Below are 57,671 nucleotides of genomic sequence, written 5' to 3'. Positions count from 1 at the left end.
CAGGGCGCCGACGGTGATGCACAGTTCGCTGAAGGTCCGGACGACGAGGCGTACCGAGCGCACCGACGGTCGTGACGACACCGGACGGCCTCCCCGGGGATCAGCTCGGGCTCACTCCACAGGCTTCGCGTGCTGGAGATCCACTGTGCCCGAGTAACCGGGAAGAGTCACCGCGTCGTCCTCGTCGACTTTCCAGCCCAGCCCGTACGCCTTCACGTACAGCTGGTAGTTCTGGATCGCCGTGGAGTCGTCGAGCGCCCGCTTGAGCTTGCCGGGGTCGCCCACGGCGGTGACCTTGTACGGCGGGGAGTAGACGCGGCCCTGCAGGATCAGGGTGTTGCCGACGCAGCGGACCGCGCTGGTGGAGATCAGCCGCTGGTCCATCACCTGGATCCCGCGCGCCCCGCCCTGCCAGAGGGCGTTCACCACGGCCTGGAGGTCCTGCTGGTGGATGACCAGGTCGTTGGGCTGCGGCTCGGGGTAGCCGGGGTTGGCGGTGGCGTCCGGCGGGGCGTCGTTGAGGGTGACGCTGACGGCGTCGCCGGTGATCTTCGTGGTGCCGGCCGCCTTCTCCAGGGCTTTGAGCTTGGCGTCCTCGGCCTCGGTGGATCCGTCGTCGCGCTGGGCGAGAGCGTCGATGTCCGCCCGCGCGGAGGCGACCGAATCGTTCAGCTCGGCGTTGTGCTCGCTGCGTTCCTTGATCAGGTCGGAGAGCTTGAGCAAGGAGGAGTCGCTGCGCAGATTGGTGCCCTTGGCCGTGTTGGCGCTGGTGACGAAGATCAGCCCGGCCAGCGCGAAGACGGCAGCGGTGAGTCCCCGGGCCGCCCACGTGGAGGTGTGCCGGACCGGCTCTTCGGGAGAGTCGGCAGAATTGCTCAACGTACCCTTATCTCATCGGGCGCCATGGAAGCACTACGCTAACGGACGCCCGGGGGAGCCAGCATGCCCCCTCCGGCCATCCCCGCCCCGGCGCCCGCCACAGATCCCTGCGCGGTCACGCAGCGCATCGACAGGAGAGTCCCTCGTGCCGAAGTCACGTATCCGCAAGAAGGCCGACTTCACGCCGCCCGCGACGAAGCAGGCAACGGCCATAAAGCTGACCAACCGCAGTTGGGTCGCTCCGGTGATGCTGGCCCTGTTCCTCCTCGGACTGGCCTGGATCGTGGTGTTCTACGTGACCGAGGGCGATCTGCCGATCGACGCCCTGGGCAACTGGAACATCGTCGTGGGCTTCGGCTTCATCGCCGGTGGCTTCGCCGTCTCCACGCAGTGGAAGTAGCGCGCCCCCAGAGCACACAGCACGGCCCGAGCGCAAGCCTTGCCCTGAGTTACCCACAGAGTTATCCACAGCTGGGGGAAAAGGTCAGACGATCTGTGGATAACCTCCACTCAAGTTGACGCCGGTGTGACTGCAGCCTCCCTCGCCGAGGGGGGCTGCATCTCGTATTTCAGCGGGAAAAACCCAGCTCAGCGACGGTGGGCACAGATGTTCCCCTTGCCATGCACAAGGTCGGGCACTCACTGTGGACAACTGAGCCCTGTCCTGGGGGCGGAGCCCTCTTCGGAGCGGCTCAGCTCGGGGACATCAGCCGGCTCAGCTCAGGGACATCGTGCGGGCGATGATGATCGCCACCGACGCCAGCAGCACCAGCGCACAGGTCCCGGCCTGCACCGCCGTACGGCGCTCGCGCGGCGCGTGCACCAGCCCTATGGCGATCAGCACGCCCGCGACGAGACCGCCCACATGGGCCTCCCACGCGATGCCGCCCATGGTGAAGGTGAAGACCAGGTTCAGCGCCAGCAGGATCAGCACCGGCCGCATGTCGTAGTTCATCCGGCGCATCAGCACCGCGGTGGCACCCAGCAGGCCGAAGATCGCACCGGAGGCGCCCAGCGACGGCTGGTTCGGCGCGGCGATCAGATAGGTCAGGGCGCTGCCGGCCAGCCCGGAGAGCAGGTAGAGCGCGAGATAGCGTACGCGGCCGAGCGCGGCCTCCAGCGGTCCGCCGAGCCACCACAGACCCAGCATGTTGAACCCGATGTGCCACACCTCCTGGTGCAGGAACATCGAGGTCACCAGGCGGTACCACTGGCCCTCGGCGATGCCTTCGACCGAGCCCGGCGGCGGCGTCGGGTCCCAGGCCCGGCCGAGCAGCACCAGATCGTTGAGCAGGGACTCCGGAGCGGCCGCGACCAGGACGAAGACCGCGAGATTGATGCCGAGCAGGATCTTGGTGACCAGCCGCGGATCGGCGGCCACGGTGCCGCCGGCCAGCGTGCGGGGCATGCTCGCGGCCGGGTGGTGGCCGGTGCCCGAGCCCTGGCGTACGCAGTCGGGGCACTGGAAGCCGACGGAGGCGCTGACCATGCACTCGGTGCAGATCGGCCGCTCGCAGCGCGTGCAGCTGATCCCGGTCTCCCGGTCGGGGTGGCGGTAGCAGACCGGCACGGCCTGGCCGTTCTCCGGTGCGCCCCGGTCCGCCGGCGGCTGCTGGTCCATCGGTCCTGGCCTGCCTCTCGGTCTCACCCCGGGCGCCGCGACACACGGCCGCCCCGCTGGTCCGCTATGTAACAGTACGGACGGGCGGGGCGGTTGGTTCCCGGCGGAGCGGGACGTCAGCGGGTCTCGACGGCGACCGACTCGATCACGACGTCCTGGAGCGGGCGGTCGGTACGCGGGTTGGTCCCGGTGGCCGCGATGGCGTCGACGACCTTGCGGCTCGCGTCGTCCGCGACCTCGCCGAAGATGGTGTGCTTGTTGGTCAGCCAGGCGGTGGGCGCGACGGTCAGGAAGAACTGCGAACCGTTGGTCCCGGGGCCCGCGTTGGCCATGGCCAGCAGGTACGGCTTGGTGAAGGCGAGGTCCGGGTGGAACTCGTCGGGGAACTTGTAGCCCGGGCCACCGGTGCCGTTGCCCAGCGGGTCGCCGCCCTGGATCATGAACCCGCTGATGACGCGGTGGAAGACCGTCCCGTCGTACAGCGGGTTCGTGGACTTCTCGCCGGTCGCGGGGTTGGTCCACTCGCGCTGCCCGGTGGCCAGCTCGACGAAGTTCTTCACCGTCTTGGGGGCGTGGTTCGGCAGCAGCCGGATCTCGATGTCGCCCCGGTTGGTCTTCAAGGTGGCGTAAAGCTGCTCGGCCACGGTCTGCCTTCCCTCATCCTTCACTGACGTCCGCCGATCCTCCCACGGACCGGGAAACGTACGGCCGGATGCCTGGTGGAACGGCGCGTTCACCGCCGAACCGTGGCATTGTCGTCGGCAGACTTCACGTGCACCTTTTTACCGGCTTGAACCGTTATGGAAGAAAAAGCGATCATGCCCCGGATGCTCGTCCCGAGTGCCGGTCATGGCCGCGACAGGCATGATTTCGAATTGGGCGGAAAGGCGGAGTACCTACCCGCCACCAAGGAGGAGGATCCCGTGACCCGCATCGACAGCGTGCGCGCCGCAACCGACTCGGCCAGGGACAGCGCGCAGCACGCCGCGGAAGTGGTGGCGCCGTACGCCGACACGGCCAAGAAGCAGGCTGCACTGTACGCCCACGAGGCCCGTGTCCAGCTCGCGCCCAAGGTGACGAAGGCCGCCAAGCAGGCCCGTGTCCAGTACGAGTCCCACCTCGCGCCGCGCCTCGAACAGGCCCTGGCCCATGTGCCGCCGAAGGTCGACGAGGCCGCGCAGCGTGCGGCGCACTCGACCCGGAAGGCCGCCAGGACCGCCGCCGACTACACCGCGCCGCGCGTCGAGCACGCCAAGGCGGTGGCCGTGCCGGTCGCCGAGCAGGCGACCGCCCGGAGCTCCGCCGCGCTGGCCGCACTGCGGAGCAACGTCACGGCCAAGGAGATCCAGAAGCTGGCCCGCAAGCACGAGCGGCGGGCCAGGGCCGGCCGGGCGACCAAGGGTCTCCTGGTGCTGGGTGTCCTCGCCGGTGGCGCCTACGCCGCCTGGCGCTGGTGGGACAAGCAGGCCAACCCGGACTGGCTGGTCGAGCCGCCGGTGGCCACCGAGGTGGGCGACGAGCGTTCGCCGCTGAGCTCGGTGGACGGCAGCGGCCAGGCCGTGCTCGACCCGGAGGTCAAGGCCAAGCAGGCCGAGGCCGAGGCAGGCGGCGACACCCCGGGCCTCGACGACCGCCCCTGAGGCCGTCGGTCCCGTAACCGCACACAGAAGAGGAGAACGCCGGTTCCCACAAGCCCTCACGGGCCCAGTGGGAACCGGCGTTCTCCTCTTTTCCGCACGTGCGGCCCTTTCCACGACGGCAGGTCTGTCCCCGAGGGCGGCTCTTTCAACCCGTGCGGCCCCTTTACGGCTGCCGCCCTCGCCCGCGGTCGACCGCCGTCCGGGTGACACACTGATCCACGAGGGGCCGGCGTGAGCACGGACCGCCCCCGTCCTCGCGAAAGGTCCTTCCTGTGGTGCGCATCCCCCGGCCGCGCAGGGCTGTCGTCGTGGCGGCGGCCTGTGCCCTGACCGCCGGAGTCCTGGTCTCGTGCGGCGCGGACTCCCCGGGCGAAGGCGTCACCGCCGCACCGCACGCCGGCGACGCGGCCTGCGAGCAGCTCGCCGACCGCTACCCGGACCGCCTCGGCGGCCAGGACCTGACCTTCACCGACCGCCCCGGGGTCGCGGTCTGGGGCGAGAACGCGATCGTGCTGCGCTGCGGCGTCGAACTGCCCGTCCCGACCACCGACCCGTGCGCGACCGTCGACGGCGTGGACTGGGTCTTCCGCGAGGACCGCTCGGAGGACGACGGGAAGATGGTCGTCACCTACGGCCGCGACCCGGCCGTGGAGGCCGTGGTCTCCGACGACATCGCCGCCGTGGACGACGTCCTGGTCGACCTGTCCGTGCTGGTCAAGCCCGTGAAGGCATACACGAAGTGCATCAACCTGGACGACGTGCAGCCTCCGACGCCCTCCGCATGACGGCTCGGCGGGCCGCTTTGCTTGTGCTCAGCGCCGAGCGTCGGGCCACCCCGGGGCCCGCGCCCGGGACCCGGGCCCCGGGCCCCGGAAACAGAGAACACCCTCCGCCCTACATCGCGTAGGTCGGAGGGTGTTCATCGATGTGGAGCCTAGGAGATTCGAACTCCTGACATCTGCCTTGCAAAGGCAGCGCTCTACCAACTGAGCTAAGGCCCCGAAACACAGCAAACAAGGACATCGCCGAACACGTCCGTGCTACGGCAACCGTCGCAGACCAGACTACCGGGTGCTCCGCCCAATCTTGCAAAAGGATAGGACTCCCGGTGGACGACCACGCTCCGTAAGATGCTCGACGAGGTTCGCAGCAGCGAAGCCGCAGCGAAGGGGAGACGCAATGGACGCAGCGCAGCAAGAGGCGACGGCAAGAGCCAGGGAGCTTCAGCGCAGTTGGTACGGGGAGCCGCTGGGGGCGCTCTTCCGTCGGCTGATCGACGATCTCGGCCTGAACCAGGCACGGCTCGCCGCGGTTCTCGGGCTCTCCGCCCCGATGCTTTCGCAGCTGATGAGCGGTCAGCGCGCCAAGATCGGGAACCCGGCGGTCGTCCAGCGCGTCCAGGCACTTCAGGAGCTGTCGAGCCAGGTGGCGGACGGCAGCGTCAGCGCGGGCGAGGCCACCGACCGGATGGAGGAGATCAAGAAGTCGCAGGGCGGCTCCGTCCTGACCGGTACCGGCCAGACCACCTCGACCGGCGGCGCCCCCACCGTCCGCCGTGTGGTGCGCGAGATCCAGTCGCTCCTCAGGTCGGTCTCGGCGGCCGGCGACATCATCGATGCCGCCGACGCCCTCGCCCCGACCCACCCGGAACTGGCAGAGTTCCTCCGGGTGTACGGAGCCGGCCGCACCGCGGACGCGGTCGCGCACTACGAGGGACACCAGAGCTAGCGGTTCGGGAGCACGACGGAGCCAGGGCCTCGCACGGCCGGGTCCCTGGTCCCCGCAGGATCGCGGGCGATGAACACGAACTGGGAGCGGGCACAGCGCAATGGGTGAGGTCTTCGCCGGTCGGTACGAGCTGATCGATCCGATCGGACGTGGTGGGGTCGGCGCCGTCTGGCGGGCCTGGGACCACCGGCGCCGCAGGTACGTCGCGGCCAAGGTCCTGCAGCAGAGCGACGCGCACACGCTGCTGCGCTTCGTCCGCGAGCAGGCGCTGCGCATCGAGCACCCCCATGTCCTGGCCCCGGCGAGCTGGGCCGCCGACGACGACAAGGTCCTGTTCACCATGGACCTGGTGAGCGGTGGTTCGCTCGCCCATGTCATAGGCGACTACGGCCCGTTGCCGCCGCGCTTCGTCTGCCTGCTCCTGGACCAGCTGCTCTCCGGGCTCTCCACGGTGCACGCCGAAGGGGTGGTGCACCGCGACATCAAGCCGGCCAACATCCTGATGGAGGCCACCGGAACGGGCCGCCCGCATCTGCGCCTCTCCGACTTCGGCATCTCGATGCGCAAGGGCGAGCCCCGGCTGACCGAGACCAACTACGTGGTCGGCACGCCCGGTTACTTCGCACCCGAGCAGATGATGGGCGCCGAGCCCGACTTCCCGGCGGACCTCTTCGCGGTCGGCCTCGTCGCCCTCTACCTCCTCCAGGGCCAGAAGCCCGACTCCCAGGCGCTCGTCGAGCACTTCGCCGCCCACGGCACCCCGGGCGCCCCCGACGGCATCCCCGAGCCGCTCTGGCAGGTGCTCGCCGGGCTGCTGCAGCCGGACCCGCAGGCCCGGTTCCGTACGGCGACGGGAGCGCGCAAGGCCCTCACCGCGGCGGTCGAGATGCTGCCCGAGCCCGGCCTCGACGACGAGCCGGTGGAGGTCTTCGACCAGATCGGGCCGCTGCCCGCGGGGTTCGGCCCCGACGGCCCCGTGAAGGCCGCCCAGCCGTCGTCCCAGGCGTCCCTGGAGCCTCAGCCCTCCCAGGGGCCTCAGCGGCCCGCCTCGCCCCCGCCGCCCGTCTCCATGTCGGAGACCGGCAGCTTCCACCTGGCGCCCCCGTCGCAGCCGCAACAGGCCCAGCCACAGCCCCAGTTCCCCCAGCCCACGCCCGCCCAAGCGCCCGTCACACCACCCCCGTACGCCGTCGGCGCCCCGGCCCCCTCCCAGGCGCCGGCCTCCGGCGTACCGCACGACACTTCGGCGACCCGCCCGTACACCGACCAGCAGCAACACCAGCCGCCACCGCACTCCTTCGCCGCCCACGCTCCGGCGCACGCCCCTGCCGCCGCTCCCGTGCGGCAGACGCGGCCGGGACCGCCCCCGAAGGTGGCGGTCCCGGTGCTGGTGGTGGCGCTGATCTGCTTCGCGGTCGGCATCTGGGCGCTGACCCAGATGTAAGGGCGGCCCCCTACCGGCCCTGCTGCGGCGGTCCACCGAACGGCGGTTGCTGCTCGTGGGCCTGACCGGGACCGCCCGCGGCGGCCACGCGGCGGCGGGCCAGCAGCGTCCAGGCGCCGAGGCCGAGCACCAGCACGGCGCCCGTCCCGAGCGCTCCCGCCGCGACGACCTGCATCGTCGCGCTCTTCGCCGCCTTCGGAGCGCTGTCGCCGCTCTGTGCCAGCTCCTTGTCCTTCTCGGTCACCGCGAAGATCCCGGGGTCACCGTCGTACGGCGACCGGCCGGGCTCGTTCTTCACCTGGACCGACATCGTCAGCGCGATCGGGTCCTTGCCGTAACTCTCGGCGACCTTCGGGCTGAGCGTCACCGACAGGTAGTACCAGCCGGCGAAGCGCAGCGTGCTGACCTGCGAGCTGTAGTCGTACCGGTTGCGGTACGCCACCGGAGGCAGCGGTTTCAGCGCCGTGCTCGCGGACTTCCCGGAGTACGAGAGGGAGGTGTCGGTGATGTGCCCCTGGGCCGGGTTGTCCAGCGACAGGGTGAGCGCGTTGCCGATGAACTCCGTTGATTCGACCGTGGTGTTGCTGAGCACGGCGGAGGCGTAGATCTGCTGCCCCCAGTCCACCGGCACCCGGTAGAAGCGGGTCTGACCGGGCGCGATCTCGTCGATCCACTCACCGGTCTTCAGGCTGGTGGCGTCGTAGTAACTGCTGCCGCCCGTACGCTTCTGCGCCTCGACGTCCAGCGGTGCGGGCGTGGCGGAGGGCCAGTCCTTCGGCCCGGTGGTCTCCGTCGGCCCGCCGCTCCCCAACGCGGGCTCCTCGACGAAGCGGAGCTCCAGATTCCAGGCCTCGGGGCTGGATTCGGGCTCGCTCTCACGCTCGACGAGGACGTCGTAGGTCCCGGCCTCCTTGCAGGTGGTGCTCGACCCCTTGCCGATGGTCCGGTGCGCGTACGCGGCGATCGGCCGCGGCATCTCGCCCGAGCCGAAGGTGGTCTGGTTGGAGCTGCACCGGGAGTCGTTGAGATCCCGGATGCTGACGGTGATCCCGTCGCCGTACTCCACCGAGCCGCCACTCTTCGGCACCGCGACCGCCGAGACATAGGCGTCGGTGAGGCTGTCGAGCTTCACCCGGTAGTAGAGCTGCTCGCCCGGCGAGATGGAGCTGCGGTACACGGCGCCCGGCTGCAGGACCGAGGCTTCGGCATTGCGCTCCGCACCCTGCACGTTCTTCGCGCCGGGATCGAAGGCGTACGCCGGTGGGCCGTCCGCGTACGCCTGCCCGGGCAGCGCCGCCACGGCGCACATCGCGGCGAGTGCCGCCAGCATCGCCCGCCCCCTGTTGCGCTGCCTCTTCACGCACTCCCCCTCGTCGTCACCATGGCCGCAATGCCGGTCCATCCTGCCCCGGCCGCACCACTGCTGTCTCCGGCCGGAGCCGGATTGCCGGGCTTGTCCAGGTATCAGCCGCGACTGCCGCCCCCGGGGGACCGCTCAGTGCATTTGCTCCAGCAAGCTACTGATTTGCTCAGGTGAACTCAAGACAGCCGCCGTCACGGTCCCGCAACAGCGCACCCGCGCGCACGGACATCCCCACGGCCGCCCCCACCCGCCCCCGGACAGCACGAAGCCCCGGCCGCTCAGCGACCGGGGCCCGTAACAGACTGTGCCGTCTCACACACCCGAACCTGCGGGCACGGAGTCGGTCGCCTCCGTCCACAGGTCCTGCTCGGCGCGATCCGCCTGGATCTGGCGGTACACGAGGAGCCCGCCGATGGCAGCCAGTGCGACCAGGAGAAGCTTCTTCACCGCGCGACCTCGTCTTTCCTTGGAATAGGGGCCTTCTGTCGCCGACTATACACACCGGCCGATACCGATCGGTGACCTGCCTGGAACCCAACTGCGGCCCGCCCCCGGCGCCTCGGCAGGGCCCGCGACGACCCCCGTAACGCGCTCCGGACGGTCCGTCAGCCCCGGTTGCACCATACGAGTGGTGTTAATCCGAAGATCGGCGCAGTGCGGGCGTCGCTCCCCGAAAAAGCGGCCCGGATCCACATGATCGGAGAAGTCAGCAACCGGACCACCCGAAAGCGAGGGGCCATGAGCACCTTCCAGCCCAAGAGCATCTGGACCGCCTTCATCACCGCCTTCTTCGCCCTGCTGGCGTCGCTGGGCCTCGCCACCGCCACCGCGAACGCCGCGAACGCCACGAACGCCACCACGCAGCCGAGCACCACGACCCACGAGCACGCGGGTGCCACGGCGGCAACCCCGCTCGCCCCCTCGGTGCGATGGACCCTTCCGCGTGACCGGGCCCTGCCGCCCACGATGAAGCAGCGCATCCGGGCCGAGGCCCACGGCTCCTCCCCGGCCACCCGCCACCTCGCGGCCGACCCGACGTCCGCGACCCGCACCACCGCCGCCTCCCACCACACGGCCCCGGAGAGCGACACCCCGGCCCCGCCCCCCTGACCCCGCCGGCCCACCGCACTCCGGGGCCCCTGGCCGGTTCACACCGGCCGGGGGCCCTTTTCGTGTGCCCGGAACCGCCGACGAGCGGCACACGAAGGGCCGGACAACCATGGGAGGACCCTGTGCCCCGCCGGGCGCGCAGATCCTCGGCAGGCCGGGGGGTAGGGGAGCCGTTCAAGCTGACCATCGGCTACGCGAATCACAGCCGGGCTGGACGAGTGCGAGGTGACCGTCGACGAGGTCCGGTACGGAGAGCCGCTGGACGCCGCAAGCTGACCAGAGCACCGCCACGCGAAAGACCCCCCACCGTCTCCGGTGAGGGGTCTTCGTGCTGGTGGGGCTAACAGGATTTGAACCTGTGGCCTCATCCTTATCAGGTCGGTCCACCAGCAAGGCAGACAGGGACGAAGCGAGCGACACCCGCTGAATAGGGCGGTTTGACGTTCGCCGCAGACCGATGCCGTTCGCTCCCGTTGGTGTCAGACGCTGATGTCACCAGGAGGACGACCTGCGCCACCTCCACGGCGACGCACCCGGGTCTCGACGATCCGAATCACCGTAAAGACGATCAGGACGACCACCAGCCAGGTCGCCTGCCGGAGGATGGACGTGGCGGTGTCACCGTTGATCACACATCCGGCAACGGCTCCCAACAAAATGAGGAGATTGCGGCTCACTCCGCTCTGTGCGACAGTCCAAAGTGTGCGTCCGCTTGCTTCGGGAAGCAGGACGCTGAGGGCCTGGGCAGTCATGATTCTTCCTTGGTTCCTCTGGGGCGCCCGACTCTCGCCAAAGAATCTCGGGCGCCCTTTGCGTTGCCCGGCCGTCAAGTCGACGTCAAGGCACGGCAGTTGAACCGCTCATGCGGTCATTACCGTCTGTAGTGCTCGCCTGATCGTGGCATGTGACGGCCCGTCGGCCAAGCTGCTTATCCACAGCCCCTGTGGACAACTACCTATGAAACTGTGGGTAATTGACCGAAATCTGTGTATGAAGCGGGGGACAAAGGTGTGCACAGTCCTGTTGATGCGGTAGCGCTAGCGCTCTGACCTGCATGCATGCCATCCACCGACTGTGCACGAGAAAGATCTTCAACTCTGCACGAAGATCTTTCCCGCAGCGCCTATTCAGCCTCGCCCACCACTCGCCCCGGCTCCCATCCCGTCCGCCTTCGACCCACACATCGTGGAGCGGTCGTGGTTCAGGGCGTCAAGGTGGAGCGCGCCACTGTACGAACGACCTTGACGCCCTGGGCCGCGACTGCTCGGCTCTGCCTGGGTCGAAGGTGGTCGGGATGGGAGCCCCACGACGCTCGCCCCGCTCCGGCCGGCACTCGCAAACGGCGCCCCTCCCATCCCGGAGTCTGAGCGCCCCCGCCGGAGGCATCCTCTTGAAGCCGCGGGCTTGGTTCTCGACTCATGCCCCACGGGCCTATCCACTGCGGGCGCGCGTCGGCGGCGGCAGCGCCAAGCGGGCCGAAGGCAGGAGCGCGGGCGCAGCCAGAGCCGGGAAGCGCGCCCGGCGGAGCGGAGCGCAGCCGGGTGCCTTGATGAAGTAGGGAAACCTCTAACGCCCGGGTCGCGCTCAGGCGTCGAAGTCGTACTCCAGGACGTAGGCGGCCGCGTCCAAAACCATCTCGTTGACCTCGACGGGGCGGCCGTCCTCCGCGAACGCAGTCCGGCAAATGATCATCACGGGTGTGCCAGCCGGAAGGCTCAACTTCGCCGACTCCTCGGGAAAAGGCATGCGCGAACGGATCTCTTCGCGGAAGTGGACCGGCTTATGGCCCAGTTCAGCCAGTCGCGCGTAGGTCCCTCCAGGACCCGTGTCCTGCTGAGTGATCGCCGAGCCTGCGACCAGAGTTGCGGGAAGGTACGAAGTTGCCAGCAACACCGGCTTGCCGTCCAAGACGAACCGCCGACTCCTGATGCATGTGTTCTCCCCCTCCCCCATGGCCAGCACTCGCGATGCGATCTCCGACGCGGGCCCCTCTGTCACCTCAACCTGATCCACCACCAAGTCTCGGCCTCCGAGGTCCGCCTCCCAGACTGAGCGCCCGGATCCCCACTGCTCCCGCGCCAGTCGCTGAATACCTCGACGCCTCAACGGCTGGAAGGAACGGACGAAGACACCTGCGCCCTTCCGTGCCTCGGCGAGGCCCTCGCTCTGGAGCACGCTCAAAGCCTGCCGGGCTGTCATTCGCGCCACATCGTACTTCGCCATGAGGTCGTTCTCGCCAGGCAGGCGGTCCCCCGGAGCGAACTCGCCTGAACGGATCTTCGCCTTCAGTTCGTTGGCGATCCGCTGGTACTTGGGCTCGCGGCCGCTTGCTTGGGTGGCCATCAATGGGGTCCTCTCCTCTCTAGACAGCTTAGGCCCGCTAGGCACTCACGGGACAACTAGGTGCGTGAGTCGCCTCGCACCTCTTACCAGCCGATTCTGTGCCCCGCGCGAGTCGACTCGCGGTGCGCCTTCCCACTCCGCGCGGCTCAAACAGGGGAGTGGGAAGACAAGACCGTTGACATCTCTATACATCTCTAGTTCTCTAGAGATGTCAAGTGAAGGGTCTGGTCATGCCGGGAGCGGCACCCCTACCGCCAAGCAGATGTGCCGCTCCCGTCCCAGTGAAGGGAAGTTCCATCATGCCTGCGACGCTCATCCCCACGCACCTTGGTGCGAAGTCCACGCTCACTGCCCATGACAAGCACATCTGCCAGGACTGCAAGGGCACCGCCGTCGATATCGACTCGGACGGTTCGCAGACCGGTTTCGTAGGCACGCTGATCCCCTGCATCTGCACGGGAGCCGAGCACGGTACCAGTCCGGTATGTGACTGCCACATCGACGGATGGCCCTTGGACGACGGCCTCACCGGATGGGTCGTAGCCACGTACGAGGACGACGACTGCCCCTTCTACGCCCCGTGCCCCACTCACGCCCCTGCTCGCGCGTCCGGGCTCCAGGGGGTGGCCGCGTGACACGTCTGCCGATCGCCCCGGCTGCTGTCGCTGATGTGGCGGCAGTGGTCGGGGTCGCCCCGCTGACACTGGCGGACATGCTGCGGGTAGCAAATACTCCGGGCTTCGACCGCTGGCAGGAACAGGTCCGCCGTACCGGTGGGTGCTCCGACCCGATCCATCTCCAGGGTTGGACGATCACCAAGGATAAGGCGACCACCGAGACCCTCTACTCCTACTCGACCGAGGCGGAGCCTGGGGGCCGCTTACGCGTGGCCTGCGGCAACCGTCGTGCCTCGCGCTGTCCGGCCTGCGCCTGGACCTACGCGGGAGATACCTTCCACCTGATCCGTGCCGGAATCACGGGGGACGACCACAAGAAGATCCCCGTTACCGTCCGGAACCACCCCCGCGTCTTCGCGACGCTCACCGCCCCCAGTTTCGGCCCGGTCCACAACCGTCCTGATTCCGGCCGCTGCCGCTGCGGTGCCCAGCACCCCGAGAACGACTCCGCCCTCGGCACAGCCCTGACCCCGGGCCGCTACGACTACGCGGGCGCGGTCCTCTGGAACAACCACGCTGGGCAGCTCTGGCAGCGCTTCACCATCTACCTGCGCCGGGAGATCGCCTCTCGCGCGGGACTTTCGCAACGGGCCCTGGCCGACGTGTGCCGGGTCTCCTTCGGCAAGGTCGCAGAGTTCCAGAAGCGCGGCACGATCCACTTCCACGCGGTCTTGCGCCTGGACGGCCCCGAGGGCCCCAACACATCGCCCCCGGCTTGGGCGACGGTGCCACTCCTGGGCGACAGCATCCGCGCCGCAGCCACACGGGTCGCGGTCACCGTCCCGCCCGCCGGCGTTCTCCCCGAACGCGAACTTCGCTGGGGCACCCAGGTCGACGTGCAGCCAATCGGCGCACTCGGCCATGAGGACCTGACCGAACAGGCCGTCGCATCCTATGTGGCGAAGTACGCGACCAAGGCCGCCGAGACCACCGGCACTATCGACCGCCGGATCGGAGAACGCGCCGAACTCGACAAGCTCCCCGCCCTGCCCGACCACACCCGTCGCCTCATCGAAGCCTGCTGGAACCTCGACGCGGCCTATCCCGAACGCCTCCTCGCCCACTGGTCGCACATGCTTGGCTTCCGCGGCCACTTCTCCACCAAGTCGCGCCGCTACTCCACCACTCTCGGCGCGCTGCGCCAGGTGAGGGCCGACTACCGGGCCCGTCAGGACCGCGAGGTGCACGGGCTCCCCGAGGTTTTGGAGGACGCGCAGGAACCCACCCTCGTGATCGCTCACTGGACCTACGCCGGGCACGGCCACACCCCCGGCGAATCCTGGCTCGCCGCCACCATCGCCCGCGACATCCAGACCGGCCGCACCACCGCCCGCGAAGCACGCGCCGAACTCGAAGATCTTGACGGAGGTGGTTGGGATGTCTGACGAGCTGCTGACGGTGCCTGAGGTGATGGCCCGGCTCAAGGTCGGCCGGACCACCGTCTACGACCTGATCCGTACGCGGCGCCTGCCCTCGCTGACGATCGGCTCCAGCCGCCGTATCCCGGCTGACGGTCTCCGGGCGTTCCTCGCGTCCCGTCTTGAGGAGGCTGCCTGATGGCGAGGCGTCGTCCCAATGGCGGGGGCACCGTTACCAGGCGGAAGGACGGGCGCTATCAGGGCGCCGCGTACGTGACCAACACTGACGGGCACCGGGTGCGGAGGTTCGTGTACGGCTCGACGTACGACGAGGCGGCCGAGAAGCTGGGCAAGCTCCAGGAGCAGGAGCGCAACGGGGTGCCGGTGCCGTCGCGGACCTGGTCGCTCGGTGAGTGGCTGGCCTACTGGCTTGAGCACATCGTGAAGCCGAACCGGGAGCACAACACGTACGTGAAGTACGAGTCCAAGGTACGGCTGTACCTGGTCCCCCACCTGGGCAAGAAGCCGCTGGTTCGGCTGACTCCGGCTCAGCTCCGCTCGTTCATGGCCGAGCTGAAGCGCACGGAGGTTCCGCCGGCCGCCCGCTTCGAGGTGCTGCGGGTCCTGCGGAACGCGTTGAACCGGGCCGTCCGCGAAGAGCTGCTGACGCGGAACGTGGCCGAGCTGGTGGACATGCCAAAGGTGACGAAGAAGGAGGCGAAGCCGTGGAACGCGCGGGAGGCCATCACGTTCCTTCGGTCCGCTCGGGCCCACCGGCTCTACGCGGCCTGCGTGCTGGTGCTCGTCCTCGGCCTGCGTCGCAGTGAGGTGCTGGGGCTGCGCTGGCAGGACATCGACTTCGATCAGCGCCAGTTCACGCCGCTCAAGCAGGTACAGCGGGTGAAGGGTGTCGGCCTGGTCCTCAAGGACCTCAAGACGGAGTCCTCGCACGCCGTGCTTCCGCTGCCGGAGTTCTGCGCCCGCGCCCTGGAGGAGCGTCGGGAGCTCCAGGACCTCGAACGGCGGATCGTGGGCGAAGGCTGGAGCCAGGAGCCGGGGCAGGACCTGATCTTCTCGTCGGAGCGTGGCGGGCTGATCGACCCCGTGGGCTTCTCCCGGAGCTTCAACGCGCTCGTGAAGCGGGCCGGAGTCCGCCGGATCACGGTGCGGCTCGCTCGGCACACCTGCGGCACCCTGCTGGCGTTCCTGAAGGTGCACCCCAAGGTCGCCCAGGCGATCCTCCGGCACAGCCAGATCAGCATGACGATGGACGTCTACACCCACGTGGTGGGCGACGGTGAGCGGGAGGCCGTGACGATGCTCGCGGAACTCCTGGAAGATCCACTGATCGGCTGATGTCAGCCGTAGATGTCAAAGGCCCCCCACCGTTCCCGGTGAGGGGCCTTCGTGCTGGTGGGGCTAACAGGATTTGAACCTGTGGCCTCATCCTTATCAGGGATGCGCTCTAACCAACTGAGCTATAGCCCCGCCGCGCTGTGCTGCTCCGCGCTGACTTCTGAAGATTAGCGCACGTCGGGGCCAGTCCCAAAATCGATACCCGGCGAGCTACTCGTCCTCGGCCAGCGTGAGCTCGACGCCGCCGACGAAGCCCGCCGACAGGTTGTAGATGAAGGCGCCCAGCGTCGCCAGCGCGGTGGCCAGCACCACGTCGATCACGGCGATGACCGAGGTGAAGATGAGCACGCGCGGCAGCGAGAGGAACGACTGCAGGTCGAAGCCGTTGCTCTCGTTCGAGCCGGTCGCCTCGCTGATCGTGCCGCCCACCGTGGTGAAGACGCCCATCGCGTCCATCACCATCCACAGGATCGCCGCCGCCACCACCGTGCAGATGCCCAGCGCGATCGACAGCAGGAAGCTGACCTTCATCACCGACCACGGGTCGGCCTTGGCCACCCGCAGCCGGGCCTTGCGGGTACGCGGAGTGGTCCGCGCCCCCGTGCGCGGCTTGCGCGTCGCCTGCACGCCGCCGAGTGTGCCCCCGCCCTGCCCGGGGCCCTGCTGGCCGCCCTGGGTGCCCCCGCCGGGCCTCTGGTACGCCTGAGGCGGGTGGTACGGCCCCGACGGCCCCGGTGCGGGCTCACGCTCGCCGGGCAGCGGCCCGGTCGCGTAACCCTCGTACTGGGGCTGAGGCCCTCGTGTGTCTGTCACAGTGCCCCCTTGGGAGTCCGTGGCAGGGCCACGGGCACCGTTCGCTCCTGCTCCGGAAGCGGCCGAACCGGCGCCCGTGGCTCCACTCACGCTCTACTCCTCGTGCTCCCCGGTCGAAGGCTCCGTGCCCTCGACAGTGCCCTCTACCACGCTCTCGGCGTGGACCTCGGCCGTCTCGCCCTCGGCATCATCGGCCCCATCGACCTCTTCCGCCTCACGACCGGCCTCGGCATTGCGCGCGATGCCGACGACGGCATCCCGCTTGCCCAGATTGATCAGTTGGACGCCCATGGTGTCACGGCCCGTCTCCCTGACTTCATTGACTCGCGTACGAATCACACCACCGCCGAGCGTGATGGCGAGGATCTCGTCCGTCTCCTCGACCACCAGCGCACCGACGAGCGAGCCCCGGTCCTCGACGATCTTGGCAGCCTTGATGCCGAGGCCGCCGCGGCCCTGGACGCGGTACTCGTCGACGGGGGTGCGCTTGGCGTACCCGCCGTCGGTAGCGGTGAAGACGAACGTACCGGGCCGGACGACATTCATCGAGAGCAGTTCGTCTCCCTCGCGGAAACTCATGCCCTTGACACCCGAGGTGGCCCGGCCCATCGGCCGCAGCGCGTCGTCCGTCGCGGTGAACCTGATCGACTGCGCCTTCTTGCTGATGAGCAGCAGATCGTCCTCCGCCGACACCAGCTCGGCGCCGATCAGCTCGTCGTCGCCGCCCTCCGGCATCTCGCGCAGGTTGATCGCGATGACGCCGCCCGAGCGCGGTGAGTCGTAGTCCTTGAGCGCGGTCTTCTTCACCAGACCGCCCTTCGTCGCGAGGATCAGGTACGGCACGGCCTCGTAGTCGCGGATCGCCAGGATCTGCGCGATCTTCTCGTCCGGCTGGAAGGCCAGCAGGTTGGCGACGTGCTGGCCGCGCGCGTCCCGGCCGGCGTCCGGGAGCTCGTACGCCTTGGCCCGGTACACCCGGCCCTTGTTGGTGAAGAACAGCAGCCAGTGGTGCGTCGTCGAGACGAAGAAGTGGTCGACGATGTCGTCTTCCTTGAGCTTCGTCCCGCGCACGCCCTTGCCGCCGCGCTTCTGGGAGCGGTAGTCGTCCGTCTTCGTGCGCTTCACGTAGCCGCTGCGGGAGATCGTGACGACGATGTCCTCCTCGGCGATCAGGTCCTCGATGGACATGTCACCGTCGAAGGGCACCAGCTGGGAGCGCCGGTCGTCGCCGAACTTCTCGACGATCGCGGCCAGTTCCTCGCTGACGATCTGGCGCTGCTTGGCCGGCGAGGCCAGGATCTCGTTGTACTCGTTGATCTTCGCCTGGAGCTCGTCGTGCTCGGCGGTGATCTTCTGGTGCTCCAGCGCGGCCAGCCGGCGCAGCTGCATCTCCAGGATCGCGTTCGCCTGGAGCTCGTCGATCTCCAGCAGGCCCATCAGGCCCTCACGCGCGATCTCCACGGTGTTGGAGCGCCGGATGAGGGCGATGACCTCGTCGATGGCGTTCAGGGCCTTCAGCAGGCCGCGCAGGATGTGCGCCCGCTCCTCTGCCTTGCGCAGCCGGAACCTCGTACGCCGGACGATGACCTCGATCTGGTGCGTCACCCAGTGGCGGATGAACGCGTCGATCGAGAGCGTGCGCGGGACTCCGTCGACCAGCGCCAGCATGTTGGCGCCGAAGTTCGTCTGGAGGTCGGTGTGCTTGTACAGGTTGTTCAGTACGACCTTGGCGACCGCGTCCCGCTTGAGGACGACGACCAGGCGCTGGCCGGTACGCGAGGAGGTCTCGTCGCGGACGTCCGCGATGCCGCCGACCTTGCCGTCCTTGACCAGGTCGGCGATCTTCTGCGCGAGGTTGTCGGGGTTGGTCTGGAACGGCAGCTCGGTGACGACCAGGCACTGGCGGCCCTGGATCTCCTCGACCGCGACGACCGCGCGCATCGTGATGGAGCCGCGCCCGGTGCGGTACGCCTCCTCGATGCCCTTGCGGCCCACGACCAGCGCGCCGGTCGGGAAGTCCGGGCCCTTGATGCGCTCGATCAGCGCGTCCAGCAGCTCCTCGTGCGAGGCCTCCGGGTGCTCCAGATACCACTGGGCGCCGGCGGCGACCTCGCGCAGGTTGTGCGGCGGGATGTTGGTCGCCATGCCGACCGCGATCCCGGCGGAGCCGTTGACCAGCAGGTTCGGGAACCGCGCCGGCAGGACAGTCGGCTCCTGGTTGCGGCCGTCGTAGTTGTCCTGGAAGTCGACGGTCTCCTCGTCGATGTCCCGGACCATCTCCATGGACAGCGGCATCATCTTGCACTCGGTGTACCGCATGGCGGCGGCCGGGTCGTTGCCCGGGGAACCGAAGTTGCCGTTGGAGTCCACCAGCGGCATCCGCAGCGACCACGGCTGCGCGAGGCGCACCAGGGCGTCGTAGATGGAGGAGTCGCCGTGCGGGTGGTACGTACCCATGACGTCGCCGACGACGCGGGCGCACTTGTAGAACCCCTTCTCGGGGCGGTACCCGCCGTCGTACATCGCGTACAGCACCCGGCGGTGGACGGGCTTGAGGCCGTCCCGTACGTCGGGCAGCGCACGCGAGACGATGACGGACATCGCGTAATCGAGATAGGAGCGCTGCATCTCCGTCTCGAGCCCGACGGGCTCGACACGCATGCCCACACCGGGGACGGTGACTTCCTCGGGCGTCGCGGGTTCAGGTGTCACAGGGGTGTTCTCGTCGGCCATTGCTGGTCAAAGTCCTTTCGAGCTGCGGCGTGGCGGGTACGGCCGACTCAGATGTCGAGGAAACGGACGTCCTTGGCGTTGCGCTGGATGAACGAGCGCCGTGCCTCGACGTCCTCACCCATGAGCACCGAGAACAGGTCGTCGGCCTGCGCCGCGTCGTCCAGCGTGACCTGGCCGAGGACCCGGTGGTCGACGTCCATGGTGGTGACGCGCAGCTCTTCGGCGTTCATCTCGCCGAGGCCCTTGAAGCGCTGGATCGAGTCTTCCTTGATCCGCTTGCCGTTCTGCTTGCCGAGCGCCACGAGCGCGTCGCGCTCCCGGTCCGAGTACGCGTACTCGAAGTCGTCCCGGCCCCACTTGATCTTGTAGAGCGGCGGGCGCGAGAGGTAGACGTTGCCCTGCTCGACCAGCGGCCGCATGAAGCGGAAGAGGAACGTCAGCAGCAGGGTGTTGATGTGCTGGCCGTCGACGTCGGCGTCCGCCATCAGAATGATCTTGTGATAGCGGAGCTTGTCGATGTCGAAGTCCTCGTGGACCCCGGTGCCGAAGGCCGAGATCAGCGCCTGCACCTCGGTGTTCTGCAGGATCTTGTCGATCCGGGCCTTCTCGACGTTCAGGATCTTGCCGCGGATGGGCAGGATCGCCTGGTACATCGGGTTGCGGCCGGACTTCGCCGAACCGCCGGCGGAGTCACCCTCGACGATGAAGATCTCGCACTTGGTGGGGTCGTTCGACTGGCAGTCGCTGAGCTTGCCCGGCAGCGAGGCGCTCTCCAGGAGCCCCTTGCGCCGCGTCAGGTCACGCGCCTTGCGGGCCGCCACGCGGGCGGTCGAGGCGGCGATGCCCTTGCGGATGATGTCGGCCGCCTCGTTGGGGTTGCGGTCGAACCAGTCCGTCAGCTGCTCGTGGACGACCTTCTGCACGAAGGTCTTGGCCTCCGTGTTGCCCAGCTTGGTCTTCGTCTGGCCCTCGAACTGCGGCTCGCCCAGCTTCACCGAGATGATCGCGGTGAGACCCTCGCGTACGTCCTCGCCGGTGAGGTTGTCGTCCTTCTCGCGCAGCAGCTTCTTCTCGCGCGCGTACCGGTTGACCAGGGAGGTCAGCGCGGCGCGGAAGCCCTCCTCGTGGGTACCGCCCTCGTGCGTGTGGATCGCGTTGGCGAAGGAGTAGACGCCTTCGGTGTACTGCGTGTTCCACTGCATGGCGATCTCGGCCGAGAGGAGACGGTCCTTGTCCTCGGCCTCGATGTCGATCACCGACTGGTGGATGACGTCGCCCTTGCGGGAGTTGAGGTACTTGACGAAGTCGACGATGCCGTTCTCGTAGTGGTACGTGACGGTGCGGGTCGTCTCCTCCTCGGGCACCTCGACGGCCTCGGCGCTGTCGGCGCCCGCCGTGGCCTTCGCCGACTCACGCTCGTCGGTCAGCTTGAGGGTGAGGCCCTTGTTGAGGAACGCCATCTCCTGGAAGCGGCGCGAGAGGGTCTCGAAGCTGTACTCGGTGGTCTCGAAGATGTCCCCGTCGGCCCAGAAGGTGACCGTCGTGCCGGACTCGTCGGTGGCCTCGTGCTTGGCCAGCGGAGCGGTCGGGACACCGAGCTTGTAGTCCTGGGTCCAGCGGTACCCGTCGCGCCTGACCTCCACCGCGACGCGCGTGGACAGCGCGTTGACGACGGAGACACCGACGCCGTGCAGACCGCCGGAGACGGCGTACCCGCCGCCGCCGAACTTGCCGCCCGCGTGCAGCACGGTGAGGACGACCTCGACGGCCGGCTTGCCTTCGGACGGCACGATGTCGACCGGGATGCCCCGGCCGTTGTCGATCACGCGCACGCCGCCGTCGGCGAGGATCGTGACGTCGATCGTGTCCGCGTGGCCGGCCATGGCCTCGTCGACCGAGTTGTCGACGACCTCCTGCACGAGGTGGTGCAGGCCGCGCTCACCGGTCGAGCCGATGTACATGCCAGGCCGCTTGCGGACCGCGTCCAGCCCTTCCAGCACGGTGATCGCGCTGGCGTCGTAGGCGGTGGGGGTGACCTCGCCCGACTCCTCGGCTGTGGACGGAGTGTTCTCGTTGGGGTTGCCGGAATCGGCCACGAAGCGCCCTTTCTGGCACAGCACAGGCCGTCTTCCGGACAGGCGGGAGCGGCTGCGTCGTTCGGCTTGTATCGACGACTCCCGCCTCAGCGGCGGGATTACTCACCAGTCTACCGGTAGCACTGACATGAATGGGGGTTTGCCGGTACCTGAGTACGCATGTGCCGCCCTGAATCAGCGGTTGACGACTCCCCATATTCAGGGAGGGGCTCCAAGAGGCCCTGACGGGCATTGAGCGCTTCGGCCTGTCAACCTCCCGCTACGGTGAGGGACGCTCCGCCCGCACCTGACGGTTTCCGCCGGTACGAACCCCGCCGAACCGGCATCACCGGACGACCCCCAGCCCCTCGCGCAGGCATCAGGAACACGACAAGTTTCAGCCAGAAGTGCAGCTCAGAGGGGTTCAACAGTCCGTACGGTGTCCAGCCGGGCCCTCACCCGTAGGTGTCGCCGGGCCCCTTGCTGCCGGGCGCCCGCAGCGGCCCGAACCGGCGCTCCGGGCCGCCGGGACCGACCACCTTGATCATCCGTACGGTGCCCTGGCCCAGATCCGCGTTGAGCCGGGCCACCAGCTGAGGGGCCAGCAGCCGCAGCTGGGTCGCCCACGCCGTGGAGTCGCAGCTCACAGTGAGCACCCGCGCGGCCGGATCCTCGTCGTACCGCAGCGGCACACAGTGATTGGCCAGATCGTCGCCCACGATCTGCGGCCACCGGCCCATCACGCCGCCCACCGCCGCCGGCGTCTCCCAGCCGCGCTCGGTGATCAGCCGGTCGATGGCGGAACCCAGCGGCTGCGGATCCCGGCCGTCCGAGCGGGCCCCGGAGCGCAGCCCGCCGCCGCGCCTGGCCTGCTTCTTCTGCTGGGCCGCCGCGCCACGCGCCTTGGCCTGCTCCTTCGCCGCCCGCAGCGCGACCCGGGCGAGGTCGACGCCGGAGACCTCGGGCGGCTTGGGGCTCCCGGCGGCCTCCGGCGTACCACCGGATCCGCCGTCACCACGGGCCGCGGGCCCCGTACCGCTCGCGGTCCCGTCCGCGCGCCCCGTACCACCGAAAGCGCCCCCGGGCTCCTCGTCGCGGCCGGTCATGCGCGGGCCACCTCGCCCGCCGTCACCGCGTACCGCGCGCCCGCCAGCACGGCCGGCACGTCCTCCGCCACCGCGGCCGTCACCAGCACCTGCTCGCCCGGCGCCACCAGCTCCGCCAGCCGCTCGCGGCGGCGGGCGTCCAGCTCGGCGAAGACGTCGTCCAGGACGAGAACCGGCTCATTGCCCTCGGCGCGCAGCAGCTCGTAACTGGCCAGCCGCAGCGCCAGCGCGTAGCTCCAGGACTCGCCATGGCTCGCGTACCCCTTCGCGGGCATCGACCGAAGGCCGAGCAGCAGGTCGTCCCGGTGCGGCCCCACCAGCGTCACCCCGCGCTCGATCTCCTGCTTGCGGACCCCGGCGAGCGCCGCGATCAGCTGCTCGTACAGCTCCTCGCGGGTCCGGCCCGCCGCCACGTCCTCGCCGACCGAGCTGCGGTACTCCAGCGCCACCGGGCCACCACCCGGCGCCACGTCCCCGTACGCCTTGTCGGCCAGCGGCTGGAGCGTGGCGATCAGGTCGAGGCGCTGCGCGAGCAGCTCGGCGCCGACCCGGCCCAGGTGCTGGTCCCAGACTTCGAGCGTCGACAGATCCATGGAGCGGCCGCCGTGGCGACGGGCCATGGCGGCGGACTTCAGCAGGGTGTTGCGCTGCTTCAGGACGCGCTCGTAGTCGGAGCGGACCCCGGCCATCCGGGGCGAGCGCGCGGTGACCAGCTCGTCCAGGAACCGCCGCCGCTCCCCGGGATCGCCCTTGACCAGGGCCAGATCCTCCGGCGCGAACAGCACCGTCCGTACGATCCCGAGCACATCACGCGGTCTGACCTGCGAGGACCGGTTGATACGGGCCCGGTTGGCGCGGCCGGGATTCAGCTCCAGCTCGATCAGCTGCGAGCGCTCGCCCTGCGTCACCGCCGCCCGGATCACGGCCCGCTCGGCGCCCATCCGCACCAGCGGCGCGTCCGAGGAGACGCGGTGGCTGCCGAGGGTGGCGAGATAGCCGATCGCCTCGACGAGGTTGGTCTTGCCCTGCCCGTTGGGCCCCACGAACGCGGTGACGCCCGGGTCGAGAGGGACCTCGACCCGGGCGTACGAGCGGAAGTCGGCCAGCGAGAGATGGGTGACGTGCATGGTGGCCGACCTCTCCCGGTGGTGCTTCGCTGGTTGTTTCGCTACCGACGCGCCGCCGGCGGTCCGGTCAGTTCTCGGACTTGGACTCGACCGCGTGGCCGCCGAACTGGTTGCGCAGCGCGGCGATCATCTTCATCTGCGGCGAGTCGTCCTGGCGCGAGGCGAACCGCGCGAACAGGGACGCCGTGATCGCGGGCAGCGGCACCGCGTTGTCGATCGCGGCCTCCACCGTCCAGCGGCCCTCACCGGAGTCGGCGGCGAAGCCCCGGAGCTTCTCCAGGTGCTCGTCGTCGTCCAGGGCGTTGACCGCGAGGTCGAGGAGCCAGGAACGGATGACCGTGCCCTCCTGCCAGGAGCGGAAGACCTCGCGTACGTCGGTGACGGAGTCGACCTTCTCCAGCAGCTCCCAGCCCTCGGCGTAGGCCTGCATCATGGCGTACTCGATGCCGTTGTGGACCATCTTCGCGAAGTGGCCGGCGCCGACCTTGCCCGCGTGGACGGAGCCGAAGTCGCCCTCGGGCTTGAGCGCGTCGAAGATCGGCTGGACCTTCGCCACGTTCTCCTGGCTGCCGCCGTACATCAGGGCATAGCCGTTCTCCAGGCCCCAGACGCCGCCGGAGACGCCGCAGTCGACGAAGCCGATCTCCTTGAGGCCCAGCTCGACGGCGTGCTTCTCGTCGTCGGTCCAGCGCGAGTTCCCGCCGTCGACGACGACGTCGCCGGGCGAGAGCAGCTCGGCGAGCTCGTCGATGGTGGACTGGGTCGCGGCTCCGGCCGGGACCATGACCCAGACGACCCGCGGGCCCTTCAGCTTGCCCACAAGCTCTTCGAGACTGTGGACATCGGCGACATCCGGGTTGCGGTCGTAACCGATGACGGTGTGGCCTGCGCGGCGGATGCGCTCGCGCATGTTGCCGCCCATCTTGCCGAGGCCGACGAGACCGAGCTCCATCAGAGATTTCCTTAAGCGTCGTGGCGATAGCTTCGGGGCGGGTGCCGCCCAGGACCGAGCCTACGCCCGGCGGGGCGGCGCACGGCCGGGACAGCGCGGTGGGCCCGCTCCGCGCCGGACGGGCCTACCGGTGACAACTCGGTCAGCCGGAGAGACGCACCGGCATGATCAGGTACTTGTACGCGTCGTCGGCCTCGGCGTCCACGGCCGGGCGCCCGCTGAGCAGGGCGGGCTTGGTGGACGTGGTGAAGGAGAGCTGGGCGACCGGGGAGTCGATCGCGCTCAGACCGTCCAGCAGGAACGTCGGGTTGAAGGCGATCGAGATGTCGTCGCCCTCCAGCACCGCGTCGACGCGCTCCACAGCCTGTGCGTCGTCGCTGGAACCGGCCTCCAGGATGAGCACGCCCTGCTCGAAGCTGAGCCGGACCGGGGTGTTGCGCTCGGCGACCAGGGCCACACGCTTGACGGCCTCGACGAAGGGGGCCGTCTCGATGACCGCGACCGAGTTGAACTCGGTGGGGAAGAGCGTGCGGTACTTCGGCAGGTCGCCTTCGAGCAGCCGGGTGGTCGTCGTGCGTCCCGCGCCCTCGAAACCGATCAGCCCCTCACCGGCGCCGGAGCCGGAGAGCGCCAGGGTGACCGTGTCACCGCTGGTGAGCGCCTTGGCGGTGTCCAGGAGCGTCTTGGCGGGCACCAGGGCGACCGCGGAGGCCTCCGGGTCCTCCGGCTTCCAGAGGAACTCGCGGACCGCGAAGCGGTAGCGGTCGGTGGAGGCGAGGGTGACGGTGTCGCCCTCGATCTCGATGCGCACACCGGTCAGCACCGGCAGCGTGTCATCGCGGCCCGCGGCGATGGCTACCTGGGCGGCGGCCGAGGCGAAGACCTCACCGGGGACGGTGCCGGTGGCGGTCGGCATCTGCGGCAGCGCCGGGTACTCCTCCACAGGCAGTGTGTGGAGGGTGAAGCGTGAGGAGCCGCAGACCACCGTGGCCCGTACACCATCCGTGGAGATCTCCACCGGACGGTTGGGGAGGGCGCGGCAGATGTCGGCGAGCAGCCGGCCGGAGACGAGCACCGTGCCGTCCTCGTCGACCTCCGCGTCCACGGAGACCTTGGCCGAGACCTCGTAGTCGAAGCTGGAGAAGGAGAGGGCTCCGTCCTCGGCCTTCAGCAGAAGGCCCGCGAGAACGGGCGCCGGCGGACGGGCCGGGAGGCTGCGGGCCACCCAGGCCACCGCCTCCGCGAGTACATCGCGCTCCACCCGGATCTTCACCGGAACCGCCTCCTGCTGTTGCTCGCTCGCCCTGCTGGCCTTCGTCGTCTGGACCGGAGCTCCCTGCCGTCGGCCGGGGTGGCTCCGGGGTCCAGTCTGACGCACGGCACCGACAGTCGTTGCTGCTCGGGGTCAAGTCGAGCAGAACGCGGCGAGGCGGTCGCCGGTCGAGTTGTACACAGGCCCCACTTCGAAGCGGATTCCTGGCTAACTCTGAGTGGTAGTAGTAGTAGGCCCTGTGGAAACCGTGGATAACGTCGTTTGCGCAGGTCAGCATCGGTTTTTTGTCCACCGGTCCTGTGGGCGGCACCCGTGGACAACCGGGGCTTTCTGTGGACGGGCGGAAGTTCTGCACACCCGATGCACAGGAGGGGGTCACTTCTCCCCAGGCCTGTCCCCAGCTTTACCCCGGTTCCCCACAGCTCAATCAGGCAGCTTGGTGTGACGCCTTTCACTCCGGGCGGTGAGAGCGGGTGTTGTGTTGCCGAACAGTGGACGAAGGTGTGGAGAAGCCGGGCCGAGCTGGGGACAACACCGTCCAGCCTGTGGGCCGACGGTGGACAACTTGGAACGCCTCCTGTGGACGAAGATTCTGTCCACAGGCTGTGGATCACGGTTGGCCACAAATCCCCAGCCATGTGACCTGGCCTGATGGAGTATCGGCAGCCGGCCCTGTGGACGCAATATGGACAACTTCCCGATCCCCAGGCTGTGGACGGAAGAAAGTTCGCACATCTGTGGAGAAGGGCCTCTGAGCAGCCCGTATTCGAACAGTGGCGGGGCGGCGGAGGCCGCCGCGGCGACCCTCGGTCGTCCTCAGGGACGACGAAAGGCGCCTCGCGCGGACCGTGGGAGGTCGTCGCGAGGCGCCCTGCGAGCTTGCTGTGAGGTCCCGTGAGGCCGTGAGGAGCCTTCGTCAGCCGTTCTTGATGCGGTTCGTGAGCTCGGTGACCTGGTTGTAGATGGAGCGCCGCTCCGCCATCAGCGCCCGGATCTTCCGGTCCGCGTGCATCACCGTCGTATGGTCGCGGCCGCCGAACTGCGCGCCGATCTTCGGCAGCGAGAGATCGGTGAGCTCCCGGCACAGGTACATCGCGATCTGGCGCGCCGTCACCAGGACCCGGCTGCGCGAGGATCCGCAGAGGTCCTCCACGGTGAGGCCGAAGTAGTCCGCGGTGGCCGCCATGATGGCCGGCGCGGTGATCTCCGGCGCCGACTCCTCGCCGCCCGGGATCAGGTCCTTCAGCACGATCTCGGTCAGCCCGAGGTCCACCGGCTGCCGGTTGAGCGAGGCGAAGGCCGTCACGCGGATCAGCGCGCCCTCCAGCTCACGGATGTTGCGCGAGATCCGCGAGGCGATGAACTCCAGGACCTCCGGCGGCGCGTTCAGCTGCTCCTGCACCGCTTTCTTGCGGAGGATGGCGATCCGGGTCTCCAGCTCGGGCGGCTGGACATCGGTGGTCAGACCCCACTCGAAGCGGTTGCGCAGCCGGTCCTCCAGCGTCACCAACTGCTTGGGCGGCCGGTCCGAGGAGAGCACGATCTGCTTGTTCGCGTTGTGCAGCGTATTGAAGGTGTGGAAGAACTCCTCCTGTGTCGACTCCTTGCTCGCCAGGAACTGGATGTCGTCGACGAGGAGGATGTCGACATCGCGGTACCGCTTGCGGAAGGTGTCGCCCTTGCCGTCGCGGATCGAGTTGATGAACTCGTTGGTGAACTCCTCCGAGCTCACGTACCGCACCCGGGTGCCCGGGTAGAGGCTCCGCGCGTAGTGCCCGATCGCGTGCAGCAGATGGGTCTTGCCGAGCCCCGACTCCCCGTAGATGAACAGGGGGTTGTACGCCTTCGCCGGTGCCTCGGCGACCGCCACGGCCGCAGCGTGCGCGAACCGGTTGGAGGCGCCGATGACGAAGGTGTCGAAGAGGTACTTCGGGTTCAGCCGGGCGTGCGGCTCACCGGGTCCCGGCGCGGGCGCCGGCTGGGCGCCCATCGGGCCGGGGACCGAGCCGCCGGTGCGCCCGGGGCCGGTGGGACGGTGCTGCTGGTCGTGCCGGTCGCGCTGTTGCTCGTACCCCTGGCGCTCGGGCGGCTGCGAGCGGTAGTCGTGCTGCGGCTGCTGGGGCCGGCCGGTGCCGTACGGCTCGCGCCACTGCTCGGAGGGCTGGTCGCGGTACGACTCGGTCTCGCGGTAGGAGTCGGACGCGGGCTGCTCGCGGTCCTGGTAGCCGCCGTGGCGCGGCTGCTGCCAGGAGAGGTCCTCCTGGGTACGCGGCCAGGCGCCCGGCTCGGGGCGCTGCTGCTGGTAGTCGGGGTAGGCCGGGCGGGCCGTCGGCATGCCGTCGTCGGAGGGGCGGTGACCGTAGCCGTCGTACCCGTCGTCGCGGCCGTCGTCGCGCGGCTGGCCCGGGTAGCGGTGGCCCTGCTGGCTCTGGTGCGACTGGTGCATGGGGGGCGCCGGCGGGGAGGGCGGTTCGCCCGCGGAGTCGTCGACGGTGATCGCGATCCGGATCGGACGGCCGCACTCGCGGGTCAGCGTCTCACTGATGAGCGGTGCGAGGCGGCCTTCGAGGACGCGCTTGCCCCATTCATTGGGGACGGCCAGGAGCGCGGTGTCGGCGACGAGTGCCAGCGGCTGGCAGCGCTCGATCCACTGCTTGTCCTTCGGCTCGATGCCCTGCTGGCCCTCCCCGAGGAGTTGTTCCAGCACTCGTGGCCACACTGCGGCAAGATCGGCAGGTACGTCAGCCACAAGGCACGCTCTCTCGCATGTCCCACGAATGTGTGGTTCTCGGGACGGGGTGGGTCGGGATGGGTGAGGCCCGGCAGTCGGGAAGGAAAAGAACCGGAGTTCAGCCACGGTAGTCAGGCCGGGCCGCACGGTTCAAGTTGTTGTCCACAGGCTGTGCACAATGGGGGGTCGCACGGAGCCGGTTTGACCGGATGGCGTAGCCGCGCGTACCGTGACCAGGTCGAGTTGTCGATGGCTGCTGCCGCCTGCCTCCGATGGGCAAAGATCACGATCTGTGATTGTGAAGCGGTGCACTAAGGCGTTTACGCGAGTTCCTCGTGGGCGCACGGTGACAGCCAGGCGATGTCCCGCCAAGACACGAATCATTTCTGGAGCCCCCGAGTGAGCAAGCGCACCTTCCAGCCGAACAACCGCCGTCGCGCCAAGACCCACGGCTTCCGTCTGCGCATGCGTACCCGTGCCGGCCGTGCGATCCTCGCGAACCGCCGCGGCAAGGGCCGCAGCAGCCTGTCCGCCTGATCGCTCACAGGTCCATGACGTGCTGCCTACCGAGAATCGGCTGAGGCGGCGCGAGGACTTCGCGACCGCGGTACGACGAGGACGTCGAGCCGGACGTCCACTGCTCGTCGTCCATCTACGCAGCGGTGAAACGGACCCGCACGTGACGGGGGAGACTCTCCCCGCGCCGCGTGCGGGTTTCGTTGTCAGCAAAGCGGTGGGAGGCGCGGTCGTCCGCACCGCGGTGAAGCGCAGGCTGCGCCATCTGGTCCGCGACCGGCTGGCACTGCTGCCCCCCGGTAGCCTTGTTGTCGTACGAGCGCTGCCCGGTGCGGGCGACGCCGACCATGCACAGCTGGCCCGAGACCTGGATGCCGCCCTTCAGCGGTTGCTGGGAGGGGGCGCGAGATGAAGTACCCGCTGCTTGCCCTCATCAAGCTGTATCAGTGGACGATCAGCCCACTCCTCGGGCCTGTCTGCCGTTACTACCCGTCGTGTTCCCACTATGGATATACGGCTATCGACCGGCACGGTGCGATCAAGGGAACAGCGCTGACCGCCTGGCGCATCCTGCGATGCAATCCGTGGTCACCCGGCGGTGTGGACCACGTCCCGCAGCGCAAGCGTCCGCGGTGGCACGAACTGCTGCGCAACGTCCTGCGCCGCGGCAAGGGCGGGGAGCCCGCCGCTGATGTGCCGTCCGGGGGGTCGGTCTCCGAACCTCCGAGCCCGGCCACAGAGACCTCGCCCAATGCTCAAGGAGCCTGATTAGTGGACACGATCGCCAGTCTGTTCAGCTTTATCACCACGCCCGTCTCGTGGGTCATCGTCCAGTTCCACAAGGTCTACGGAGCGCTCTTCGGCGATGACTCCGGGTGGGCCTGGGGCCTGTCCATCGTGTCCCTGGTGGTGCTGATCCGGATCTGCCTGATCCCGCTCTTCGTGAAGCAGATCAAGTCGACCCGCAACATGCAGGTGCTCCAGCCGAAGATGAAGGCGATCCAGGAGCGCTACAAGAACGACAAGCAGCGTCAGTCCGAAGAGATGATGAAGCTGTACAAGGAGACGGGCACCAACCCGCTCTCCTCGTGCCTGCCGATCCTGGCGCAGTCGCCGTTCTTCTTCGCCCTGTACCACGTGCTGTCGTCCATCGCCTCGGGCAAGAAGATCGGCGCGATCAACCAGGACCTCCTGGACAGTGCCCGTCAGGCGCACATCTTCGGCGCGCCGCTGGCCGCGAAGTTCACCGACAGCGTCGAGAAGCTCCAGTCGCTCGACGCCACGCTGCTGGACGTCCGCGTCGTGACCGCCGTCATGATCGTGCTGATGTCGGCCTCGCAGTTCTTCACCCAGCGCCAGCTGATGACGAAGAACGTCGACCTGACGGTGAAGACCCCGTACATGCAGCAGCAGAAGATGCTGATGTACATCTTCCCGGTCATCTTCGCCGTGATGGGCGTCAACTTCCCCGTCGGTGTCCTCGTCTACTGGCTGACCACGAACGTCTGGACCATGGGTCAGCAGATGTACGTGATCAACCAGAACCCGACGCCGGGCAGCAAGGCGCAGGACGCCTACCTCCAGCGGGTGCTCAAGACCGTGGACTCCCGTGGCCAGGTCCGCGGCCGGACGCAGCGCAGGACCGTCAAGGCGATCGTCGCCAAGGGCCCCGACCGCAACGACATCGAGCGCAAGTTCATCACCGGACTGAGCAAGATGAGCCTCGTCGCGCAGGAGGACGGCACGGTCAAGAAGGGCGAGGTCCTTCCCGAGGGAGAGGGCGCCGCGCCCAAGCGCCAGCAGCCCAAGCGCCAGACCAAGGCGAAGCGCCAGACGCATGTCGCCGCCGGGGCCAAGGACGAGGCCGCGGCCGACTCGAAGACCTCGCTCCAGAAGCAGGACGCACCGCAGGACGACAAGCCGACGTCGGCGGGCAAGTCCGCCTCCGGCTCCTCACGCCAAGCCAAGTCCGGACAGCGCAAGGGCCCGCAGCGGCCCAAGCACCCGTCCAAGAAGTAAGAAGGAGTCCACCCGTGACGGAAGGCACCACCTCCAAGGCCGCCGCCGAGGGGAGCGACACTCTGACCCGCCTGGAACAGGAGGGGGAGATCGCAGCCGACTACCTCGAAGGCCTGCTCGACATCGCCGACCTCGACGGCGACATCGACATGGACGTCGAGGCGGACCGGGCCGCGGTTTCGATCATCAGCGACTCCCCGCGTGAGCTCCAGAAGCTTGTGGGGCGCGACGGTGAGGTGCTGGAGGCGCTCCAGGAGCTGACCCGGCTGGCGGTCCACCGGGAGACCGGCGACCGCAGCCGTCTGATGCTGGACATCGGCGGTTTCCGGGCCAAGAAGCGCGAGATCCTCGCCGAGCTGGGTGCCAAGGCCGCCAACGACGTGAAGACCTCGGGCCAGCCGGTCAAGCTGGACCCGATGACGCCGTTCGAGCGGAAGGTCGTGCACGACGCGATCGCCGCAGCCGGTCTCCGGAGCGAGTCGGAGGGCGAGGAGCCGCAGCGCTTCGTCGTCGTTCTCCCGGCCTGACCGGATCCTTGTACTGTCGGCCCCGTCTGTTCGCAGGCGGGGCCGATCTTTGTCAGCCTGATAGTCAGCCACCCACAGTGCGCTAGTGCGGTACGGAAGGACGGTCCCCGTGACGGACGCTGCAGAGCTCCCCCAGGCACCTGAAGAGGCGCAGGCGGTATTCGGAGAGCTCTTCCCGGAAGCTGTCCGGTACGCGGAGCTCCTCGCCGATGCCGGGGTGAAGCGGGGCCTGATCGGACCGCGCGAGGTGCCGCGGCTGTGGGAGCGGCACCTGCTGAACTGCGCGGTGCTCTCCGAGGTGGTGCCGGAAGGCGTCACGGTCTGCGATGTGGGCTCCGGCGCCGGCCTGCCCGGTATCCCGCTGGCCCTGGTCCGCCCCGACCTCAAGATCACGTTGCTGGAACCGCTGCTCCGCCGGACGAACTTCCTCCAGGAGGTCGTCGAACTGCTCGGCCTGGACCATGTGACGGTGGTGCGCGGGAGGGCCGAGGAGGTCCTCGGGACACTCCAGCCCGTCCATGTGGTGACCGCGCGCGCCGTGGCTCCGCTGGACCGGCTGGCCGGCTGGGGCGTGCCCCTGCTGCGTCCGTACGGCGAGATGCTCGCATTGAAGGGCGACACCGCCGAGGAGGAGATCAACGGTGCCAGGGCGGCTCTGAGCAAGCTCGGTGTGGTGGAGACCGAGGTGCTCCAGGTCGGTGAAGGTGTGGTCGATCCGCTGTCCACGGTGGTGCGTGTGGTGGTGGGCGAGAGCCCGGGCGGTGTGAGGTTCGCCGCAAAGAGGGCCAAGGCCGCGCGGGTGGGACGCACCCGGCGACGCCGCTGAGGAGTGTCCGCCGCCATACGTACGGGCAGGGCGAGGAGCGGTCCGGGATGGCCCCTTGCAGGCGATCTCTGTCGACTAGCAGGGAAATGCCAGGAAAGCGGCCATCCGTACCCCCTGCGGAGTGTCGTGGCCTGGTAGTTGCGATGCGGAGGCATCGTGTTTCACGTGAAACGTCGCTCTCTGCTGCAGGGAATCATCGGCCGCGGTCGTGCGGCTGCCACACCGCGCGACCGGAAACCCGTACGGGTTACCGAGTTGTCCACAGACCCGGATTCATCCACAGATCAGCGGGCCTCGCTGGTTCACGACCCCGAAAGCATGGCAGGCTCTGCTCATTGCGAGCCTGAAGTCGAGGAGAGTGAACCGTTGCGGTCCGACGCCAACATCGCGGGACCGATGACCGATCCGGTCCCCGGTCCCCGAACCGAGTCCGCGGGGGAGGATGTTTCACGTGAAACACCGCCGCCGATGGACGACACACCCATCGGTCGCGCCGCCCAGCTGGCTGTCGAGGCACTCGGCCGCGCCGGTGAGGGGCTGCCTCGCCCGGACCGTACGCGAGTCATCGTGGTGGCCAACCAGAAGGGCGGGGTCGGCAAGACGACCACGACGGTCAACCTCGCTGCCTCGCTGGCCCTGCACGGTGCGCGTGTCCTGGTGGTCGACCTCGACCCCCAGGGCAATGCCTCCACGGCGCTGGGGATCGATCACCACTCGGATGTCCCCTCGATCTATGACGTCCTGGTGGAGAGCCGCCCGCTCTCCGAGGTGGTTCAGCCCGTTCCGGACGTCGAAGGTCTCTTCTGCGCCCCCGCCACGATCGATCTCGCCGGTGCGGAGATCGAGCTGGTGTCGCTGGTGGCGCGGGAGAGCCGGCTCCAGCGGGCCATCCAGGCGTACGAGCAGCCGCTGGACTACATCCTCATCGACTGCCCTCCCTCCCTCGGCCTGCTCACGGTGAACGCGATGGTGGCCGGCGCGGAGGTGCTGATCCCGATCCAGTGCGAGTACTACGCGCTGGAGGGGCTGGGCCAGCTACTGCGCAACGTCGACCTGGTGCGGGGCCACCTGAACCCCGATCTCCATGTCTCCACCATCCTGTTGACCATGTACGACGGCAGGACCAGGCTCGCCTCCCAGGTCGCAGAGGAGGTCCGTACCCACTTCGGCAAGGAGGTGCTGCGGACGAGCATCCCGCGGTCCGTACGCATCTCAGAGGCGCCGAGTTACGGGCAGACGGTGCTGACCTACGACCCAGGATCCAGCGGCTCGCTCTCCTACCTCGAAGCCGCCCGGGAGATCGCTCTGCGGGGTGTCGGGGTGCACTACGAGGCCCAGCACACCCATGCCAGCATTCAGAACAGCCAGCAGAACGTTTCGGAGGGCATCCAGTGAGTGAGCGACGCAGAGGGCTGGGACGTGGGCTCGGTGCGCTGATCCCCGCCGCTCCCCAGGAGAAGCAGGTACCCGGGCCCGGAAGCGGTTCCGGCTCCGGTGGGGGACCGGTTCTGACGGCGGAGCGGGGGGTGGCGGCCGCTAAGGTGACCGCGCTGCCCTCGTCTCCGGTGGTGCCGGAGCCGGCGTCCGCGCCGGACCAGGAGTCGACGTCCGGTGCCTACTTCGCCGAGCTGCCCATCGGCACGATCACGCCGAACCCCCGTCAGCCCCGTGAGGTCTTCGACGAGGACGCGCTGGCCGAGCTGGTCACCTCCATCAAGGAGGTGGGTCTTCTCCAGCCGGTCGTCGTACGCAAGGTGGGGACGGACCGCTACGAGCTCATCATGGGCGAGCGCCGTTTGCGGGCCTCCCGTGAGGCCGGTCTGGAGCGGATTCCGACCATCGTCCGGGACACGGACGACGAGAAGCTCCTCCTGGACGCACTGCTGGAGAACCTCCACCGGGCCCAGCTGAACCCGCTGGAGGAGGCTGCCGCGTACGACCAGCTCCTCAAGGACTTCAAGTGCACCCATGACCAGCTGGCTGACCGGATCGGGCGGTCCCGGCCCCAGGTGTCCAACACGCTGCGGCTCCTGCGGCTCTCGCCGCCGGTGCAGCGGCGGGTGGCCGCGGGCGTTCTCTCGGCCGGCCATGCCCGGGCCCTGCTGTCGGTGGATGACTCAGAGGAGCAGGACCGGCTGGCCCACCGCATCGTGGCGGAGGGGCTCTCGGTCCGCGCGGTCGAGGAGATCGTGACGCTCATGGGTTCGCGTCCCACGAGCTCGCCGAAGCCGAAGGGCCCCCGGGCCGGTGCGCGGCTCTCCCCCGCGCTGACGGACCTGGCGACCCGGCTCTCCGACCGCTTCGAGACCCGGGTGAAGGTCGACCTGGGCCAGAAGAAGGGGAAGATCACCGTCGAGTTCGCCTCGATGGAGGATCTGGACCGGATTCTCGGCTCTCTCGCTCCGGGCGAGGGGAAGGTGCTGGAGCGCCGTCTCGCCGAGGCGCCCGACGAGGACGACGAGAGCTGAGCCCTGGGCCTTGTCGGGCGTCCGCTCGTCCGTAGGACCGCGTGAAGGGCGGGCCGTGTTCCGGCAGTGACCGGAACACGGCCCGCCCTTTGCCCTTTCTCGGTATCCGCATCACCTCTGGGTGGATACGATGCGATCTGGGATGGCGCATCCACGGTGATCGACCTCGGAGGAGGGCGGGGACCTTGCGAACAGTGAGCCGCAGCCGGCTGGTGACGGTTGGGCTGGGCCTGGGAGCCGTCGGGGGATTCGTCGGCAGCCTGTTCCATGAACGGAACGCGCTGGCGGCCGCACGTGATGCGGCGGGCGAGAGAAGTGAGGATTCGCCGCCATGGGGCGTCGGCTTGTACCGCTCACCTTGGACAACCTTCAGGATCTCCCCGAGCGCTGCCGCGCGTGCGTCTTCTGGGAGCTTGACCCGGTCAGCGGGGAAGCTGCGGTAAAGGCGGGCGAGCCGGAGCTGGAGAAGGAGGCCTGGATCTCCGCGGTTCTCCTGGAGTGGGGCTCCTGTGGCCGGGTGGTCTATGTGGACGATGTCCCGGCGGGGTTCGTGCTCTATGCGCCGCCTGCCTATGTCCCGCGCTCGACGGCCTTTCCCACCAGCCCGGTCTCCCCCGACGCCGTTCAGCTCATCACCGGTCTGATCGTTCCGGGGTATCAGGGCCAAGGGCTCGGCCGCGTCATGGTGCAGACGGTGGCCAAGGACGTGCTCCGCCGGGGCTTCAAGGCGATCGAGGCGTTCGGGGACGCGCGGGCGGAGCAGTTCGGCTGTGTGCTCCCGGCGGATCACCTGCTGGCGGTGGGCTTCAAGACCGTGCGGCCCCACCCTCGGTATCCGCGGCTGAGGCTGGAGCTGCGGACGACGCTCTCCTGGAAGGAGGACGTCGAGATGGCGCTCGACCGGCTCCTGGGGGCGGTGCAGAAGGAACCGGTGTTACGACCGCTCTGATCGGACGCGGCATACGCGAACGGGCCCACCTCCGATGCGAGGTGGGCCCGTTTCACGTGAAACATCGCGCCGGGGCGCGCGCCTACTTGGCGGTGATGAAGCCTTCGAGGTCGCGGAGGATCGCGGCCTTCGGCTTGGCGCCGACGATGGTCTTGGCGACCTCGCCGCCCTGGTAGACGTTGAGCGTCGGGATGGACATCACGCCGTACTTGGCGGCGGTGGCCGGGTTCTCGTCGATGTTGAGCTTGACGATTTCGATCTGGTCGCCGTGCTCCTTCGCGATCGCCTCCAGGGAGGGGGCGATCTGGCGGCACGGGCCGCACCAGGCAGCCCAGAAGTCCACCAGGACGGGCTTCTCGCTCTTCAGGACGACATCGTCGAAGGTGTCGTCGGTAACGTGCTTCAGGTCGCCGGCCACGGCGGTCTCCTTGGTCTCTCGGGGTGGGCGTGCGGTGGGGCAGTTCAGACGGCCGGGGTCTTCTCCGGCTCGGCGGGCTCCGCGTCGGCCAGCGCGGCGAGGAAGCGCTCGGCGTCCAGCGCCGCTGAGCAGCCGGTGCCGGCGGCGGTGATGGCCTGCCGGTAGGTGTGGTCGACCACGTCACCGGCGCCGAAGACACCGGTCAGGTTGGTGCGGGTGGAGGGCGCCTCGACCTTCAGGTACCCCTCGTCGTCGAGTTCGAGCTGGCCCTTAAAGAGCTCGGTGCGCGGGTCGTGCCCGACGGCGATGAAGAGGCCGGTCACGGGAAGCTCGGAGAGTTCGCCGGTCTTGGTGTTCCGCAGGGTCAGACCCGAGAGCTTCTGCTCCCCCTTGACCTCGGCGACCTCGCTGTCCCAGGCGAACTTGATCTTCGGGTCGGCGAAGGCCCGGTCCTGCATCGCCTTGGAGGCGCGCAGGGTGTCGCGGCGGTGGACGATCGTGACGGACTTGGCGAAGCGGGAGAGGAAGGTCGCCTCCTCCATCGCCGTGTCGCCGCCGCCGACTACGGCGATGTCGTGGTCCTTGAAGAAGAAGCCGTCGCAGGTGGCGCACCAGGAGACACCGCGGCCGGAGAGCGCGTCCTCATTGGGCAGGCCGAGCTTGCGGTGCTGGGAGCCGGTGGTGACGATGACGGCCTTGGCGCGGTGAACGGTGCCCGCCGTGTCAGTGACCGTCTTGACGTCACCCGTGAGGTCGACGGCGACGACATCGTCGGGAACCAGCTCGGCGCCGAAGCGCTCGGCCTGGGCGCGCATGTTGTCCATGAGCTCGGGGCCCATGATGCCGTCCTGGAAGCCGGGGAAGTTCTCCACGTCGGTGGTGTTCATCAGCGCGCCGCCGGCCGTGACCGCGCCCTCGAAGACCAGCGGGCTCAGTGAGGCACGGGCGGTGTAGAGCGCGGCGGTGTACCCGGCCGGTCCGGAGCCGATGATGATCACATTACGGACGTCGCTCACGGGTTTCTTCCTCGTCTCTGCAGACTGCCTACTGCCTACGGGGTCGGTTCAACGACTCTCACCCCACCCAACGGATCCTACGGGTGATGCATTCCCGTGGTGCAATCCCGCGTCGCACCATGGGCACGTGCCGTAGCGATCCTCAGGGGCGGTCGTACGCCTCCGTCAGCAGCAGCCGGCCGGTGGACCCGGGATCGGTGTCCACGCAGGAGGAGGCGATTACATAGGCCTGCACGCGGGCCGGGTCGCTCGGGTGCGGAAGGACGACGAGGAAGGCGTCGGTTCCCTGATACATGCCTTCGTCGAGGGCGAGGGCCGGTGTGGTGCGACCGGTGGCCTGCTGCACGCACGGCGGAACCACGACCGCAGGGGCGAGCAGCGGGCTCTTGGAGGCCTTGGTGCCGGGCGACTCCGCTTCCGGCTCCATCTGCTCGTCCGCGCTCGGCGACCGCTTCTGCCCGGTGAAGTCCTCCGCACCCACCCCGCCGGCGAGGAGGTCCTGGACCTTGGTCTCCAGTGTGTCCCGGGAGTAGGCGTGTGCCCCGCTCTCGGAGGCGCTGACGGCCTGGTCGGCCGTCGCGCCCGAGTTGGAGGAGGACGACAGGTTCTGGAGGAAGAAGACGCTCATGCCGATGATCGCGGCACCGCACGCGGCGCCCAGGAACACCGCACGCCTACGGCGTCGGGCACGGCTGCGCCCGGGCCCCGTGGAGGCCTGGGGGTGGCCCGCCGGGCGGGCCGGGGAGGAGCCGGTACGGAGCGTCAGCGGGGACGGTCCACCGGTCTCCGCGCCCTCTGTTTCACGTGAAACACCGGTCTCAGCGCCTTCTGTTTCACGTGAAACATCGTCCTCGTGTGAAACAGCGGCGGCTCGGGAGGCATCGGCGGGGGTGTCGGCCGTACGTGCCTCGGCGGCGAGCGCCGCGTCGATGCGCGCGGCGATGTCGTCGGGCATCGGCTCAGGTTCGGGCAGGGCGCCGAGCAGCCCGCGGACCTCCTCCAGGGAGTCCCGTATCTCCGCGCACAGCTCGCACTCCGCGAGGTGGTCGCGGATCTCCTCGGCGCGGGTAGGCGGGAGCAGCCCCTCGGTGAGATCGGAGATCTCGGAGACCTCCGGGTGCTGAGCCGTGTCGGTCGTGGATGTCACGGGCGTCCACCTCCTCCCTTCGCAGCGGCCGGGTCGTTCGCTTCCGTGTCCTTCGGTCCTGACGCAGGTGGGACGGATGGACCGGGCGTCCGGTTCCTTCCGTTGACGCGGGTCTCCCCGTCGGGGTCCTCGGCTCCGGTCCCGCCGCGCAGATGCCGGACCAGAGGGGCCAGTCTCGCCCGGCCCCGGGCACACCGGCTCTTCACGGTGCCGGTCGGTACGTCCAGGACTGCGGCGGCCTCGGCCACCGGGTAGCCCTGCATGTCGACCAGGACGAGGGCCGCGCGCTGTTCGGCGGGGAGGGTGGTCAGGGCGGCGAAGAGCTGGCGGTGCAGATCCTGCCGCTCGGCGGGGGCCTCGGCCGACTCGTGCGGTTCCAGCAGCTGGTCTAGTCGGTCCGCGTCGTCCACCGGTGACGTCTTGCGGGAAGCGGCCTTGCGGACCCGGTCGAGGCAGGCGTTGACGGTGATGCGGTGCAGCCAGGTCGTGACGGCGGACTGGCCGCGGAAGGTGTGGGCGGCCCGGAAGGCGGAGACGAGGGCGTCCTGGACGGCGTCGGCGGCCTCTTCCCTGTCCCCGAGCGTGCGCAGCGCGACGGCCCACAGCCGGTCGCGGTGGCGGCGTACGAGCTCACCGAAGGCGTCGGGGTCGCCCGCCACATGGAGGGCGAGCAGGTCCGAGTCGCTCGGTGCCTCTGGTGGAACGGAATCCACCGTGCTCCCCCTCCGAAACGGATCCGATGTCGTGTGCCACATTAACGGGCCGCGCGCCGGATGATCAGGGCCGGTGCGGAGTCTCCACACCAGCTCCCCGATCAGCCGAGGACGGAGATTCCCGCGATCCCGCCGCGGTAGCCGCCGGTGCCGTCCTCGGGCAGCTCCGTGACGTGGATCAGGATGTAGCGCGTCCGGATGGGCTTCTCCAGCTCCTCCTTGAGCGTCCGGCCCGCGACCTGCTTCTCGGCGATCCGCTGCGGGAAGTCCGCCGAGGAGGACGGTGACGAGGCGTCCGGCCCCGCGCCGAACACCGCAGTCGTCTGGCCGGGGCGGTACATGTCCACCTCGATGGAGCGGACGTCCTGGACCTTCCCGAGGTCGACGATGATCCCGCTGCCCTGCTGGCGCTGGGGCAGGTTGCCGAAGTTGGCGAAGCCCCGGTAGCGAGGGGTGATCCAGGCCGTGGACGAGTCGTCGTCGATGGCGTTCGGTACGTCGCCCGGCTGGATCCCCGAACCGTCGGGCATGAACTCGGTGGCGTCCGCGATGATCAGCGGCTTGGGCGGGGCGGGGGCCGGCTTCTCGTCGTCGGTCTGCTGGGTGACGCCGGTGTCGTCGGAGCCCTTGCGCTGGTCGAGCAGGATCTCCGCGAGCTGCCAGCTGCCGAGGCCGAGCGCGGCGATGAGCAGTGCCGAGACGCTCCACTTGAGTATCCGTCCGGTACGGCTCTGGAGAGGCGCCGGGGGTGGTGCCAGCACCGGCTGGGTCGCGGACGGGGGATGGCTGGACGGCCGTCCGTACGTGCCCTGCTGATAGGTCGTCTGGTAGACGGGCTGGGCGGCGAACGTGGGCTCCGGCGGCCGGACGCGCGGCATCGCCGCGACGGCCTTGGCCAGTTCGTCCGGGGTGGTGCAGGGCGGTTCCTGCCGGGACGCGGTGGCCCCGTCGTTGGCCAGCGCGCGCATGGCGAGTTCGGAGAGGCCGCGGTGGACGCCGGCACGGACCTGGTCCGGAGCGATGAGCCCCATGCCCTTGGGCAGCCCGGAGAGGCCGTACGCGTCGCTCTCGTACGGCCAGCGCTTGGTCAGTGCCGCGTACAGCAGTGCGCCGATCGCCTCGGTGTCCTGGCGCAGGGGGCGCTCGGAGGTGATGCCGCGCAGGGCGGCGTTCACCGCGAGGCCGCGGATCCGGTACTGGCCGGTGGAGCTGCGCAGTACGGCGCCGGGGGTGAGCCGAAGGTGCGTCAGGCCTTCGCGGTGGGCGGCGGCCATCGCGTGGGAGAGCTGGCTGACGAGCTGGTAGGCGTCGTGGGCCTCCATCGGTCCGGCGGCCAGCAGAGCGGTGAGCTCGACGGCGTCCGGGAGCCATTCGTGGACGACGTAGACGAGGTCGTCCTCCTCGACGGCGTCCAGGACCTGGACGAAGCGGGGGTCGCCGAGCAGGGCGGACGACCGGGCCGCGGCCAGCACGGAGCGGGCCCGGGGGTGGCCGGCGGGCAGCAGGTGCACGCCGACCGCGCGGCGCAGTTTCTCGTCGACCGCCCGCCAGCTGCTGAAGCCGTCCAGACGGGTGACGCACTCCTCCAGCCGGTAGCGCTCGGCCAGTTTGTGGCCGCTGTGTACGTCGGGGGTCGCCGGAACGGTCTCGGAACGGGCCCGCCCGTCGTCCTGGCCCTCGGAGCTCCCGGGCTTCTCGGGGCCCGCGTCCCCGGTCTCCTCGGCCTGCGTCGTTCCGTCGTTCGTCGCCTCGTCCGCCTTGGCGGCCGACGGCTCGTCGCCGCCGTTGTCGGCCACGTCGACGGCAGCCGTGCTACGTTCCGCCACCGTCGTTCCTGCCTCCCCATCCGTTGCGCGAAGCCGGCCAGCTCGCCACAGTCACGCCAATTGTGCCCACACTCCGGCGCTATCCACGACACGCGGAGTCCGGCGATGGTTGTGCGGCCGTGCGCTCATTCAGCGTCCGAGCCGTCCACGGACCATGCCGACCAGGCCGTTGACCTCTTCGATGCGCATCTTCTTCGCCGCGACGAAGAAGACGCCCATGAGGAGGGTGCCGCCACAGATCAGCGCGGCCAGCGATCCAAGAGCGCTCGTGCCGAGAAGTTCGAGGATCGCGAAGCCGATGCCGCCGCCGATGACGGCCGCGGGTACCGCCGCCATGCAGAGCCGGGCGTAGGTTCGCACGATATGCGCACCGTCGAGGTCGCCGCCGAGCCGGGTGCGCAGTCGGCGCCAGGCGACACCGACACCGACCGCGTAGGCCAGACCGTAGGAGAAGGCCATGCCGACGACGGCCCAGCGGGCGGGCAGGACGACGTAGCAGAGGGCGGAGGCGGCGGCGTTGACGGCCGCCACGATGACCGTGTTGTAGAAGGGCGTGCGGGTGTCCTCGTACGCGTAGAAACCGCGGAGCACGACGTACTGCACGGAGTACGGGATCAGGCCGAGCGCGAACGCCATCAGGATGAAGCCCATGGAGCGGGCGGCCTCGGCGCCGCTGGACGCGTACAGCAGGGTGCACATCGGCAGGCCGAGCGCGAGGAAGGTGAAGGCGACCGGGACGATGGCGACGGCGGAGTTGCGCAGCCCCTGCGAGATGTCGTCGCGGACCGCGCCGGGGTCGTTGTCGTGGGCGGCCCGGGAGATGCGGGGCAGCAGCGCGGCCATGACGGAGACGGTGATGATGGCCTGCGGCATGCCCCAGATCAGCTGGGCGTTTGAGTAGGCCAGGAAGCCGGTGCCGTCCTTGTCGGAGAGCTTGCCCGCCGCGGTGGCGAGCTGGGTGACGACCAGGACGCCGGCCTGGTTGGCCAGGACGAACAGCACGGTCCACTTGGCGAGCTTGACCGTCTTGCCGAGTCCGTGGCCCCGCCAGTCGAAGCGGGGACGGAAGCGGAAGCCCGCCTCGCGCAGGTACGGGATCATCGCCAGCGCCTGGACGACCAGCCCGAGAAGGGTGCCGATCCCCAGCAGCCGGATGCCCTCCGGCGGGATGGTGTCCACGCCCATCCGGGACTCGGCGGAGGTGCCGTAGACCCAGATGAAGAGGCCGAACGTGATGATCATGACGATGTTGTTGAGGACCGGGGTCCACATCATCGCGCCGAACCTGCCCCGGGCGTTCAGGATCTGACCCATCACCACGTGCACGCCCATGAAGAAGATGGTGGGCAGGCAGTACCGGGCGAAGGTGACGGCGACGCTGTTGGCGGCGACGTCGTCGGCGATGGTGTTCGACATCAGCTGGATCAGCACCGGCGCGACGAGGACCGCGATGGCCACGATCAGGCCGAGCGCGACCATCACCAGGGTCAGCAGCCGGTTGGCGAAGGCCTCGCCGCCGTCCTCGTCGTCCTTCATGGCGCGGACGAGCTGCGGGACGAAGACCGAGTTGAGACCGCCGCCGACGGTGAGGATGTAGATCATGGTCGGCAGCGTGTACGCGATGGTGAAGCTGTCACCGAGCAGCGCGGCGCCGAGCGCCGCGGTGATCACCAGCGAGCGGATGAAGCCGGTGAGCCGGGAGACGAGGGTGCCGGCCGCCATCAGCGCGCTGGACTTCAGCACTCCGGAGAACTTGCCGCCGCCGGACTTCGGCGGGACGGGAGCGGGCAGCGGTTCCGGCTGGGCCGGGACCGGAGGCTTCCCGGACCCTTCCTGGTCCCGGAAGAGGTGGGCGAAGGCGTCGGGCTCCTGCCGGTCGCCGGAGGCCTGGGTGACCAGGTCGTCGACCCCGACGAACTGCGTGGTCGCCGGGCGGTCGCCGTACGGGAGGTGGCGTGAGGGCCCCGAGGGCTCCGGCGGCGGCGTCTGGGCCCAGATGCGCGGGTCGGGGGCGTAGGGGGCGGCAGGCGGCTGCTGGTAGAGCGCCTGCGGCTCCTGGTAGGAGCCGGGAGGCGGCGGCGGGTGGGACGCGCGGTCGTAGAGCGCCTCGCCCACCGGGTCCTGGGCCGCGAGGTCCCGCGCCCGGTAGGGATCGTCCTCGTAGGCGTGCTGGAGGTACGGGTCGGGCGGCACCTGGCCGTCCTGGCCCGGGCCCGGAGGGACCGGGGGGCCGGCCGGAGACCCCGCTCCGCCGGCGCCCTCGCCGCGGTCACCGTCGTACGGCGCGTTCATCGAAACCCCTACCTCATCGTCCCCGGCCGACCGGCCACGCCAGACATCGCTCAACGGTCCACTTTCTCACCCGTTCCCGACGGGGCCCCGCTTTCCGGTCCGGTGTCCGGGGTCGGGTCACTCGGCTGCTCGGGTTCGCCGCCGCCGCCGTTCGCCGTGTCGCTTGCCACGGCGCGCTTGCGGTGGCTGTACATCCTGACGCCTGCCAGCACCAGGAGGAGCAGCCCGCCGGCGATGACGAGCAGGACGGTGGGGGTGACCTCGGAGACCTTCACGGTGAAGGTCATCTCCTCGCCGTACGGTGTGCCGTCCTCGGTGAAGAGCCGGGCGGTGACCTGGGCGCGTCCGTTGGCGCTGGTCGCCGTGTCGAACTTCACCGACTGGCTGTGCCCACCCGCGATCCGGACCGGCAGCTCGGCCATCGTCCCGCCGTCGTTGAACTTCAGGCGGATGTTGTCCGAGGTCAGCCTGAGGACGAGCCGGTCGACGCCCTGCAACAGCTTGTTCTGCACGGTCACCGGGATCGTCGCGCTGCGGCCGGAGAGCGTGACGTCCGACTTGTCGATCAGCTGGACCTCGCCGGTGAGGTCCTTCAGGTGCTTGAGCACATCGCCCCGGTAGGTCCGCGCCTCCTCGGGGCGGCCTCGCCAGGACGTCGACATCGAGCGGTTCACCGCGTTGCCGAAGGGGGTCACCACGCGCTCGGGCAGCGTGAGGATGGTCTCGAAGCTGTCGATGGAGCCCTGAGTGGCCCGGATCTCCTGGAACGCCTGGGTGGGCAGCTCCTGGCTGCGGAGCTTCTTCGAGTACGCGGAGGCCCTTGGCACCTTCGTGGTCGCCAGCGGGTCCGGCTTCGCCTCGGCGGCGGCGACCAGGTCCTGCGGCTGCGTCCAGCGGTCGCCCGACAGGGCCTCCAGCGCGCGTGCCATCGACTGCGCCTGAGTGGTCGTGGGCATCCGCTGAGGTGCCACGACGATGGAGCGCTCATTGTCCGGCGCCTGCTCGTTCAGGGCGAGCGTCTGCGCCAGGAACTTCTGGATCGCGAGGGTCGAGTCACCTGCCCGGAGCAGGTTGCCGTTGAAGGCGGTCGACAGCCGGGAGTCGGCGACGACGGCGGTGGTGCCCCCGCCGATCGGCCGGGCCGCCGTCGGGGTGTACGGCAGACCTCCGGTCTCCTGGAAGCTGTCGCTGCGGGCGATCACATGGTGGGCACCGGCGGAGGTCGCCACATCGACGATGCCCGAATCGACCGCGCCGTTCACAGGCCAGGCGAAGTCGGTGGACGGCTTCACGTGGAGGATGGTCTCCACCGTGGAGGCACCCACCGTGGAGGCGTTCTGCAGATGGCTGAGCGTGCCGGACACGCCCTTGCCGCGGTGCGCGATGGAGGCCAGGTCCGGGTCGGCGAACGGCAGCGCGATCACCTTGCCGTCCTCGACGACCTTCTGCAGGGCGGTGATCCACTGTCCGGCGACGGCCCCGTTCTTGCCCGGGACGGTCGTGCCACCGGACTTCACCCCGTATCCGCCGGCCATCGCGGCGACGCTCGCCAGGAGGTCCGGGTCGATGACCCAGGTGACGGGGAGGCGGCTGCCCAGGGCGACCATCTGCTCCAGCCGCCCGCCCGGCGCCAGCTCCTCGGCCAGCTCGTCGTCGGCGAACACCGGCGTCTGCTGTTCGTCCGAGCGCGTCTCGGCGGTGACGTGCGGGGAGGCGATCAGCGGCCAGAGGAAGGTGAGCTCGGTCCTCTTGTCGCTCTTCTCGGGCTGCCACGGGAGGTACGAGCGCTCGATGCCCAGCACCTGCTCGTACGGGGCGGCCGCCGTGCGGCCGGAGACCGAGACGCCCAGCTGGTAGACGCCCGACGCGTCGAGGTCCAGCTTGTCCACGGGAACGGCGAGCGTGAAGTTCTGGCTGATCCCCTTGGCGAGCTTGGGGATCTTCACCGTGTACTTGCCGTCGATCGGCTCCGGGTCGGCGCCTGGGGTGTAGCCCTCGCGCTTGGCGGCGTCGTCGACCTCTCCGCGGCCGGAGAGCCGGGGTCCCACCCGCAGGTCGACCTCGGCGTCGTCGATCGTCTCCTTGCCCTTGTTGGTGAGTGTCCCGGAGACGGTCAGGGTGTCGCCCTCCACAGGGGCGGCGGGGGAGAGCGTGTCCAGGGACACGTCCACCGTGCTGGACCCGGTGGGGGCCTTCACCGGTTCGGCGGCGTCCGCACTTCCGGCGGCCGGAAGAGCCAGCAGTCCGGCCAGCAGAGGAGCTCCGAGAACCGCCGAGGCCGTGCGCCGCAGCCACCGGCGGGCAGGAGAGGGACGCATCCCCTGGATGTCTGCCGCCTGGGCCACGCGCCTACCCGTCCCTCGTCGTCATCGGAGTCTGTCGATCGTTGTCGGTCCTGCGTCCCCGCATGGTAACGAGGTGCGGAGGGCCGAAGTGCTGGGGTCCGGTTCACATGATCGCGGGAGGCCCGCAGGGTCCGGATAAACGATGACGCCGCGGCTGGTCGGTGCCCGTACCCTTTTCTGTTGTGCCGAACGCCAACGAAGAGAACGCCAGTGCCCTGAACCAGGTGCAGCATCGCGCGGTGAGTGAGCTGCTGCGCGTGTCCCCGGTCGCCGACGACCTCGCCCGCCGATTCCGCCAGGCCGGATTCGGCCTCGCGCTGGTCGGCGGCTCGGTCCGCGACGCGCTGCTCGGCAGGCTCGGGAACGACCTGGACTTCACCACCGATGCCCGCCCGGAGGACGTGCTGGCCATCGTCCGTCCCTGGGCCGACGCGGTGTGGGAGGTCGGGATCGCCTTCGGTACCGTCGGCTCCCAGAAGGACGGCTACCAGATCGAGGTCACGACCTACCGGTCGGAGGCGTACGACAGGACCTCGCGCAAGCCGGAGGTGTCCTACGGCGACTCCATCGAGGAAGACCTCGTGCGCCGGGACTTCACCGTCAACGCGATGGCCGTCGCGCTGCCGGAGAAGGAGTTCATCGACCCGCACGGCGGCCTGAAGGACCTGGCCGAGCGCGTGCTGCGCACCCCGGGAACGCCCGAGGCCTCCTTCTCGGACGACCCGCTGCGCATGCTGCGTGCTGCCCGGTTCGCCGCGCAGCTCGACTTCGAGGTCGCCCCGGAGGTCGTCACCGCGATGACGGAGATGGCCGGCCGGATCGAGATCGTCTCCGCCGAGCGGGTCCGCGAGGAGCTCAACAAGCTCCTTCTCTCCGCCCACCCGCGCAAGGGCCTGGGGCTTCTCGTCGACACCGGGCTGGCCGGCCATGTGCTGCCCGAGCTCCCGGCGCTACGGCTGGAGAGTGACGAGCATCACCGCCACAAGGACGTCTACGAGCACTCGCTGACCGTCCTGGAGCAGGCCATCGACCTGGAGGAGGACGGCCCCGACCTGGTGCTGCGTCTCGCGGCGCTGCTCCACGACATCGGCAAGCCGAGGACGCGGCGGTTCGAGAAGGACGGCCGGGTCTCCTTCCACCACCACGAGGTGGTGGGCGCCAAGATGACCAAGAAGCGCATGACCGAGCTGAAGTACTCCAACGACCTGATCAAGGACGTCGCGAAGCTGGTCGAGCTTCACCTGCGCTTCCACGGGTACGGCGACGGGGAGTGGACCGACTCCGCCGTCCGGCGGTATGTGCGCGATGCCGGGCCGCTCCTCGAACGCCTCCACAAGCTGACCCGGTCGGACTGCACGACCCGGAACAAGCGCAAGGCGAACGCCCTCTCCCGGACGTACGACGGGCTGGAGGAGCGGATCGCCCTGCTCCAGGAGCAGGAGGAGCTCGACTCCATCCGCCCGGATCTGGACGGCAACGACATCATGCAGATCCTCGGTGTGGGTCCCGGGCCGGTGATCGGCAAGGCGTACGCGTTCCTGCTGGAGCTGCGGCTGGAGCACGGCCCGATGGAGCGCGACGCGGCGGTGGCGGCGCTCAAGGAGTGGTGGGCGGAGCAGAGCTGAGTCGATGCTGGTGATGTTTCACGTGAAACATCACCAGCACCGTATGTGGGGAGGGGCGTTGTTTCACGTGAAACAACGCCCCTCCCCACATACGGGACCGGCTACCCGCCGCTGCTCGTGCAGCGCCGGCGGAACATCGCCACCGCGACGGCCGCGTACAGCACGGACACTCCCGCCACCACGGTCACGGACCTGCCGTCCGGGGGGAGCAGCAGCGCCGCGACCCCTGCCGCGCTCACGAACGCGACGTTGAACAGCACGTCGTAGAGCGAGAAGACGCGGCCGCGGAAGGAGTCGTCCACCGAGGTCTGGACGACCGTGTCCGTCGCGATCTTCGCTCCTTGGGTCACGACACCGAGCACGAAGGCGGCGAGCAGCATCGGTACGGGAGTGAAGGAGAGGCCCAGCGCCGGTACCAGGACAGCCGCGGATCCGGCACAGGCAACGATCCATCCGTACCGGCCGACCCGTCCCACGGCCCAGGGGGTCACCACGGCGGCGACGAAGAAGCCCGCGCCGGAGGCTCCGACCGCCAGGCCGAGCAGGGCCAGTCCGTCGGAGCCGTCGTCCGACCAGGCGTAGCGGCAGAGCATGAGCACCATCACGGTGAGCGCGCCGTAGCAGAAGCGGAGCACCGTCATCGCGGCCAGCGCCCGGGCCGCGTGGGTCCGCTCCGCCAGGTGCCGCAGCCCGGCGACGAGCCCGTGGGCCGTGACGGCCAGTGCGGCCCGCAGCCGGAGGGGCGTTCCGTCGGGATCGGGTCCCAGCAGGGTGCGCGGCAGGCTCAGCGACGCCAGCGCGGAGAGCAGATAGAGCAGGGCGCCCAGCAGGACGACGGCCGCATCGGACTCGTCGGCCACCAGCCGTACGACGAAGGCGAGGCCACCGCCCGCGGTGGCCGCGAGGGTGCCGGCTGTCGGGGAGAGCGAGTTGGCGATGACGAGCCGGTCGTCGTCGACCACCCGTGGCAGCGAGGCGGAGAGCCCGGCCAGCACGAAGCGGTTGACGGCGGTGACGCAGAGGGCCGAGGCGTAGAAGAGCCAGTCCGGTACGGAGGCCAGGATCAGCAGGGCCGTGCAGCAGGCCAGGGAGGCGCGTAGGAGGTTCCCGTACAGGAAGACCTGGCGGCGGGGCCAGCGGTCCAGCAGCACGCCGGCGAAGGGGCCGATCAGCGAATACGGGAGGAGGAGGACCGCCATGGCCGAGGCGATGGCGGCCGCCGAGGTCTGCTTCTCCGGGGAGAAGACCACGTACGCGGCGAGGGCGACCTGGTAGACGCCGTCGGCGGACTGGGAGAGGAGCCGCACGGTGAGCAGGCGGCGGAAGTTCCGCAGGCGCAGCAGGGTGCCCAGATCACGCGCGACAGACATGGGAGCAAGCGTCACACACGTCGGGGGTCCGCGGGCGGATTGCCCGGGGACCCCCGACGTGCGGCAGGAGGAGGTGAGCGTCGCCGCTCAGCTCTCCGGTGATGCGGTCGGACCTGAGAGCCGGTTCAGCGCTCGGTCTCGCCCTTGATGAACTTCTCGACGTTCTCGCGCGCCTCGTCGTCGAAGTACTGGACGGGCGGCGACTTCATGAAGTAGCTCGAAGCCGAGAGGATCGGGCCGCCGATGCCGCGGTCCTTGGCGATCTTCGCCGCACGGACGGCGTCGATGATGACACCGGCCGAGTTCGGGGAGTCCCACACCTCGAGCTTGTACTCCAGGTTCAGCGGGACGTCACCGAAGGCGCGGCCCTCAAGGCGCACGTACGCCCACTTGCGGTCGTCCAGCCAGGCCACGTAGTCCGAGGGGCCGATGTGGACGTTGTCCTCGCCGAGCTCACGGTCACGGATCTGCGAGGTGACGGCCTGCGTCTTCGAGATCTTCTTGGACTCCAGGCGCTCGCGCTCGAGCATGTTCTTGAAGTCCATGTTGCCGCCGACGTTCAGCTGCATCGTGCGGTCCAGGATGACACCGCGGTCCTCGAAGAGCTTCGCCATCACGCGGTGCGTGATGGTGGCGCCCACCTGGGACTTGATGTCGTCGCCGACGATCGGGACACCGGCCTCGGTGAACTTGTCCGCCCACTCCTTGGTGCCGGCGATGAAGACCGGGAGGGCGTTGACGAAGGCGACCTTGGCGTCGATGGCGCACTGCGCGTAGAACTTCGCGGCGACCTCGGAACCGACGGGCAGGTAGCAGACGAGAACGTCGACCTGCTGGTCCTTGAGGACCTGGACGACGTCGACCGGGGCGTCCGCCGACTCCTCGATCGTCTCGCGGTAGTACTTGCCCAGACCGTCGTGGGTGTGGCCGCGCTGGACGGTGACGCCCGTGTTCGGCACGTCCGCGATCTTGATGGTGTTGTTCTCGCTGGCGCCGATGGCGTCCGCGAGGTCGAGGCCGACCTTCTTCGCGTCGACATCGAAGGCGGCGACGAACTCGACGTCGCTGACGTGGTAATCGCCGAACTGGACGTGCATCAGGCCGGGCACCTTGCCGGCCGGATCTGCGTCCTTGTAGTACTCGACGCCCTGCACCAGCGAGGCGGCGCAGTTGCCCACGCCTACGATGGCTACGCGAACCGAACCCATTCCGGTTGCTCCCTGTGTGATCGGTGTTTCCGATGAAGTCCCCGCGGAGTGCGGTGACTTCACTTGGCGGTGTCGTCGGACGGATCCGGCGGGGTGTCACCCCGGCGCCGGGGCAGGCCGCCCGTCTCTCCTGATGTGTCCTGCTGAGCAGAGCCCTCGGGCGAGGACCGTCTCCGGTCCCGTCCCGACCGCTCGCTCTCGATGAGCTCGTTCAGCCAGCGCACTTCGCGCTCCACGGACTCCATGCCGTGCCGCTGCAGCTCAAGTGTGTAGTCGTCGAGTCGTTCACGCGTGCGGGCGAGGGAGGCGCGCATCTTCTCCAGGCGCTCCTCCAGCCTGCTGCGCCGGCCTTCGAGCACCCGCATCCGCACCTCGCGTTCGGTCTGCCCGAAGAAGGCGAAGCGTGCCGCGAAGTGCTCGTCCTCCCAGGAGTCCGGACCGGTGTGCGAGAGCAGCTCCTCGAAGTGCTCCTTACCTTCCGCCGTCAGCCGGTAGACGATCTTGGCCCGGCGTCCCGTGAGGGAGGAGGCGGGCGTGGTGTCCGCCGGGTCGCTCGCGGGCTCCTCGATCAACCAGCCGCTGGCCACCAGCGTCTTGAGGCACGGGTAGAGCGTCCCGTAGCTGAACGCACGGAAGATCCCCAGCGAGGTGTTGAGGCGTTTGCGCAGCTCATAGCCGTGCATCGGAGACTCGCGGAGCAGTCCGAGAACGGCGAACTCGAGGATGCCGGAGCGTCGGCTCACGGGATCCTCCTCCTTCTGCCGCTGGTTCCGCGGGAACCGTCTGCCGGATCCACTGACGTACTTATGCCGTGCTGATGTATCGACTCGATACATCAGCACGATAGATCGCACCGGCGGGTTCGACAAGGGTGACCTTCGTGAGCGGCGTCACATCACCAATTCGTAGGTATCGACTTGCGTTGTTTGGGGTGAAGTTCGGTCCTAGGAGGGTTTTGACCGTGCGTAGTCTGTGCGGCATGCAGACCACCGGGAACCGTGAGGCGCCGTTGTGCGTCAGTTATCGCGGACTGCCAGATGTGCTGCGGATGAGCCTTCCGCAGGGCTGGTCCGTAATTCGGGGGGACCGGATCTCAACTGCCGCTTCCAGGCGCTCTCGCCTGCCCGAGGAGTAGTCGTTCCATGAGCGAGCACCGTCGCAAATCGTCCCAGCCGCAAGGTGGCGGGCGGGCCGCGGCCAGACGAGCCGCCCAGCAGCAGGCAGGACGTCGGGCAGCGCCGTCACGCAGAGCCACATCCGTGTCACATGCCGAGTCGCAGGGTGCGCCGCAGGGCGAGGAGCGGCAGTACGGCAGCCGTGCCGAGGCCCGCCGTGCGGCTCAGCGCGGCGGGAGCCGGCGCCGGGGCGGCGGCGAGGCCGGGCCTCCCGGCAAGAAGCGCCTCATCGACTACCCGCGCCACGGGCGGTACGGGTTCCGTCGCTGGCTGCCGTCGTGGAAGCTCGTCTCGGGCCTCTGCGTGGGCTTCCTCGGCATGCTGATGGGTATCGCCGGTGTCTCGTACGCCCTGGTGAGCACGCCGAACATCCAGGACGCGGCCTCGGCACAGAACAACGTCTACTACTGGGCCAACGGCAACCAGATGGTGGCGACCGGCGGTGTGGTCAACCGCCAGGAGATCAGCTACGAGCAGATCCCCGTGGCGATGCGCAACGCCGTGGTCGCGGCCGAGAACAAGAGCTTCTGGACCGACAAGGGCATCGACCCCAAGGGCATCGGCCGGGCGGTGTTCAACATGGCCACGGGCGGTCAGACCCAGGGCGGTTCGACCATCACCCAGCAGTACGTGAAGAACTCGCGACTGAACCAGGACCAGACGTTCACGCGGAAGTTCAAAGAGCTCTTCATCACCCTGAAGGTCGCCGGCGAGGAGAAGAAGGAGGACGTCATGGCCGGCTACCTCAACGTCTCCTACTACGGCCGCGGCGCATCCGGCATCCAGGCCGCGGCTCGTACGTACTACGACAAGGACGCCACGGACCTGGATCCGAGCGAGTGCGCCTTCCTCGCGACGCTGCTGAAGGGTGCGAGCTACTACGACCCTGCCGGGGCCACCGACATCGACAAGAACGCGACGCCGGAGAAGAACCTCGATCGCGCCGAGAAGCGCTGGCGGTGGATCCTCGACGAGCAGGTCAAGGACGGCAAGATGTCGGCCGAGGAGAGGGCGACGTACAAGAAGTTCCCCATGCCCGAGAAGCCGAAGAAGAACGCCAAGCTGGGCGGTCAGACCGGCTATCTGGTGGAGCTGGCGCGTAAGTACTTCCTCGCCAACAACACCCAGAACATCAAGGCCGAGGACATGGAGCTCGGCGGCTTCGAGATCCACACCACCTTCGACGAGACGAAGGTGAAGCAGCTCGCCAAGGCGGTGGACAAGGTCTACAAGGCCAAGATCCGCCCCGAGGAGCGTCCGAAGACGGACACCCACGTGGAGTTCGGCGGTGCCTCGGTGGACGCCAGGACGGGCGCCATCCTCGCCACGTACGGCGGCCAGGACGCCACGAAGCACTTCACCAACAACGCCGACGCGACCGGCGCCCAGGTCGGCTCGACCTGGAAGCCCTTCGTGCTGGCGGCGGCGATGCAGTACGGCGTACGCGATCCGGAGCTCGGGCCCGACCAGGACCTCTCGCAGCGCACCATCGTCTCGCCCAAGAGCATCTACAACGGCGACAACAAGCTGGAGATCAAGAACTACGACGGCGAGGTCTGGAAGGGCAAGGACGACCAGGGGTGGCTCCAGACCAACGACGGCGACTACGACCACGGTGAGATCGACCTGCGGCACGCCATGGAGCAGTCGGCCAACTCCCCCTTCGTCCAGCTCGGTATGGACGTCGGGACGGACAAGGTCAAGGAGGCCGCCGTCGCCGCCGGTCTGAAGGACGACGACATGATGGCGGACGCCACCGTTCCGTCGTTCTCCATCGGTACCTCTTCACCCAGCGCCATCCGCATGGCGGGCGCCTACGCCACCTTCGCCACGAGCGGCCAGCAGAACCCCACGTACTCGGTCACCGAGGTGAAGCGGCAGGGCGAGATCGTCTTCCAGCACAAGAAGCGGTCCAAGCGCGCCTTCACCCCGCGCATCGCGGACAACATCACGGACGTGCTGAAGAACGTGGTGGAGAACGGTACGGGCCAGCCCGCGCGGCTGGAGGGACGTGAGGCGGCGGGGAAGACGGGTACCACGGACGGCAACAAGTCCGCCTGGTTCGTCGGCTACACCCCGCAGCTCTCGACGGCGATCAGCATGTTCCGGTTGGACGACGACGAGACCAACAAGGACCGCGAGTTCGAGAAGATGTTCGGCACCGGCGGCGAGAAGAAGATCCACGGAAACTCGTTCCCGGCGTCCATCTGGCACGACTACATGACCGCGGCGATGAAGGGGAAGAAGGTCCTCTCGTTCCCGAAGCCGGAGCCCATCGGCGAGGAGGTCTGGGGCGGTGGCGCGGTCAGCCCGAGCCCGACGCCCAGCCCGACACCCTCTCCGACGCCCACCACCGAGGAGCCGGAGCCGCCGTCGCCATCCCCGACGCCGACGCCGACCACTCCGTCCCCGACGCCGTCACCGACCAAGACGTGTGAGCTCTGGGACTGGGAGTGCCAGAACCCCAACGGCGGTGGGGCGAACGCCGGAGCGGACGGCGGTGCGAACGCGGGAGCGGACGGCGGTGCCAACAGCGGCACCACCGAAGGTGGTGCCAACGCGGGAGCGGACGGCGGTGCGAACGCGGGAGCGGACGGTGGTGCCAACAGCGGCACCACCGAAGGCGCCAACGGCGGGAACGCCGGGGCCAACGGCGGTCTATGGAGCGGTGCCAACGGCGGATAGCCGCACCGTGGCAGGGTCCGCGACGGGCCCTGGACGCCTGCAGGGCGAGGGCCGCCGCACCGGAAACCGGGTGCGGCGGCCCTCGCCGCGTTCCGGACCGCCGAAGGGCCCTCCTCCCGTGTCCGTGCCCGGGCCACAGCCCCGTACGGCAGGATGTGCGGCATGCCAAGCCCCAGCGCAGAGGACACGAGCGTGCAGCAGCAGGAGCGGCCCGTCGTGCGGCCCACCGATCAGGACGAGGTCGCGGCGGCCGGCAGTGAGCTGTTCGGCGGGCGGGTGGGGCGCTGGGCGCGGCTCGGGGACGGTCCGCTGACGCCCGTACGCGTCGTCGCCCTGACCATGATCGGGATGTTCGCGCTCGGCATGGTCCAGAAGATCCCCTGCTACGAGTGGGCCTGGTTCCGCGGAGCGACCTCGCAGTACACGCACGCCTGCTACTCCGACATCCCGCACCTCTTCCTGGGACGCGGCTTCGCCGACGGGCTGGTGCCGTACTTCGACCGGCTGAGCGGCGACATGCAGTACCTGGAGTACCCCGTACTGACCGGGGTGTTCATGCAGATCGCCTCCTGGCTGACGCTGACGCCGGACAGCGACCCCATCCAGCAGCGCGAGCAGATGTACTGGATGGTCAACGCGGGCATGCTGATGATCTGCGCGGTCGTCATCGCCGTGTGCACCGTACGAACCCACCGTCGGCGCCCCTGGGACGGCCTGCTGGTCGCGCTGGCGCCCGCGTTCGCCCTCACCGCCACGATCAACTGGGACCTGCTGGCCGTCGCGCTGACGGCCGCGGCGATGCTCATGTGGTCGCGGGGCCGGGTCCTCGCGTTCGGCATCCTCATCGGCCTCGCGACGGCCGCCAAGCTCTATCCCGTCCTGCTGCTCGGCCCGCTCCTGGTGCTCTGCTGGCGGGCGGGCAGGTGGCGCGAGTACGGCACGGCGCTGCTCGGCGCCGGGGCGGCCTGGCTGGTGGTGAACCTGCCGGTGATGCTCTACGCCCCCGAGGGATGGCGGAAGTTCTACACGTTCAGCCAGGAGCGGCCCATCGACTTCGGCTCCTTCTGGCTGATCATCACGCAGCGCACCGGGAAGCCGATCGACGTCGAGACGGTGAACACCGCCTCCGTGGTCCTGATGGTGGTGTTCTGCGCGGGCATCGCGGGTCTGGCGCTCACCGCCGCGCGCCGGCCGCGCTTCGCCCAGCTGGCGTTCCTGGTGGTGGCCGCGTTCATCCTGACGAACAAGGTCTACTCACCGCAGTACGTGCTCTGGCTGATCCCGCTCGCCGTGCTGGCCCGGCCGCGCTGGCGCGACTTCCTCATCTGGCAGGCGTGCGAGGTCATGTACTTCCTGGGGATCTGGTTCTACCTCGCGTACACGAGCGGCGGCGACAAGCACCAGGGACTGCCGCAGGAGGGGTACCAGCTCGCGATCGCGCTGCATCTGCTGGGCACGCTGTACCTGTGCGCCCTGGTCGTCCGGGACATCCTGCTGCCCGACAAGGACCCGGTGCGCCGGGACGGCTCCGACGACCCGTCGGGCGGGGTGCTCGACGGGGCGCCGGACGCGTTCGTGCTGGCACCCGATCCCCGTACGCCGGGGCACACGGCCCCGGCGGTCACAGGACCTCAGGTGGAGTGGGGCACGGCCCGGGAGCGGTGACCCGGGCGGCTCGCTCAGTGGTCGACGAGCCGGTCGTACTGCGTGGTCGTGTGGCGCAGATGGGCGACCAGCTCGTCACCGACCCGCGGTTCCTGCGCGTCCGACGGCACGAACAGGATCGACACCTGCATGTGCGGCGGCTCGGCGAACCAGCGCTGCTTGCCCGCCCAGACGAACGGCGACAGGTTGCGGTTGACCGTGGCCAGACCCGCGCGCGCGACGCCCTTGGCCCGCGGCATCACCCCGTGCAGCGCCTTGGGCGCCTCCAGGCCGACCCCGTGCGACGTACCGCCCGCGACGACGACCAGCCAGCCGTCGGAGGCGGCCTTCTGCTGGCGGTAGCCGAACCGGTCGCCCTTGACGACGGGCGTGACGTCCAGGACGGCGCCCCGGTACTCCGTGGCCTCGTGATCACCCAGCCAGAGCCGGGTGCCGATGCGGGCGCGGAAGCGGGTCTGCGGAAACTGCTGCTGGAGCCGGGCCAGTTCCTCGGCGCGCAGGTGGCTGACGAACATGGTGTGCAGCGGCAGCCGGGCGGCGCGCAGCCGGTCCATCCACCCTATGACCTCCTCGACGGCGTCCGAGCCGTCGGTGCGGTCCAGCGGCAGGTGCAGCGCGAACCCTTCGAGCCGTACGTCCTCGATCGCCGCGTGCAGCAGCCCCAGCTCCTCCTCCTTGACCCCGTGGCGCTTCATCGAGCTCATGCACTCGATGACGACCCGGGCCCCCACCAGGGCGTGCACCCCGTCGACGGAGGAGACGGACCGGATGACGCGGTCCGGCAGCGGAACGGGCTCCTCACCGCGCCGGAACGGGGTCAGGACGAGCAGGTCGCCGCTGAACCAGTCCTTGATCGTGGCGGCCTCGTACGTCGTGCCGACGGCGAGGGTGTCGGAGCCGAAGCGGATCGTCTCGTCGGCGAGCCGCTCGTGCCCGAAGCCGTACCCGTTGCCCTTGCAGACCGGTACGAGCCCGGGGAACTGGTCGATCACGGACTTCTGGTGCGCCCGCCAGCGCGCGGTGTCGACGTAGAGGGAGAGCGCCATGGCCGGCCCGGAACCTTTCTGGTGGCTGTGGATGCGGTGGGTCGTGCTGGGGTGAAGCGCGTGCTGTATTGAAGCGCGTCAGCGGCGCGACATGTAGATGTCGAGCGCCTTGTGGAGCACCTTGTTCAGCGGGAAGTCCCACTCGCCGACGTACTCCACGGCCTCGCCACCGGTGCCGACCTTGAACTGGATCAGCCCGAAGAGGTGGTCGTTCTCGTCCAGCGAGTCGCTGATGCCGCGCAGGTCGTAGACGGTGGCGCCCATCGCGTAGCTGTCGCGGAGCATCCGCCACTGCATGGCGTTCGACGGCCGGACCTCGCGCCCGATGTTGTCGGAGGCGCCGTAGGAGTACCAGACGTGCCCGCCGACGACGAGCATCGTGGCGGCGGAGAGGTTCACGCCGTTGTGGCGGGCGAAGTAGAGCCGCATCCGGTTGGGGTCCTCGGAGTTGAGGACGGTCCACATGCGCTGGAAGTACGAGAGCGGGCGCGGGCGGAAGTGGTCGCGCACAGCCGTGATCTCGTAGAGCCGCTGCCACTCGGCCAGGTCCTCGTAACCGCCCTGGACCACCTCGACACCGGCCTTGTCGGCCTTCTTGATGTTGCGGCGCCACAGCTGGTTGAAGCCCTTGAGGACGTCCTCCAGGGAGCGGTTGGCGAGCGGCACCTGGAAGACGTAACGCGGCTGTACGTCACCGAATCCGGCGCCGCCGTCCTCGCCCTGCTGCCAGCCCATCTTCCGCAGCCGGTCCGCCACCTCGAAGGCGCGCGGCTCGATGTGGGTGGCCTCGACGTCACGCAGGCGCTTCACGTCCGGGTCCTGGATGCCGGACTTGATGGCCGTCGAGTCCCAGCGCCGGATGACGACCGGCGGGCCCATCTTCACGGAGAACGCGCCCTGCTGCTTGAGGTGGGCGAGCATCGGCTGGAGCCAGTCGGCCAGGTTGGGCGCGTACCAGTTGATGACCGGGCCCTCGGGGAGGTACGCCAGGTAGCGCTTGATCTTCGGCAGCTGGCGGTAGAGGACGAGGCCGGCGCCGACCATCTCGCCGTTCCTGTCGAACCAGCCCAGGCTCTCCGAGCGCCATTCCGTCTTCACATCAGCCCACGCCGGGACCTGGCAGTGACTGGCCGAGGGCAGGCTCTGGATGTACGCCAGATGCTGCTCTCGGCTGATGGTCCTCAGGGTCAGGCTCATGCGGGGCGCTCCTCGGCAGGTGTGTCCCCATCGGTCAGGGGCTCCGGCTCTCGCGCCGAAGCCTACTGTGACCGCGGGGTATCCGGCCTGGCCGCGTAGGCCTGGAACGCCCGCGACGCACCGGCGCGGCCGTGTGGACGGCCGCGCCGGGTCATGCGCCGGTCAGGTGATGACGCCGCCGAAGAGGCCGCCGTGCGCCATACCGAGGTAGAAGCCCACCGCCGAGGCGCCGATCCCCATGATCAGGCCGAACCTCTCCCAGGTGGTCTTCGAGATGTACTGGCCGTAGAGGCCGGTCAGGATGCCGAC

At 69.1% G+C, this 57,671-nt stretch carries 51 protein-coding genes and 2 tRNA genes (2 of these 53 running past the window's edge); 22 read left to right on the top strand and 31 right to left on the bottom strand.

Features of this window, described 5'->3' with window-relative positions; all coding sequences use genetic code 11:
• Together ACIRR8_RS09815 and ACIRR8_RS09810 are read right to left on the bottom strand one after the other, a co-directional pair.
• A protein-coding gene (locus tag ACIRR8_RS09815) for a class E sortase (protein WP_404061345.1) crosses the window boundary here: on the bottom strand, positions 1–81 show its 5' end (the start). The gene continues 621 nt to the left of window position 1, outside the view; 81 of the gene's 702 nt are visible here — the first part of the coding sequence; the start codon lies at positions 79–81; its stop codon lies beyond the left edge, outside the window.
• A gap of 30 nt (positions 82–111) precedes the next feature.
• Entirely contained in the window at positions 112–879 is a 768-nt protein-coding gene (locus tag ACIRR8_RS09810; RefSeq protein WP_404061342.1) for a DUF881 domain-containing protein, read from the bottom strand.
• 145 nt (positions 880–1,024) lie between these two features.
• Between ACIRR8_RS09810 and crgA the strand changes: the two genes are divergently transcribed.
• Positions 1,025–1,279 carry a cell division protein CrgA gene (gene crgA, locus ACIRR8_RS09805; RefSeq protein ID WP_404061339.1) on the top strand — a complete coding sequence of 85 codons (255 nt, stop codon included), beginning with the start codon at positions 1,025–1,027 and terminating at the stop codon, positions 1,277–1,279.
• Between the two features lie 315 nt (positions 1,280–1,594).
• Here the strand turns inward: crgA and ACIRR8_RS09800 are convergent, their stop codons facing one another.
• Both ACIRR8_RS09800 and ACIRR8_RS09795 read right to left on the bottom strand, forming a co-directional pair.
• Positions 1,595–2,500 (bottom strand): rhomboid family intramembrane serine protease, encoded by a 906-nt coding sequence (locus ACIRR8_RS09800; RefSeq protein WP_404061336.1) that lies wholly within the window; start codon positions 2,498–2,500, stop codon positions 1,595–1,597.
• A gap of 116 nt (positions 2,501–2,616) precedes the next feature.
• Positions 2,617–3,144, bottom strand: coding sequence for a peptidylprolyl isomerase (locus ACIRR8_RS09795; protein WP_404061333.1), 528 nt, complete (start codon positions 3,142–3,144; stop codon positions 2,617–2,619).
• A 279-nt stretch (positions 3,145–3,423) separates the two neighbouring features.
• On the opposite strand from ACIRR8_RS09795, the gene ACIRR8_RS09790 reads away from it, so the two are divergent.
• Positions 3,424–4,140, top strand: coding sequence for a DUF5324 family protein (locus tag ACIRR8_RS09790; protein WP_404061330.1), 717 nt, complete (start codon positions 3,424–3,426; stop codon positions 4,138–4,140).
• A gap of 272 nt (positions 4,141–4,412) precedes the next feature.
• On the top strand, positions 4,413–4,925 hold the full coding sequence (locus ACIRR8_RS09785) for a DUF3515 family protein (protein WP_404061327.1): 513 nt from the start codon (positions 4,413–4,415) through the stop codon (positions 4,923–4,925).
• 143 nt (positions 4,926–5,068) lie between these two features.
• Here the strand turns inward: ACIRR8_RS09785 and ACIRR8_RS09780 are convergent.
• Positions 5,069–5,141: transfer RNA gene (locus ACIRR8_RS09780), tRNA-Ala, on the bottom strand.
• 178 nt (positions 5,142–5,319) lie between these two features.
• On the opposite strand from ACIRR8_RS09780, the gene ACIRR8_RS09775 reads away from it, so the two are divergent.
• Positions 5,320–5,868, top strand: a complete 549-nt coding sequence (locus ACIRR8_RS09775; RefSeq protein WP_073875146.1) for a DNA-binding protein — start codon at positions 5,320–5,322, stop codon at positions 5,866–5,868.
• Between the two features lie 100 nt (positions 5,869–5,968).
• Positions 5,969–7,312, top strand: a complete 1,344-nt coding sequence (locus ACIRR8_RS09770) for a serine/threonine-protein kinase (RefSeq protein WP_404061324.1) — start codon at positions 5,969–5,971, stop codon at positions 7,310–7,312.
• Between the two features lie 10 nt (positions 7,313–7,322).
• Here ACIRR8_RS09770 and ACIRR8_RS09765 read toward each other — a convergent pair whose 3' ends face one another.
• Both ACIRR8_RS09765 and ACIRR8_RS09760 read right to left on the bottom strand, forming a co-directional pair.
• Positions 7,323–8,642 (bottom strand): hypothetical protein, encoded by a 1,320-nt coding sequence (locus ACIRR8_RS09765; RefSeq protein ID WP_404062541.1) that lies wholly within the window; start codon positions 8,640–8,642, stop codon positions 7,323–7,325.
• Between the two features lie 345 nt (positions 8,643–8,987).
• Entirely contained in the window at positions 8,988–9,122 is a 135-nt protein-coding gene (locus ACIRR8_RS09760) for a DLW-39 family protein (protein ID WP_003958712.1), read from the bottom strand.
• 291 nt (positions 9,123–9,413) lie between these two features.
• Between ACIRR8_RS09760 and ACIRR8_RS09755 the strand changes: the two genes are divergently transcribed.
• Positions 9,414–9,785, top strand: a complete 372-nt coding sequence (locus ACIRR8_RS09755; protein WP_404061321.1) for a DUF6344 domain-containing protein — start codon at positions 9,414–9,416, stop codon at positions 9,783–9,785.
• A 479-nt stretch (positions 9,786–10,264) separates the two neighbouring features.
• On the opposite strand, the gene ACIRR8_RS09750 is transcribed toward ACIRR8_RS09755, so the two are convergent.
• Together ACIRR8_RS09750 and ACIRR8_RS09745 are read right to left on the bottom strand one after the other, a co-directional pair.
• Positions 10,265–10,537, bottom strand: a complete 273-nt coding sequence (locus ACIRR8_RS09750; RefSeq protein ID WP_078580529.1) for a hypothetical protein — start codon at positions 10,535–10,537, stop codon at positions 10,265–10,267.
• Between the two features lie 832 nt (positions 10,538–11,369).
• On the bottom strand, positions 11,370–12,128 hold the full coding sequence (locus ACIRR8_RS09745) for a GntR family transcriptional regulator (protein WP_404061317.1): 759 nt from the start codon (positions 12,126–12,128) through the stop codon (positions 11,370–11,372).
• A gap of 299 nt (positions 12,129–12,427) precedes the next feature.
• Here ACIRR8_RS09745 and ACIRR8_RS09740 point away from each other — a divergent pair, with 299 nt between their 5' ends.
• From ACIRR8_RS09740 to ACIRR8_RS09725, 4 genes are all read left to right on the top strand, one after another.
• Positions 12,428–12,763 (top strand): hypothetical protein, encoded by a 336-nt coding sequence (locus ACIRR8_RS09740; protein ID WP_404061314.1) that lies wholly within the window; start codon positions 12,428–12,430, stop codon positions 12,761–12,763.
• A 77-nt stretch (positions 12,764–12,840) separates the two neighbouring features.
• Positions 12,841–14,190 (top strand): replication initiator protein RepSA, encoded by a 1,350-nt coding sequence (repSA, locus tag ACIRR8_RS09735; RefSeq protein WP_404062539.1) that lies wholly within the window; start codon positions 12,841–12,843, stop codon positions 14,188–14,190.
• Positions 14,183–14,362 carry a helix-turn-helix domain-containing protein gene (locus ACIRR8_RS09730; RefSeq protein ID WP_030120440.1) on the top strand — a complete coding sequence of 60 codons (180 nt, stop codon included), beginning with the start codon at positions 14,183–14,185 and terminating at the stop codon, positions 14,360–14,362. The genes repSA and ACIRR8_RS09730 overlap by 8 nt, the downstream gene beginning before the upstream one ends.
• Positions 14,363–14,436: 74 nt before the next feature.
• Positions 14,437–15,519 (top strand): tyrosine-type recombinase/integrase, encoded by a 1,083-nt coding sequence (locus tag ACIRR8_RS09725; protein WP_404061310.1) that lies wholly within the window; start codon positions 14,437–14,439, stop codon positions 15,517–15,519.
• A 55-nt stretch (positions 15,520–15,574) separates the two neighbouring features.
• Here ACIRR8_RS09725 and ACIRR8_RS09720 read toward each other — a convergent pair.
• The 9 genes from ACIRR8_RS09720 to dnaA form a co-directional block, all read right to left on the bottom strand.
• A tRNA-Ile gene (locus ACIRR8_RS09720) sits at positions 15,575–15,651 on the bottom strand.
• A gap of 78 nt (positions 15,652–15,729) precedes the next feature.
• Entirely contained in the window at positions 15,730–16,332 is a 603-nt protein-coding gene (locus tag ACIRR8_RS09715; RefSeq protein WP_404061307.1) for a DUF3566 domain-containing protein, read from the bottom strand.
• Between the two features lie 93 nt (positions 16,333–16,425).
• Positions 16,426–19,065 (bottom strand): DNA gyrase subunit A, encoded by a 2,640-nt coding sequence (gene gyrA / locus ACIRR8_RS09710; RefSeq protein ID WP_404061304.1) that lies wholly within the window; start codon positions 19,063–19,065, stop codon positions 16,426–16,428.
• Positions 19,066–19,112: 47 nt separating this feature from the next.
• Complete coding sequence (gyrB, locus tag ACIRR8_RS09705; RefSeq protein ID WP_404061301.1) at positions 19,113–21,185, bottom strand: DNA topoisomerase (ATP-hydrolyzing) subunit B; 2,073 nt, start codon at positions 21,183–21,185, stop codon at positions 19,113–19,115.
• 410 nt (positions 21,186–21,595) lie between these two features.
• Positions 21,596–22,246, bottom strand: a complete 651-nt coding sequence (locus tag ACIRR8_RS09700) for a DUF721 domain-containing protein (protein WP_404061298.1) — start codon at positions 22,244–22,246, stop codon at positions 21,596–21,598.
• Positions 22,243–23,373 (bottom strand): DNA replication/repair protein RecF, encoded by a 1,131-nt coding sequence (gene recF / locus ACIRR8_RS09695; RefSeq protein ID WP_404061295.1) that lies wholly within the window; start codon positions 23,371–23,373, stop codon positions 22,243–22,245. The genes ACIRR8_RS09700 and recF overlap by 4 nt, the downstream gene beginning before the upstream one ends.
• Positions 23,374–23,440: 67 nt before the next feature.
• A complete protein-coding gene (gnd, locus tag ACIRR8_RS09690) occupies positions 23,441–24,325 on the bottom strand; it encodes a phosphogluconate dehydrogenase (NAD(+)-dependent, decarboxylating) (protein WP_404061292.1) in 885 nt (294 codons plus the stop codon).
• A gap of 142 nt (positions 24,326–24,467) precedes the next feature.
• Entirely contained in the window at positions 24,468–25,598 is a 1,131-nt protein-coding gene (dnaN, locus tag ACIRR8_RS09685; RefSeq protein WP_015609839.1) for a DNA polymerase III subunit beta, read from the bottom strand.
• Positions 25,599–26,514: 916 nt separating this feature from the next.
• Positions 26,515–28,347 (bottom strand): chromosomal replication initiator protein DnaA, encoded by a 1,833-nt coding sequence (dnaA, locus tag ACIRR8_RS09680; RefSeq protein ID WP_404061289.1) that lies wholly within the window; start codon positions 28,345–28,347, stop codon positions 26,515–26,517.
• Positions 28,348–28,728: 381 nt separating this feature from the next.
• Between dnaA and rpmH the strand changes: the two genes are divergently transcribed.
• From rpmH to ACIRR8_RS09635, 9 genes are all read left to right on the top strand, one after another.
• The gene (rpmH, locus tag ACIRR8_RS09675) at positions 28,729–28,866 is read left to right on the top strand and encodes a 50S ribosomal protein L34 (RefSeq protein WP_003967884.1); all 138 of its coding nucleotides are present in this window, start codon (positions 28,729–28,731) and stop codon (positions 28,864–28,866) included.
• A gap of 19 nt (positions 28,867–28,885) precedes the next feature.
• Positions 28,886–29,257 (top strand): ribonuclease P protein component, encoded by a 372-nt coding sequence (gene rnpA / locus ACIRR8_RS09670; RefSeq protein ID WP_078949725.1) that lies wholly within the window; start codon positions 28,886–28,888, stop codon positions 29,255–29,257.
• Positions 29,254–29,613 (top strand): membrane protein insertion efficiency factor YidD, encoded by a 360-nt coding sequence (gene yidD / locus ACIRR8_RS09665; RefSeq protein WP_404061285.1) that lies wholly within the window; start codon positions 29,254–29,256, stop codon positions 29,611–29,613. Before rnpA ends, yidD begins: the two co-directional genes overlap by 4 nt.
• A 3-nt stretch (positions 29,614–29,616) precedes the next feature.
• On the top strand, positions 29,617–30,864 hold the full coding sequence (gene yidC / locus ACIRR8_RS09660; RefSeq protein ID WP_404061282.1) for a membrane protein insertase YidC: 1,248 nt from the start codon (positions 29,617–29,619) through the stop codon (positions 30,862–30,864).
• Positions 30,865–30,878: 14 nt separating this feature from the next.
• Positions 30,879–31,391 carry a R3H domain-containing nucleic acid-binding protein gene (locus ACIRR8_RS09655; RefSeq protein ID WP_109978597.1) on the top strand — a complete coding sequence of 171 codons (513 nt, stop codon included), beginning with the start codon at positions 30,879–30,881 and terminating at the stop codon, positions 31,389–31,391.
• Positions 31,392–31,500: 109 nt separating this feature from the next.
• On the top strand, positions 31,501–32,217 hold the full coding sequence (gene rsmG / locus ACIRR8_RS09650; RefSeq protein ID WP_404061278.1) for a 16S rRNA (guanine(527)-N(7))-methyltransferase RsmG: 717 nt from the start codon (positions 31,501–31,503) through the stop codon (positions 32,215–32,217).
• Between the two features lie 318 nt (positions 32,218–32,535).
• A complete protein-coding gene (locus tag ACIRR8_RS09645) occupies positions 32,536–33,612 on the top strand; it encodes a ParA family protein (protein ID WP_404061275.1) in 1,077 nt (358 codons plus the stop codon).
• The gene (locus ACIRR8_RS09640) at positions 33,609–34,685 is read left to right on the top strand and encodes a ParB/RepB/Spo0J family partition protein (protein WP_404061272.1); all 1,077 of its coding nucleotides are present in this window, start codon (positions 33,609–33,611) and stop codon (positions 34,683–34,685) included. The genes ACIRR8_RS09645 and ACIRR8_RS09640 overlap by 4 nt, the downstream gene beginning before the upstream one ends.
• A gap of 331 nt (positions 34,686–35,016) precedes the next feature.
• Positions 35,017–35,634: a GNAT family N-acetyltransferase gene (locus tag ACIRR8_RS09635; RefSeq protein WP_404061269.1), complete on the top strand. Its 618-nt coding sequence runs from the start codon at positions 35,017–35,019 to the stop codon at positions 35,632–35,634.
• An 82-nt stretch (positions 35,635–35,716) separates the two neighbouring features.
• Here the strand turns inward: ACIRR8_RS09635 and trxA are convergent, their stop codons facing one another.
• From trxA to ACIRR8_RS09600, 7 genes are all read right to left on the bottom strand, one after another.
• Positions 35,717–36,052 carry a thioredoxin gene (trxA, locus tag ACIRR8_RS09630; protein ID WP_404061266.1) on the bottom strand — a complete coding sequence of 112 codons (336 nt, stop codon included), beginning with the start codon at positions 36,050–36,052 and terminating at the stop codon, positions 35,717–35,719.
• Positions 36,053–36,096: 44 nt separating this feature from the next.
• Entirely contained in the window at positions 36,097–37,068 is a 972-nt protein-coding gene (trxB, locus tag ACIRR8_RS09625) for a thioredoxin-disulfide reductase (protein ID WP_404061263.1), read from the bottom strand.
• Between the two features lie 142 nt (positions 37,069–37,210).
• Positions 37,211–38,215: an anti-sigma factor family protein gene (locus ACIRR8_RS09620; protein ID WP_404061260.1), complete on the bottom strand. Its 1,005-nt coding sequence runs from the start codon at positions 38,213–38,215 to the stop codon at positions 37,211–37,213.
• Positions 38,212–38,928 carry an RNA polymerase sigma factor SigM gene (gene sigM, locus ACIRR8_RS09615; protein ID WP_404061257.1) on the bottom strand — a complete coding sequence of 239 codons (717 nt, stop codon included), beginning with the start codon at positions 38,926–38,928 and terminating at the stop codon, positions 38,212–38,214. The genes ACIRR8_RS09620 and sigM overlap by 4 nt, the downstream gene beginning before the upstream one ends.
• A 101-nt stretch (positions 38,929–39,029) precedes the next feature.
• The gene (locus ACIRR8_RS09610; protein ID WP_404061254.1) at positions 39,030–40,754 is read right to left on the bottom strand and encodes a protein kinase family protein; all 1,725 of its coding nucleotides are present in this window, start codon (positions 40,752–40,754) and stop codon (positions 39,030–39,032) included.
• A 129-nt stretch (positions 40,755–40,883) separates the two neighbouring features.
• Positions 40,884–43,046 carry a murein biosynthesis integral membrane protein MurJ gene (murJ, locus tag ACIRR8_RS09605; RefSeq protein ID WP_404061251.1) on the bottom strand — a complete coding sequence of 721 codons (2,163 nt, stop codon included), beginning with the start codon at positions 43,044–43,046 and terminating at the stop codon, positions 40,884–40,886.
• A gap of 50 nt (positions 43,047–43,096) precedes the next feature.
• The gene (locus tag ACIRR8_RS09600; RefSeq protein ID WP_404061247.1) at positions 43,097–45,391 is read right to left on the bottom strand and encodes a DUF6049 family protein; all 2,295 of its coding nucleotides are present in this window, start codon (positions 45,389–45,391) and stop codon (positions 43,097–43,099) included.
• Between the two features lie 182 nt (positions 45,392–45,573).
• On the opposite strand from ACIRR8_RS09600, the gene ACIRR8_RS09595 reads away from it, so the two are divergent.
• The gene (locus tag ACIRR8_RS09595) at positions 45,574–47,016 is read left to right on the top strand and encodes a CCA tRNA nucleotidyltransferase (protein WP_404061244.1); all 1,443 of its coding nucleotides are present in this window, start codon (positions 45,574–45,576) and stop codon (positions 47,014–47,016) included.
• Positions 47,017–47,117: 101 nt separating this feature from the next.
• Here the strand turns inward: ACIRR8_RS09595 and ACIRR8_RS09590 are convergent, their stop codons facing one another.
• From ACIRR8_RS09590 to ACIRR8_RS09580, 3 genes are all read right to left on the bottom strand, one after another.
• The gene (locus tag ACIRR8_RS09590; protein WP_404061241.1) at positions 47,118–48,386 is read right to left on the bottom strand and encodes an MFS transporter; all 1,269 of its coding nucleotides are present in this window, start codon (positions 48,384–48,386) and stop codon (positions 47,118–47,120) included.
• Between the two features lie 125 nt (positions 48,387–48,511).
• Positions 48,512–49,594 (bottom strand): inositol-3-phosphate synthase, encoded by a 1,083-nt coding sequence (locus ACIRR8_RS09585; RefSeq protein ID WP_404061238.1) that lies wholly within the window; start codon positions 49,592–49,594, stop codon positions 48,512–48,514.
• A 59-nt stretch (positions 49,595–49,653) separates the two neighbouring features.
• Positions 49,654–50,337: a helix-turn-helix transcriptional regulator gene (locus ACIRR8_RS09580; RefSeq protein ID WP_404061235.1), complete on the bottom strand. Its 684-nt coding sequence runs from the start codon at positions 50,335–50,337 to the stop codon at positions 49,654–49,656.
• Positions 50,338–50,736: 399 nt separating this feature from the next.
• Between ACIRR8_RS09580 and ACIRR8_RS09575 the strand changes: the two genes are divergently transcribed.
• Together ACIRR8_RS09575 and ACIRR8_RS09570 are read left to right on the top strand one after the other, a co-directional pair.
• A complete protein-coding gene (locus ACIRR8_RS09575; RefSeq protein ID WP_404061232.1) occupies positions 50,737–53,454 on the top strand; it encodes a transglycosylase domain-containing protein in 2,718 nt (905 codons plus the stop codon).
• Between the two features lie 162 nt (positions 53,455–53,616).
• Positions 53,617–55,119, top strand: a complete 1,503-nt coding sequence (locus ACIRR8_RS09570) for a glycosyltransferase family 87 protein (protein ID WP_404061229.1) — start codon at positions 53,617–53,619, stop codon at positions 55,117–55,119.
• 14 nt (positions 55,120–55,133) lie between these two features.
• On the opposite strand, the gene ACIRR8_RS09565 is transcribed toward ACIRR8_RS09570, so the two are convergent.
• The 3 genes from ACIRR8_RS09565 to ACIRR8_RS09555 all read right to left on the bottom strand — a co-directional run.
• The gene (locus ACIRR8_RS09565) at positions 55,134–56,165 is read right to left on the bottom strand and encodes an alanine racemase (protein WP_015609861.1); all 1,032 of its coding nucleotides are present in this window, start codon (positions 56,163–56,165) and stop codon (positions 55,134–55,136) included.
• A 78-nt stretch (positions 56,166–56,243) separates the two neighbouring features.
• The gene (locus ACIRR8_RS09560) at positions 56,244–57,362 is read right to left on the bottom strand and encodes a lipid II:glycine glycyltransferase FemX (protein WP_404061224.1); all 1,119 of its coding nucleotides are present in this window, start codon (positions 57,360–57,362) and stop codon (positions 56,244–56,246) included.
• Positions 57,363–57,524: 162 nt separating this feature from the next.
• Positions 57,525–57,671, bottom strand: partial view of a hypothetical protein gene (locus ACIRR8_RS09555; RefSeq protein WP_018513856.1) — the 3' end only. It continues 195 nt past the right edge of the window; the window shows 147 of its 342 coding nt (coding positions 196–342); the start codon falls outside the window, past its right edge; the stop codon is at positions 57,525–57,527.

It is taken from the genome of Streptomyces sp. NPDC101178, from assembly GCF_044767965.1.
GTDB lineage: Bacteria > Actinomycetota > Actinomycetes > Streptomycetales > Streptomycetaceae > Streptomyces.
The sequence above is the reverse complement of the archived record's forward strand: the minus strand, read 5'-3'. Positions and strand labels throughout refer to the sequence as shown.

Coding starts and splice junctions, on each gene's coding strand:
- ACIRR8_RS09800 (WP_404061336.1), bottom strand. CDS start 2,500: ATGGACCAGCAGCCGCCGGCGGACCGGGGCGCACCGGAGAACGGCCAG.
- ACIRR8_RS09775 (WP_073875146.1), top strand. CDS start 5,320: ATGGACGCAGCGCAGCAAGAGGCGACGGCAAGAGCCAGGGAGCTTCAG.
- ACIRR8_RS09770 (WP_404061324.1), top strand. CDS start 5,969: ATGGGTGAGGTCTTCGCCGGTCGGTACGAGCTGATCGATCCGATCGGA.
- ACIRR8_RS09765 (WP_404062541.1), bottom strand. CDS start 8,642: ATGCTGGCGGCACTCGCCGCGATGTGCGCCGTGGCGGCGCTGCCCGGG.
- ACIRR8_RS09755 (WP_404061321.1), top strand. CDS start 9,414: ATGAGCACCTTCCAGCCCAAGAGCATCTGGACCGCCTTCATCACCGCC.
- ACIRR8_RS09750 (WP_078580529.1), bottom strand. CDS start 10,537: ATGACTGCCCAGGCCCTCAGCGTCCTGCTTCCCGAAGCAAGCGGACGC.
- ACIRR8_RS09745 (WP_404061317.1), bottom strand. CDS start 12,128: ATGGCCACCCAAGCAAGCGGCCGCGAGCCCAAGTACCAGCGGATCGCC.
- ACIRR8_RS09740 (WP_404061314.1), top strand. CDS start 12,428: ATGCCTGCGACGCTCATCCCCACGCACCTTGGTGCGAAGTCCACGCTC.
- repSA (WP_404062539.1), top strand. CDS start 12,841: ATGCTGCGGGTAGCAAATACTCCGGGCTTCGACCGCTGGCAGGAACAG.
- ACIRR8_RS09730 (WP_030120440.1), top strand. CDS start 14,183: ATGTCTGACGAGCTGCTGACGGTGCCTGAGGTGATGGCCCGGCTCAAG.
- gyrA (WP_404061304.1), bottom strand. CDS start 19,065: ATGGCCGACGAGAACACCCCTGTGACACCTGAACCCGCGACGCCCGAG.
- ACIRR8_RS09700 (WP_404061298.1), bottom strand. CDS start 22,246: ATGACCGGCCGCGACGAGGAGCCCGGGGGCGCTTTCGGTGGTACGGGG.
- recF (WP_404061295.1), bottom strand. CDS start 23,373: ATGCACGTCACCCATCTCTCGCTGGCCGACTTCCGCTCGTACGCCCGG.
- gnd (WP_404061292.1), bottom strand. CDS start 24,325: ATGGAGCTCGGTCTCGTCGGCCTCGGCAAGATGGGCGGCAACATGCGC.
- yidD (WP_404061285.1), top strand. CDS start 29,254: ATGAAGTACCCGCTGCTTGCCCTCATCAAGCTGTATCAGTGGACGATC.
- ACIRR8_RS09645 (WP_404061275.1), top strand. CDS start 32,536: ATGGCAGGCTCTGCTCATTGCGAGCCTGAAGTCGAGGAGAGTGAACCG.
- ACIRR8_RS09635 (WP_404061269.1), top strand. CDS start 35,017: ATGGGGCGTCGGCTTGTACCGCTCACCTTGGACAACCTTCAGGATCTC.
- murJ (WP_404061251.1), bottom strand. CDS start 43,046: ATGAACGCGCCGTACGACGGTGACCGCGGCGAGGGCGCCGGCGGAGCG.
- ACIRR8_RS09590 (WP_404061241.1), bottom strand. CDS start 48,386: ATGTCTGTCGCGCGTGATCTGGGCACCCTGCTGCGCCTGCGGAACTTC.
- ACIRR8_RS09585 (WP_404061238.1), bottom strand. CDS start 49,594: ATGGGTTCGGTTCGCGTAGCCATCGTAGGCGTGGGCAACTGCGCCGCC.
- ACIRR8_RS09575 (WP_404061232.1), top strand. CDS start 50,737: ATGAGCGAGCACCGTCGCAAATCGTCCCAGCCGCAAGGTGGCGGGCGG.
- ACIRR8_RS09570 (WP_404061229.1), top strand. CDS start 53,617: ATGCCAAGCCCCAGCGCAGAGGACACGAGCGTGCAGCAGCAGGAGCGG.
- ACIRR8_RS09565 (WP_015609861.1), bottom strand. CDS start 56,165: ATGGCGCTCTCCCTCTACGTCGACACCGCGCGCTGGCGGGCGCACCAG.
- ACIRR8_RS09560 (WP_404061224.1), bottom strand. CDS start 57,362: ATGAGCCTGACCCTGAGGACCATCAGCCGAGAGCAGCATCTGGCGTAC.